The sequence below is a fragment of the Flavobacterium denitrificans DSM 15936 genome, assembly GCF_000425445.1.
Taxonomy (GTDB): domain Bacteria; phylum Bacteroidota; class Bacteroidia; order Flavobacteriales; family Flavobacteriaceae; genus Flavobacterium; species Flavobacterium denitrificans.
Map to the genome: position 1 here is coordinate 359,191 of NZ_KE384378.1, position 57,671 is coordinate 416,861.

The window sequence follows — 57,671 nt, forward strand, 5'->3', positions numbered from 1 at the left end:
ACTGGAGGAACTGCTGGATACTCTTATTCTTGGAATACTGTTCCTGTTCAGACTGGAGCTACTGCTTCAAACCTTGTTGCCGGAACTTACATCGTGACTGTGACTGATTCAAAAGGCTGTACTGATACTGAAACAGTAATAATCGATGAGCCAGCAAATGCCTTGACTGTCGCAATCGACTCTAAAACTGCTGTAAATTGCAAAGGTGATGCTACTGGTTCTGCAACAGCTTCGGCTACTGGCGGAACTGCTGGATACTCTTACTCTTGGAACACTGTTCCTGTTCAGACTGGAGCTACTGCTTCAAATCTTGTTGCCGGAACTTATATCGTGACTGTGACTGATTCAAAAGGTTGTACTGATACTGAAACAGTGACAATTGATGAACCAGCAAATGCATTGACTGCAACAAAATCACAAATAAATCCAGGTTGCGGTGGTGCAGCTACAGGATCAGCTACAGTTATTGCTTCTGGAGGAACTGCTCCATATACTTACTCTTGGAACACAAATCCAGTACAAACTACAGCTACAGCTAGCAATCTTGCTTCTGGCAGCTACACTGTAATAATTACTGATGCAAAAGGTTGTACACATAGCGAATCATTTGAAATTATTGATGGAGATTCTATCTTGCCAGTAATAGATCCGCTACCAGCTACCTCAACAATCGACTGTCCTGCAGAACCTGTATTCGCTCAGGCAACTGCAACAGATTTGAATGGTACAATTTCTTCTTTAACTTATGAAGATACCATTACTCCTGGTGATTGTCCTGGATCATATACTAAAACAAGAACTTGGACAGCTAAAGATGCTTGTGGAAATGTTTCTCTTCCAGTAAGTCAAACAATAGTTGTACAAGATAAAACAGCACCCGTTTGGACAACACAAACAGATTCTTTAAATAGAAAAGTAGAATGTAGCGACACGCAAGCATTAGCTTCGGCACAAGCCTTATTCCCTACTGCAACTGATGCATGTGATAGTGATGTTTCTAATCTTGTAAAAGTAAGCGGTCAGTTTATTGCTTCAGAAGGTTGCACTAATGCTGGAACATATACTAATACTTGGACTGTGAAAGATGAATGTGGCAACACTTCTGAAACTTTTACTCAAGTAATTACAATTGAAGATACAACGGCACCAACTTGGACAACACAAACTGCTTCTTTAAATAAAACAATCGAATGCAGCGATACAGAAGCTTTGGCATCGGCGCAAGCCTTATTCCCTGTAGCTTCAGATTTATGTGATGCGAATGTTTCTAATATTGTAAAAATAAGTGGTCAGTTTGTAGCTTCTGAAGGATGTGCAAATTCTGGAACTTATACCAATACTTGGACCGTGAAAGATGATTGTGGAAACACATCGGCTATTTTCACTCAAGTAATTACAATTGAGGATAAAACTGCTCCTATTTGGAATACTGTTGCCGGTACTCTAAACGTAACTTTGGAATGTAGCGATACAGTAGGACTTGCTGCAGCTCAAGCTCAGTTCCCAACAGCCTCTGACTTATGCGATGCTGATGTTTCAAACATCGTAAAAGTGAGTGGCCAATTTAAAGCTTCTGAAGGATGCTCTAATGCGGGAACCTACACTAATACCTGGACAGTGAAAGACGATTGTGGTAACATATCAGCACCTTTCACTCAAGTAATTACGATTCAAGATACTACAGCTCCAACTTGGACAACACAAACTGCTTCTTTAAATACAACTATAGAATGCAGTAACCAAGAAGCTTTGGCATCGGCGCAAGCCTTATTCCCTACAGCAACTGATGCGTGCGATAGTGATGTTACTAATATCGTAAAAGTAAGCGGTCAGTTTGTAGCTTCTGAAGGATGTTCAAATGCAGGTACTTACACTAATACCTGGACTGTGAAAGATGATTGTGGCAATACTTCTGAAACTTTCACTCAAGTAATCACAATTCAAGATACTAGCAAGCCAGTATTTAGTGGTGAACTTCCATCTGATATTACAGTTTCATGTGATGCAGTTCCAGAACCTGCAAATGTTCAGGCTACTGACAATTGCGGCGGTGAGGATTTACCAATTGTATTATCAGAAGTTAAAAGCGATATCAAAAATGAATGTGGAACTGAATATACCTTAACACGTAAATGGACAACTAGTGATTGCTCTGGAAACACAGCATCATTCACACAAATCATTACAGTTAGAGATACTACTCCTCCAACAGGAACTGCTCCAGCAGATGTAGCAGGTTTACAAAGCACTACTGAAATTCCAGTTGGAAATCCTAGCGATATTATTGATGAAGCTGATAATTGTGGCGGAAATGTAACTGTTACAGTAAGTGATTCTAACAATGGAGCTAATGGTTGTGACGGAAATGCTTATGTATTGACTAGAACTTATATATTGACAGATTGCGCAGGAAACAAAACAGAATTAGTTCAAACATTTACTGTTGACAATCAAGTATCTGTTTCTGGAGTTCCAACAAACGTAAGCTGTCTAGATGGAACTGATGGTTCGATTGCTGTAACTAGCAGTCCAGGTGCAACAGTTGTTATTACAAATGCTAATAATGAAGTAGTTGGAAATACTAATTTGCCAGCAGGAACTTACACTCTGACTGCTACTGCTCCAGTAAACGGAGAAGGTCAGGTTTGTACAGCAACTGCTACTGTTACTATAACACAACCAAATTATAAAGTTAAAATATCTGGACAGATTATTAATGTTGACACCAACACTCCTATTGCGAATGTTCCAGTAACTTTAATTCCTCAAGGATCTACCACTGGACCAACTTTAATCCGTATTACCAATGCTAATGGAGAATATACATTCTCTGGCATGGTAGCAGGTAGTTATTTGGTTCAAGTTCAAGACGCTAATTTGAATAGCGCTTATCAATTATACCCTGTCGATTCAAGCTTGTTCTTTACAACGCTTGAAGAATGTAAATTCCAAGTTCACAATTTCTTATATGGAAAATCAGATCTTCCGGTTTTAGGAGATTATGTTTGGTATGATGTTAACAACAACGGAATTCAGGATGAATGGTACGATGCAAACAACGACGGTGTTGTAACCAAAAACATTCCAGACAGCGACGGCGCAATAGATTACAGCTTATGGGAATGGATTGATTTCAATGGTGATGGAAGCTTTGTTGGACCTCAAAATGCTGGAGAATTAAATGCCGGAGGATTTGGAAATGATAAAAGCTCAAATATTTTTGTTGATGGTCCGAATGGATATCACGATGATGTAATTGTCGGAATTCAAGGATACTGGAGAAACAGACCAGAAACTGCAAATCCGTTTGGTGAATACACTGTAAAATTTGTGAGAGATGCAAATTTAGATGCTGTTGGTGCTGCTCTAGGAGCAACCGGATTAGTAAAAGTATTACCATCATCAAATACAGCTAAAAAAGCCACATCAAAAACTGGTAAAATACAAATGCACACTGTTTGTACAACAACCAGCGCTGACGGCTACGTTGTAAATGTAACACCAGAAGATTTGGTTCACTTAGATATCGACTTCGGAGTAAGTTGTAAAGAATACCAAGATATTGTTGCCAATGATGACAACGGCGGACCTTTCCCTGGAGTTAATACTACAACACCAAATGTATTAAATGTATTAACAAATGATACACTCGAAGGTCAGCCAATAACTGCTTCAGATGTTGTTATCACAACGGTAACTCCAAACGAGTTTTTACAATTGAATCCTGATGGTTCTGTTGATATTCTGCCAAATGCACCAGCAGGTACATTAACAATGGTATATCAAATATGTGAAGCTGACCAAACTTCAAATTGTGACACTGCAACTGTGACTATTACAATTGAAGCTCCAGTGATGACGGTTACTGCAACATCAATTTGTGTGAACGATGTTCCGTATCTTGATTATTCAGCAACTGCGGTAAACTTTACACCTGTAAACGGGGTAACTATTACATGGGCAGACAGCAATAACAATGTAGTAACTACAATGACCAATTTACCGCTGAGCGGAAGAGTATTATGGCCAGGTGCTGTAGTAGATCAGAATGGCAACGGTATCGATTGGCCAGGATGGGTTTTCCAAGATAACAAATGGATTCAAGCTCCTGACGGATTTGAAAATCTTCGTCCAACAGCTACTATTACGATCTCTGTTAATCCAAGTGAAACAATCGTTGTAAATTATCCGCCAGCTGATCCTTACTGTATTTCAAGACCAACATTTGCAATTGTTGCCAATGATGATACAGCAGGACCAATAAACGGAACAACAGGAGGAACAAATGTAATCAACGTTTATACTAACGATACCTTAAATGGTTCACCAGTAAATCCAAACGATGTTACTTTAACCACTGTAACACCAGATCCAAAAGGAGCTCTAACATTAAATCCTGACGGATCAATAACAGTAGCACCAAACACTCCAGCAGGAACTTACACTTTGACATATCAAATTTGTGAAAATGCTGACTTTGGAAACTGCGATACAGCAATCGTAACCGTTACAGTAGGCAAAACTCCAATTGTAGCAAACGATGATAGTTTTACAAATATTGGTTGTGGCCGATTTGGGTTAGTTGGAAATGTATTGAGCAATGATTTATTGAATCAGTCGCCACTAACGCTTCAATTAGTAAACTTTAGTTTGCTACCACAAGCGACTGAAGTAAAAAGTGATCCAAATATTACAGTAGATGCCTCTGGTAATTTAAATGTAACAAGCTTAACTGTTCCTGGAACCTATACTTATACGTATCAAATTTGTGAAAAACTAAATCCAGATAATTGTGACACAGGTACAATAACAATAACAGTGGCTCCAAGTGCCGTAGTGAATTTGTCTAGTTCAGCTTGTACAGATGACTCAACTCTTGTTGACTTGCTTGCACTGCTACCTTCTGACACTCCAAGAGATGGAACTTGGGTTGACACAAACGGAACAAATGCACTTCAAGGAAATGTTTTAAATCCATTTGGCTTAGCACTTGGCAACTACGTATTTGAATACAAAGTAAGAGATGCAAACTGCCCACGAAGCGTAATGCTAAACATGGAAATTAATGATGATTGTAAAGTATTAGCTTGTGGTGATGTAGTTGTACATAATGCTTTCTCTCCAAATGGAGATGGTATAAATGATGTATTTGTAATTGACAGCATTGATGACTTGACCTGCTATCCAGGAAACACAGTCGAGATCTATAATCGTTGGGGAATATTAGTCTTTGAAACCACTGACTATAACAATACAACGAATGCGTTTGATGGAACATCACGAGGAAGAACAACTGTTAACAAATCTGAAGGATTGCCAACAGGAACTTACTTCTACATTGTGACTTACAAATCTTTAGACGGTAATAATGTAATTCAGTATAACAAAAAAGACGGATACCTCTATCTTTCAAAATAAACCCAGACTGCTAAAGGCTGATATAAAATGTATATCAGCCTGATACAGCAGCAAACATTAAAAATCCGGGAGCTGAAAGAATAATATCGTGGATTTTTTTAGAGGATTTCATTAATAATTCAATAGTAAAATTGAAATAATAAATATCTACTATGAGAACAAAATTATTTTACTTCGTCATTCTGTTTGTAACTATTGCAGGTCACGCGCAGCAAGATGCTCAATATACGCAATACATGTACAACACAATAAACATAAATCCTGCCTACGCAGGTTCTCGTGGAGCCTTAAGCATTTTCGGTTTGTATCGTACGCAATGGATTGGTATGGACGGTGCACCAGAAACAAGCAGTTTCTCAGTAAATACTCCTATAAACAATAGTAATCTGGGAATTGGAGGTTCGCTCGTTAATGATAAAATTGGTCCAACAAATGAAAACAATATTTCTGTTGACGTTTCCTATACAGTTCAAACATCAGCTAATTTCAAGCTTTCATTTGGTATCAAAGGAACAGCCAATATTTTCAATCTAGATGTCAGCAAACTGAATCCTGAAATTTCAGGAGATCCACAGTTTCAGGATTTGGATAATAAGTTTACACCAAATGTAGGAGCCGGAGTTTATTGGCATTCTGATAAAGCTTATGTTGGTTTTTCTATTCCAAATTTCATTGAAACAAATCGCTACGACGATAATGATATTGCCATTTTCAAAGACAAAATCAATTATTATTTAATGGCAGGTTATGTATTTGATTTGGACAAATACCAATACATCAAATTCAAACCAGCTGTACTTACTAAAATGGTCGAAGGTGCGCCGTTGCAAGTTGACCTTTCTGCAAACTTTATGTTTTTTGACAAATTTGTAGTTGGTGCTGCTTATAGATGGAGCGCTTCATTAAGTGCTATGGTTGGATTTCAAATCACAGACGGTCTTTATTTAGGTTACGGTTACGATCATGAAACCACAAACTTGAATAATTATAATTCAGGATCACATGAGATATTCCTGCGTTATGAATTCTTTACTAAAAATGGTAAAATCACAACTCCTCGTTTCTTCTAAAAATAAGTACTATGAAAAATTATATTTTCCTTTGCATAACATTTGTAAGCGTTTTTTCATTGGACAGTTATTCACAGCAGTCAAAAGTAAACTCAGGTGATAAAAAATACAATAATTACGCATATGTTGATGCAATAAAGACGTATGAAAAAGTAGCAGATAAAGGATATAAATCTGAAGAAATGTTCAAGAAACTTGGAAATTCTTACTACTTCAATTCAGATTTTGCTGGTGCTGCTAAATGGTATGGTGAGTTGTTTGCAATGAATTCGAACATAGAACCTGAATATTACTACAGATATGCTCAGTCGTTAAAATCAATTGGAGAAACTTCAAAAGCAAATAAAATTCTAGACGAATTTGATGCCAAAAACAAAAACGACAATAGAGCAAGATTGTACAAAGAAGATGTAAATTATCTCGATCAAATTAAAGCAAACTCAGGGCGATACAATATTGAAAATGCTGGAATAAACAGTAAATATTCAGATTACGGATCATTTGTTTATAACAACAAATTATACTTTGCTTCTGCTCGAGACACTGGAAATTTTTCACAACGAAAACACAAATGGACCGGCGAATATTTCACCAATATTTATGATGCCGATGTTGATCCTTCAACTTATACTGCTACTAAAGTAAACAAATTCAAAAATGCTTTAAACAGCAAATTCAACGAAGCAACTCCAGTGTTTTCAAAAGATGGAAAAACTGCTTACTTCACAAGAAATAATTTTGTAGACGGAAAAAAAGGTAAAGATGCAAATAAAATTACTTTAGTAAAATTATACAAAGCCAGTCTCGACAGCAAAGGACAATGGACCAACATAGCACCGCTGTCATTTACAAGTGACAATTACAGCACAGCACATCCAGCGCTTAGCCCAGACGGGAAAACACTTTATTTTGCTTCAGATATGCCAGGCACAGTTGGACAATCAGATATTTATAAAGTAAGCATCAATGGTGATGGAAGTTTTGGTACTCCCGAAAATTTAGGAAAAACCATAAATACAGAAGGAAAAGAAACGTTTCCGTTTGTGAGTGATGACAACGAAATCTATTTTGCCTCAGACGGTCATCCGGGATTGGGAGGGTTAGATGTTTTTGTTGGAGATATCGACAGCGATGGCAGTATTAGCAATATTCAGAATTTGGGTGCTGATGTCAATTCCCCAAAAGATGATTTTGCCTATTTTATAGATTCGAAAAGCAGGCTTGGTTATTTTAGTTCCAATAAAGATGGCGGAGAAGGCTCTGATGATATCTATAAATTCTTAGAAACCCGAAGGCTGAAATGTATTCAAGAGTTGAGCGGTTTAATAACCGATATTGCAACAAATGAAATTTTGCCTGGAGCAAAAGTGACCTTATACGAAAATCAGGTAATCAAAAATACCACAATCGCAGATGCGACAGGATTATACAAATTTCCAGTTGATTGCAAAAAAACCTATAATGTCCGTGCTGAAAACCAAGATTACGAAACCAAAGAAGTCAGCGTAACAATCGACAAGGTTAGCGGAAAAACCGACTTGCCAATTGCTTTAACCAAACGCATGTGTCGTGTAACGGTTGGTGATGATTTAGGAAAATGTTTTGGCATCAAAATGATCTATTTCGATTTGGACAAATCAAACATTCGTCCTGAAGCGGCATTAGATTTAGAGAAAATCTTAGCAGTATTAAACGACTACCCAGCAATGAAACTTGATATTCGTTCGCATACAGACAGCCGTGCATCACATCAATACAATGAAGGCTTGTCTGACCGAAGAGCAAAATCTACGATTCAATGGTTGATCAAAAACGGCATCAAAGCTGATCGTTTAACCGGAAAAGGATATGGCGAAACGCAGCTTGTCAATAAATGTTCAGACGGCGTTCCTTGTACTGAAGAAGAACATCAAATGAACAGACGAAGCGAATTCATCATTACAGCACTTTAGTTATTGATTGAGATTATCATATTTGGAAAGAAAAAAGCTGCCGTTGCTGGCAGCTTTTTTTTATTAAAAAAAATCGTCACAGCTTAAAAAAACCGTAACGATCACTAAAAACCAACCAGTTTTCAATTAAGCTTATAATCTAACAAATATGTTAGTATAATATTTTTTACCCGTTTTAGCATCGGTAGTAACGGCAATGCCAAAATGAGTAAAATTACCTTCAATATTTTCCTTATGTCCTGGGCTATCTAACCAAGCTTTCAAAGCGGCTTCAGAAGTCTTATAGTTGTAAGCAACATTCTCTCCCACTTTTTTTGCACCTAACACTTTTGTAATATTTTCAGAACGCGCCACAAAATCATTATGGTCAACCACGTTTTTTTCAATCATGTAATTGTTGTGTTCTTCGCATTTTGCAGAAATATGATTGATTGGCTCTAAAGCATTTAGACCAACACTAACGCGGTAATCGTTAATCAATTTCATGGTTTCTAATTCTGAATCGTTGTATGTGTAGTTCGTAATCAGAATTTCAGTTGAAGTACTGTTTTCAGTTCCCTCTGCTGTGTCAGCAGAACATGCGTTCATTGCAAGTAGTATTGCAATGAACGTCATGATGCGCATTATCTTCTTCATAATCATACAGTAGTTTAATGCTTAAAGTAAATGTTGGGGCAAATCCTTTAAATTTTTATATTTGAATAAATTGTTTCACTTTTCTTACTCCAAACGTATTCAAATTATCGGTAAACTACAAAATTAATCGATGAAATGCATTTATTTTTTATTTTGGTAAATAAAATTCTTACAATTAAGACGATAATCGCTCAATCTTCCATGAAAAATCAGATTGGCTTGTATAACGAATTCTGTCATGAAGTCTATTTGGTCTTCCCTGCCAAAATTCTACTTGTAAAGGAGTTACTAAATAACCACCCCAATTTTCAGGTCGCGGAATTTCTTTTCCTTCAAATTCAGCTTCAAGTTTTTTCAAGTTTTCTTCCAAAAAAGCTCTCGAAGGAATGACTTCACTTTGATTTGAAACTATAGCACCAAGCTTGCTTCCGTCTGGACGGGAATCAAAATAACCATCGGAAATATTTTCAGAAGTTTTTTGGGCAATTCCTTTTATAATAACCTGACGTTCCATTTCCTGCCAAAAGAAAGACAAACAGACATTTGGGTTATTCTCAATTGCTTTTCCTTTTTCCGAATTATAATTGGTGTAAAATATAAAACCTTCTTCAGAGAATTTCTTTAATAAAACCACACGAGATTTCGGAAAACCATCCAACCCAATTGTTGAAACCGTCATGGCATTTACTTCTCCACTTCCGCCAAAATCTTCCACTTCATGAAACCAGCGGTTAAAAAGATTGATTGGATCTTCTGGAATATTGGTTTCCAGTAATTCACTTTTTTCGTAAGATCTTCTATAATTGCTTAAATCGTTCATAGTTTTTGTTTTTTTTGTTTCAGGTTTCAGGTTTCAAGTTTGTCATGCTGAGTGATCTGTGTATTCAAGTTTCAAACCTTGGCCGCTTTGCGACTTTGTATCTTTGTATTTTTGTATCTTTGTATCTTTGTCACTTATAAATCAAAACTCAAAAGAAACTCCATCATCTGCTAAAAGCACATTCGGAAAAACTTCTTCAGCTTCTTGTTTAAAACGCTCCAAACCATCATATCGTGTCGAATAATGACCTAGGACTAATTGTTTTACATTTGCTTTTAATGCAATTCGCGCTGCTTCTTTTGCTGTTGAATGTAATGTTTTTTGTGCCAATGAAGCTTCAGATTCTAAAAAGGTAGATTCATGATACAAAACATCGACATCTTCAATAATCGGAATAACAGCTTCATGATAAACCGTATCTGAACAAAAAGCATAGCTTTTTGGAGGAGCCGGATCAAAAGTCAACTTTTCGTTTTTAATTACAGTTCCGTTATCCAAAGTGATATCGCCACCATTTTTTATCTTTTGATAATAAGCAACGTGAATATCATATTTCTGAACAGCTTCAACATTCAGTTTTCTTTCATCTGGCTTTTCTTCAAAAAGATAACCATTTGTGTAAACGCGATGTTTCAGCGGAATCGTTTTTACAATAACGCGTTTATCTTCAAAAATAACTTCACTTTCTTTTGATTCTAATTCATGAAAAAACAAATCATAAGTGGTCCAGGATTCGGTCAATTTTAATTGAAGCAGAATTAATTCCTTAATTCCTTTTGGACCATAAATGTGCAAATCGGTGGTTCTTCCTAAAAGCGAAAAAGTCGAAATAGTTCCAATCAATCCATACAAATGATCACCATGAAGATGCGAAATAAAAATGTGATTAATCTTTGAGAATTTAATCTTATTCTTTCGAAGCTGAACTTGAGTTCCTTCTCCGCAATCAATCAAAAACAATCTATTTTTGATTTCCAAAACTTGTGCAGTTGGATTGGTAATCGTTCTGGGAGTTGCGGCATAACAGCCAAGTATCGTTAGTTTCAATTTGTTTATTTGTTTAATCGGTAAATCGTTTAATCGGCTAAAATCAAATCAAAACGATTAAACAGTTAAACGAATAAACAATTAAACCTTATTTTTAAAATCCCAAGTCTCTTTCTATTTCTTCCATTTCGATAATATCATGCGCTTCCAAAAGTGACGGAACAACAACTAATTTATCTGAAATAGCGTTAAAATCAAGATCGGAAGCCACAATTACAAATGACTTTTTTGATTTTTTTTGAGCTTTTGAAAGAGGAAGAAAAAGTTTTAAATCATTCTCTTTTATCTCCGAATTTGAAGATAAGTCGATGATAATATTATGTTTTTCAAAGGTTTTAATTTGTTGCGTTACTTTTTCCAAGAAAGCGTTTACATCTCCTTGTGTATCTTTAATGGTAACGGTATGTCCTTTTTGATCTACTTTCATTTTATAATTTGAGGGGCTTATAATTTATTATGCTAATTTACTAAGTTTTTTTTTAGTTTCAGGTTTCAGGTTTCAAGTTTGTTAAGCTAAACGTTCCAAAACTTGAAACATTAAACTTGAAACAAAATTATTGCTGAATCTTAGACGCCAATAAATAAATAACCGCCATTCTAATCGCAACACCATTCTCTACCTGATTTAAGATCACCGAATGATCAGAATCAGCCACTTCAGAAGTAATCTCTACTCCTCTATTGATTGGTCCTGGGTGCATGATTACGATTTCTTTACTAAGAGAATCCAAAAGCGGTTTATCTACTCCGTATTGTTGTGCGTATTCTCGTGTTGATGGAAAGAAATTCACATCCATACGCTCGTTTTGTACACGAAGCATATTCGCAACGTCGCACCATTCTAATGCTTTTCTTAAATTCGGCTCGACCGTAACTCCTAGTGATTCAATATATCTCGGAATCAACGTTTTTGGTCCGCAAACTTTTACTTCTGCACCTTGCATCTGCAAAGCATATATGTTGGATAAGGCAACTCTCGAATGCAGAATATCACCCACAATAACCACTTTTTTTCCAGCCACATCTCCTAGTTTTTCTCTGATCGAATAACTGTCTAATAAAGCTTGAGTTGGATGTTCGTGCGCTCCGTCTCCAGCGTTTACGATACTTGCTTTGACATTTTTAGATAAAAAATAAGCCGCTCCGGGATTAGAGTGGCGCATTACAACCATATCCACTTTCATCGAAAGGATATTGTTTACAGTATCAATTAGCGTTTCTCCTTTTTTAACCGACGACTGAGCTGCAGAAAAACTGATGACATCAGCAGATAAACGTTTCTGCGCTAATTCAAAAGAGAGTTTGGTTCTGGTACTGTTTTCGAAGAAAATATTGGCAATGGTAATATCTCGTAATGAAGGAACTTTTTTAATTGGTCGGTTAATGACTTCTTTAAAATGATCTGCCGTTTCAAAAATCAGGTTAATATCATTCTCGTTGATATATTTAATTCCTAATAAATGATTTACGCTTAATTCTTTCATGTTTAATGTTTAACTGTTTATTTGTTTAATCGTTTTTTGTTGTTTAATCGTTTATTTGTTTAATCGTTTAATCGTCCTCTTTTGGACGTTAAATCAATAAACAATTTCACGCTTCAACTTTTTTTAATTGAGTAATCGAAATGAATCGATTAAACAATTAACCGATTAAACGATTAACCAAATTTAATTCGTCACTAAGTGAACAACATCTTCACCATCATTTTCTTTCCAGCTTACAATTACTTTTTCACCATTAATAGCATCTACCTGACGGCCTCTGTAATCGGGCTGAATTGGCAAATGACGGCTGAAACGTCTGTCTATTAAAACCAATAATTCAATTTCCGAAGGTCTTCCGAAAGATTGGATTGCTGTTAAGGCAGAACGAATGCTTCGTCCTGTAAACAAAACATCATCGATAAAAATGACTTTTTTGTCTTCGACTATAAAATTGATTTGGGTTTTATTGGCTTCAAGCGGTTTATCAGTACGACGGAAATCATCTCTAAAAAAAGTGATATCCAGATATCCTAAAGAAATTTCAGGAACCTTGTATTCGTTTTCTAATAATTGTTTTAAACGTTCCGCTAAAAAAACACCTCTTGGCTGAATTCCAACTAAAATAGTATTTGAAAAATCAAGATGTTTTTCGATTAACTGACAAGCCAAACGATGGAGTATGATAGTAACTTCTTTCGAATTAAGTAATACTTTTTGACTCATAAGTGATTGTAATGTTTGGTTGCGCAAATATACGGAATCTGATTTTATTTGTTGGGGTGTTGAACTTTTAAATATTTCATTTTAATTAAATGCTTATTTTTAAATTTCATAAGAGTATTCAATTATTACTCATTTTATATAATTTTAAAAAATTCGACTAAAGAAGAAGACATGAATGAATATAACTTTTCTACTCTAAACGACAAAGACTTTGAAATTCTAGTGAAGGATTTACTTAATGCAGAATTTGATTTAAAACTTCAACATTTTAAAAATGGGAAAGACAAAGGCATAGATCTTCGATACTCTAAACCCACAATCAACAATTCTATTGTTGTTCAAGTTAAACACTACATTGGTTCAACATATAGTCAATTAAAATCCAAAGTTAAAAATGATGAATTTAGCAAAATTAAAAAATTAGATCCTGAGAGATATATTATAGTAACTTCTCTTTCTCTATCCGCCCTCCAAAAAGATGAACTCAAAAATTTACTAAATCCATATATTAAAACTTCCAATGATATAATTGGTAAAGAAGATTTAAATGGCTATTTGCAAAAAAATCCACAGATAGAAAGAAATCATTTTAAATTATGGTTTTCAAGTACTACGGTATTGTCTTCAATCCTCAATAATGCAATTGAAAGTCGATCTAGATATCTTCTTCAACAATTACAAAATAATGTAAAATTTTATGTCGTGACTGAAAAGCTTGCAGAAGCTAATGAAATTTTATTAAAAGAAAAACTTCTATTAATAACTGGACAGCCTGGAATTGGAAAAACTACATTGGCTGAACTTTTAATTCTAGAAAGAGCATTCGATAATTTTCAAATATATCAAGTTGAAAATATTACCGAAGCCGAACAAGTCATTATTAATGAAGAAGATAAACCTCAACTATTTTACTTCGATGATTTTCTAGGAGCAAATTATAATGAAATAGTTAATGCTCATAAAACCGAAACACAATTAACACGATTTGTTGAACAAGTTAGAAATACTCCAAATAAATACATTGTTTTAACTACAAGAACAGTAATTTTAAATCAAGCTATTCAAAAATACGAAAAGATTAGCCGCTCTAGCTTATCTTCTAATCAGTTTGAATTAAAACTGAATGATTATAGCAAATATGAAAAAGCATTAATCCTTTATAATCATATTTATTTCAGAGAACTGCACACTGATTTATTTGAAAAAATACTTCAAGATAAATTTTACGATAAAATTATTTCGCACCGAAATTACATTCCAAGATTAATAAACTTTATAACTGACAAAAATCAGACTAAACATATTCTTCCTCAAAATTATAGAGAATTTATATGGTTAAATCTTAAAAATCCAAAAGAGATTTGGCGGTCATCCTTTAACAATCAAATCTCTTATTTTGACCAATGCCTTTTATTAACTCTTTTTACTTTTGAAAAAAATGCGGAAGAAACAAATCTTTTCGATGCATTCCAAGAACGATTAAAATACGAAAGGACAGAACACAACCAAATTATAAGTACTAATCAATTTAATGATTCTATCAAAACTTTGTTAAATGGATTTATAGTATCTAATTTTTACATCAATCAATCTGTTCGAGAATATTCTTTTATAAATCCTTCACTGATTGATTTTCTACTTCCTTATGTTTCTGAATCCGAATCTGAAAAAAAGGCGATTATCTCAAGTGCAAAATACATAGAACAACTTCGCAGATTCAATCCTTTTAAAGGATTAATAAAAATCTCCAAAGAAATAGAATTAATAATTAGAGATCGTATCGATAATAATCAAATAAGCATCTTAGAATCAAATTACCTTGACAATAACAAGAAAAATTCTTTATATGCGGAGACACTTTGTAGATACTGCCCTTCAATAAATAAAGATTCTGCTTTATTAAAATACTTTTCAGCAATTTCTATGGAAAAGGGTTGGTTTCCTATAATAAATAATGTTTCTTTTATATTCCACAATCTAGGAAATTCACCAAAAACTATTGAATTTATTAAAAATAATTTCAAAAAAATAATACATCGTTTCATTAGCGCAACAGATGACATCGAAACAGTAAAAGAAATACCAGAAATTTTCGAAATTTTCAATCAAGATTATGATGCCTTTACTGAATCAGAAGAAGGACTTGAAGTATTATTAGAATTGGTAAATGTCATTCTGTCTAATACTGAAGAATCAATTAAATCTGATTATAAAGATCAGGTTAAAAGCCTGGAAGATGTTGAACTTTATAGAGAAGAATTTTATACTATTGAGAGTGAATTAAGTTCTATTCTTTTTCCAAATTCTTATATTGATTTCGGCTACACTTTTGAAAATGATGAAGATTACTGGAATATACATATCCAAAACAATACCCGTGATGATTATTCTTATGATGATTACAAATCTTACAAAGAATCAATGTATAGACCATCATATGATAAAACTTCAGACTTGAGAAGCGAAGAAAACAAAATAGATGATTTATTTTCCGAATAATATTTTTACCTCCAAATCCTAAAACATTTCCCTAAAAAACATATAACACATTTATATGATTTTCAATTAATTTTACATCAAATTCAAAAACTCAAAATTATGAGAAAGTTAATCGTCATAACCATGATTACCATCGATGGCGTAATGCAAGCGCCTGGTGGTCCGGGAGAAGATACTTCGGGTGGTTTTGAATATGGAGGCTGGGTGGCGCCTTTTGGAGATGAAGAATATGGCAAAGTTATGCAGGAGCAAATGAAGCCCGCCGATATTCTTTTAGGCAGAAAAACATTTGATATTTTTGAAGACTATTGGCCGAAACATGCAGAAGCCTGGCCGGGAATTAATGAAGTTACTAAATACGTTTTGTCTTCCACCAGAAAAAATTCTGATTGGGAAAACTCAGAATTCCTTTCATCTGTTGAGGATATTAAAAAACTCAAAAATTCAGAAGGCGGAGATATTAAAGTTTGGGGAAGCGCAACACTTGTCCAGCTTTTGCTTGAGCATGATTTAGTTGATGAACTTGCGCTTCTCGTTTATCCAATTATTCTTGGAAAAGGTAAAAAACTATTTAAGGATAGTGCAACTCCGTCAGGATTTACATTGGTTGAAAGCACTACTACACCAAGCGGTATAATTGCTGTAAGTTATAAACGAGCGGGTGATGTAAAAACAGGAACTATTGGAGAATAAAAATTAGATGAAAGAAAGTATTCGAAACTTTTTAGCAAAACCTAAAAATATATTTTTATTAGACAGCTTTGGAGCTCTGCTAACTACTTTTCTACTCTATTTTATTCTGAGAAATTTCAATAACTTTTTTGGCTTATCAAAAGATATTTTCGAATACCTTTCAATTATTGCATTCCTATTTTTCATTTATTCAATCGGATGTTATTTTTTAGTCAAGAAAAATTGGAAACCTTTTTTAAAAATAATCTGTACAGCTAATATTCTTTATTGCATCCTAACATTTGGTATTCTACTCTACAATTATAAAAGCGTTTCTGTCTTTGGTATTCTTTATTTTTCAGGAGAAATCATTCTTATTGCAGGACTTGTATTTGAGGAAGTAAAAATAGTAAGAAAAGCCTTTTTTTAACATTTTACTATTATTTCATAAATAGCAATGAAAAATCCGACATAATTAACTAAAATGATATTATATTTGAATAATTTTAACAAGACTTATTATTCAAATATGAGAAAAATCTACTTATTGTTTTTATTTTTTAGTTTAAAAATTCTTGCTCAAACCCCAAGCTTAGATAATACATTCAACACGAGAGACGATGGTAAATATGATCAATATATTGGATACAATAGTGCAATGTTTTCTGACGGACGATTACTTTCGGTTTACGGATTTCAAGATGCTACCTCTTGGAAAATTATACGTATAAATCAAGATGGAAGTATAGATAAGACTTTTAACTTTTCGGGAAACTGTGGTCGTTCAACAAAAATTTTCATAAAATCGAATGGAAAATTCTTGACTCTAGACGAAGGTCTAGTAAAGCGCTACAATAACGATGGAACTCTGGATAAAACCTTTACTCTACCTGTAACTGTTGGGGTTATCAAGAATTTACTTATTGAAGACAATGGAAAAACAACTATTGTTGGCAACTTTTCAAAAATTAACAATACAAATGCTTTTGGTATTGCAAGATTAAATGATGATGGAAGTATAGATAACACATTTTTGTTAACCTATGATTTTTATGCTAGCGGTTCGAAATATTATATAAATACAATTGCAATTCAAAAAGATGGAAAATATATAGTAGGAGGCGAATTCCCTAGTATAAATAATTATAATGGAAGAATTAGAAGATTAAACAACGATGGTACAAATGATGATAGCTTTAATGTATACAGTACCTTTGTTGATAATCTCGGCCTTGACTATCCTCTAGAAGGTTTCGATAAAGAAATCAATAAGATCCAAGTTCAAAACGATGGAAAAATTATGGTTAGCGGAGGAAGTTTTCGTTCTAATGGTAACAAAAAAAGTTTAGAAATTGTCAGACTTAATTCAAACGGAACTAGAGATACAAGTTTTAGTTTGAATCTTATCAATTCACCTACTTTTAACAATAGTGACATTTCATCTTTCCTTATTCTAGATAACGGAAAGTATCTCATAAATACTACCAAATACAAAACTTACAAATTAAATTCTGATGGATCTATTGACAATTCATATGTAGATACTAATCTTGCTCCTTCTGTATATTCTTTTTATGACGGAACGATGTTTATTCAAAATGGTAAATTCATAATTAACGGAACATATAACGGAACCAACGGAATTACTCGATATGGAATTTATCGCCTGAACAGCAATGGTGATTTAGACCTGAGTTTTAATCCTCATTCAGGAACAAACTTGGTAGATTTGAACGAGGCTTTTACTAATAATAATAATTCTTCATTTACTAATAGCCTTCATAATCCTTTAGTATTGTCAGATGGAAAAATTATAATTGCAGGAGGATTTTCTTCCTATAATGATAATGGATGCAGACGTATTTGCAGGCTAACACAAGATGGAGAATTTGACTCTAGTTTTACGCTTGATCCACAAATAACACTTTTTACGGAGCAAACAGATTATCAATTAAACGCAATTCTTAAAGAACAAAATGATGGTAAAATATTAATTTCAAATGCGTTACAAGAAAAATCAGCTATTTCAATAAATGTAAATGGAAATCTAAAAAATCTAGTGAGAATAGATAAAGACGGCAAACTAGACAATTCTTTCAACTTTACTAAATCTTTCAACTATGACAATAGCTCTAATGTAATTTTGGATTATAAAATTCAAAAAGACGGAAAAATTATATTATTAGGCAGTGGAGCTTTTTTTATGGATAATAAATTCTATAAACTTATTCGACTTAATACCGATGGTTCTGTTGATGAATCATTCGTATCTAAACTCTTTAATGGAATTCCGAGCTCTTTAGAGATACAACCAGACGGCAAAATATTAGTTTGCGCCAATTTAGACATGTATTCTCAGGAATATAATTATTTACACCGACTAAATCAAGATGGATCTCTTGACGATTCATTTAAAAGCGGATCACAAAGCAATTATTCAAAACTATTAGAAAACGGGAAAATATTAGTAATTTCCCATAAAAGTTTTGACGACACATATATTCGTCGATTAACAGAAAATGGAACTATTGACAAAACATTTAATGAAATAATTACCACAAAGACTTTCAGCCAAATATTCACCTCTGGCAATAATATTATCGTAACAATGCCTCTTGGTCAGCTTAGAAACAGCCCTACAACCGAAAATAATTTGTTTTATGTATTTGATCAAAATGGTATTTACAAAAATTCATTTAGTGGCCAACAAAACTATAATCACGCACAGATTGTTCAACAAAATTGTGACAACTTTATTGTAGCCGGTAACTTCTTCAGTATTGATGGAACTAAAAAAAACAACATCATTAGATACAGCTTATCCAGTAATTTAGCTACTCCTCCACCAGTTGGCGAATCAAATCAGATCTTTAAATCTGGGCAAACTTTAGCTAACCTCACTGTTAGTGGACAAAATATACAATGGTACAACAGTCAAAGCTTATGCTCTTCAAACAACAATGCAACAAATAAAAGAAACACTAATGTAGTTTTATCACTAGATACAATTCTTACTGAGGGAACAACCTATTTTGCCACCCAAACAATTAATGGGATTGAAAGCAATTACAGACTTCCTGTTACTGTAAGCCAAACTCTAAGCACAAATGATTATGTTTTTGAAAACCTCAAAATATATCCAAATCCAATAAAAAATTATTTTAGCATATCCAACAGTTCCAGCATAGATTACCTTGAAATCTATGATTTATTAGGTCAGACTTTATTAAGTGAAAAATATTACTCAACCACGATAAAAATAGATCTTTCAAATTTTAGCACTGGCGTCTATATCGCAAAAATTTATTCTGACAATCAGATAAAATCGATTAAAATAATTAAACAATAACTTATTCATTAACAGAAAATAACTCCAAATCCTAAAACATTTGCAAAAAATTCTATAACACATTTTCCTGATTCCTGAAGTAATTTTAAATATCAATTTAAAACATCAGAAGTCATGCAAAATAAAATACTAAGATTGTTAATGGTATTCGTAGTACTGTTTTCATTTACAAGCTGTGAAGTTATTGGAGACATTTTTAAGGCCGGAATGGGATTCGGGATTTTTATCGTAATTTTTGTGGTTGCGATTATTATCTGGATTTTCGCAAAAATGTTCGGAAGCAAATAAAACATAAAAACATCCTCGTTATTTTCATAGCGGGGATTTTTTTTGCTACAAATTACACAAATTATCACAAATTTAATTCGTGGAAATTCGTGCAACTCGTGGCTATATTTTTAAATTAAAAAATCCCAAACTCCAGTCTAATTTGGAATTTGGGATTTTTAATATATTGGAATTTTAAAATTAAAGATTATACATCTTTTTTCTTTGTTCTTGAATCTTCTCATCATCAAGATATTCGTCAAATGTCATGTAACGGTCGATAACTCCGTTTGGTGTCAATTCTACGATTCTGTTACCAACTGTTTGCGCGAACTCGTGGTCATGCGTTGTGAAAATCACAGAACCTTTAAAGTTTTTCAATGAGTTGTTGAAAGCTGTAATAGACTCCAAATCTAAGTGGTTTGTTGGTTCATCTAGCATTAAAACGTTTGCACGCTCCATCATCATTCTAGACAACATACAACGTACTTTTTCTCCTCCAGATAAAACTCTAGATGTTTTTAAAGCTTCTTCTCCAGAGAAAATCATTTTTCCTAAGAAACCTCTAATGAATACCTCATCACGCTCTTCTTCCGTTTTAGCATACTGACGCAACCAATCTACTAAAGTCAAGTCATTTTCGAAGTATTTATGGTTTTCAGCTGGCAAATACGCTTGGTTTGTTGTAATTCCCCAATCAAAGCTTCCTGAATCTGCTTTTTGCTCACCGTTTAAGATTTCGTAGAAAGCAGTTGTTGCACGTGAATCTTTAGAGAAAAGAACGATTTTATCGCCTTTCGCCATATTCAAATCCACATCTTTGAATAAAACTTCTCCATCTACAGAAGCCGATAAGTTTTGTACATTCAAAATTTGATCACCAGCCTCACGATCCTGATCGAAGATAATCGCAGGGTAACGACGGCTTGAAGGTTTGATTTCGGCAATATTCAATTTCGAAATCATCTTTTTACGAGAAGTTGCTTGTTTCGATTTCGCCACGTTTGCACTAAAACGACGAATAAACTCTTCCAACTCTTGTTTCTTCTCTTCTGCTTTTTTGTTTTGCTGTGCACGTTGTTTTGCCGCTAATTGGCTAGACTCGTACCAGAATGTATAGTTTCCTGAATAGTGATTGATTTTTCCGAAATCAATATCAGAAATATGTGTACAAACCGCATCTAAAAAGTGACGGTCGTGAGATACAACGATTACAGTGTTTTCGTAGTTTGCCAAGAAGTTTTCTAACCAAGCGATTGTCTCGAAATCCAAATCGTTGGTAGGCTCATCCATGATCAATACATCAGGATTTCCGAAAAGTGCCTGCGCCAAAAGCACACGTACTTTCATTTTTCCTTCCATATCAGCCATTAAAGTATAATGATCTGCTTCTGTGATACCTAAGTTAGACAACATTGCTGCAGCATCAGAATCGGCGTTCCAACCGTTCATTTCTTCGAATTGAACTTGAAGCTCCCCTATTCTATCTGCATTGGCATCATTATAATCTAAATAAAGCTCATCCATTTCTTTTTTAACAGCGTACAGAACTTTATTTCCCATTAAAACGGTTTCCAAAACAGTATGCTCATCGAACATGTTGTGGTTTTGGTTTAAAACCGACATACGTTTTCCTGGCTCTAAATGAATATGTCCAGAAGTTGGGTCCATATCACCTGAAATGATTTTTAGAAAAGTAGATTTTCCAGCACCATTGGCTCCAATAACTCCGTAGATGTTTCCGTGAGTGAAAGTTGTATTTACTTCATCAAATAAAACTCTTTTACCAAATTGAACTGATAAATTATTGACTGTTAACATGAATGTCTTTTTAATTAATTTGGTGCAAAAGTAGTGAAAAAGGTTCAGAGTTGCAAAGATGCAAAGGTGCTAAGTTTTTTATATTGACAAGGCGGTTCTCGCAAAGGCGCAGAGGCGCAATGTTTTATTTTTATATAGATGATTATACGCAATCTTGTCAGAAATGACAAAAATGAGATTACTTTGCGAGATTAATTCTATTACAATTTACTTTCCTTCTCCAAAGCCACTTCAAGACTTTCGAAGTTCGGCAAAACTTTCGCAATCATCCCTTCTTTGTTTAAAATAAAATGCGTTGGAAAAGAATTTAACTGCAAAGCTTCATTCATATATTCTTTCATGTCTGGAATTACAGAATATGAAAGAGGTTTTCTCGCTAAAAACGTTTTTAACTGTTCTGGAGAATCTTCGGCTAAACTCATGAAAACAATGTCTTTTCGGTCTTTGTATTCTTCTGTTAATTTGTTGACTTGGGGAAATTCTCTTATACATGGCGTGCAGTGAATGTACCAGCATTTTATTACGATGATTTTTCCTTTCATGGATTCATTGGTAACCAAATTTCCGTTTAAATCTTTAAATGAAAATTTAGGAAAAGCGGTTCCTTCCATTTTATAGTTTTTGTAAGCATCAAAACCAATTTGATTTATTGTCGCTTTTATGCTCGTATCTGTTTTTGGCTGAATTTTGAAAAGTTTATAAACATAAATAGCTTCATCCGATTTTAATCGGACTGGAATGAAATTTCCGTTTGCTAATTGATCTAAAAAAGTTTCTTTTGAAATTTCTTTTGAAGATGAATCCAAAGCTGTAAAATCTCTTGAAAGCATTATTTTTTTACTTTGATAAACCGACCAATCCGTGAACGTTTTTTGAATTTGAATGGGATCAACTTCAGGATTTCCAAATTTATTTTGGCTAAAAGACGATACATTAATTAAAAATAAGAATGCAAAAATGAATGATTTCTTCATGGAGTTTTTAGGCAATAATTCTAAAATCAAAAGTAATGATTTTTAGACAATGACAACCTTTTCAAAAATTCAACTAAATAAAAAAACCTGGCAATAAAATCACCAGGTTTTATAATGTTCGCATTTAAGTGAAAACCAAATAACAAATCACTCAAATTTGATCATTATTCTGAAATAAAATCTAAGATTAAAAAATAAATAACCAAACTCAATTTTAACCGTCCCAATATTTTATTTCTATCTTTTATTGATTGAATCCGTTTGTGATAATTATCTCTGCCAGAAAATTGCTGACAGAGATAAATAAAATAAAGCACTAAACAAACACTACTAATTCAAACCAAATTTTCATATTAACTTTTTCAAGCCAGCATAAACTGCCAACTCCACATCGGCAAAATCTTTTGTATTGCAATCTTCAATTAACTTCTTCAAATCTTCTGTTTTCAAAGTCGATTTGTTGTCAAGAGATAATAAAACTTGTTCTGAAGCATCGCTTAATCTTTTTGCCAAAGGAAGAATTGGCTGTACTAAAGGTGCATTTGCACTTAATTCATTCAATCCTTTATTTAAGGCAATCCATTTTGTTAAAAATGCCGCAACTTTTGCTTTGTTTTCTGGAGTTTTATTTGCTGCATATTGCGTTGCTGCTTCATTAAAAGAAATTGCATCTTTAGCATCGGCTGAACAGGCATCTGCAAAAAGTGTCAACGGAGAATACATTTGATATTCTGTTCCGCCTTTGTTACGCGTGTATCCTTTTAATGGTTCGCAAACATTTGAAAATTCATTCAAAATATTGATATCTTGATTATTTGCAATATTTCTTAAGATTACAGCTTTATTGCGAATATGCGTCAGTCCAACTTCCTCAAGTCTGAATGAAACAACATCAAGACGTTTGCGCATATTTGCAACATCAACAATATCTTCTGCTGACCAAAGTCTTTCAGCAATTGCTGCGGTTCTTGGCCAAACTCTTGAATCAATCGTTTCTGGACTAACAAGCTCTGTCCACATCGTTGCTTCTCCACCTAAAATCCTTGCTTTTTCCTCAGTTGTCAAATTAGCGCCTTTAGGCATTGGGTCATTCAAATAATGACTTTCAACTGGATACATCAAATCAATATAATAACCGTTTGACAAAACTGTTTTATAACCTTTCTTTACAGCATCAACTAAAGATTGTCCTGCAGCCATTCCTTCATTTACACCTCTCCAAGAATGAATAATTGCTTCTTTCGACATATTTTTTGTCAAAATTTCTTCCCAGCCCATTAATTGTTTTCCGTGTTTTTTCAACATCGGAACCAATTGCATAGTAAAATACGTCTGCAATTCATGATTAGTCGTTAAATTGTTTTTCTTCTTGAAAGCTTGAATTTTTGGGTTTGTATCCCAGTCTTTTCCTTCATTTTCATCTCCTCCAATATGAAAATAAGCGCCTGGGAATAATGGGCAAACCTCATCAAAAATTTCACTCAATAATTGATATGTTTTAGGATTTGAAGGATCTAATGTTGGCGAAAAAATACCTGCATTTCTTTCAAGTCCATAGGTAGCGATTGCTGTACCTTGAATATTTTTTTCAGAAGTTCCACCAGTTAATGTAATCACTTTGCTTCCAATTTCTGGATAAGCTGTAAGTATTGCTGATCCATGACCTGGAACATCTATTTCTGGAACTATCAAAATACCGCGCTCATCGGCGTATTTTACGATATTTTTAATTTCCTCTTGTGTATAATACAATCCATCTGAAGCAACATCAATTAGTTTTGGATGTTTTTTCATTTCAATTCTCCATCCTTGATCGTCAACTAAATGCCAGTGAAAAACATTCATTTTCATTGCCGCCAATCCATCAATATTTCTTTTGATAACATCAATTGGCTGGAAATGTCTTGAAGCATCAATCATCAATCCTCTCCAAGTAAAACGAGGAAAATCAGAAATTTGCGAATTTGGGAAAAAGAATGATGTATTGTTATTCTGCAACAATTGCAATAAAGTTTCTAAACCGTGCAAAGCTCCTAAATCGCTTGTTGCGTTTATAGTTATTGTGTTTTGTTTGATATCTAAATGATAACTTTCATCTTCATACAAACCAATTTTTCCACTTTTTGTGCAATTGATCTGAAGTTCTGCTGACGGAACTTCATTTAATTTAGTAACAAACCCTTGTGAGAAAAACATACCAGTCCGACCATCTAAGCGACGCAAGAAACGAGTTACTCCTCCAAAAATTCTTGGATTTGGGTTTCCGGTAATATTTACTTTAAAGTTTTTCGTTAAAGTAAAATTGCCGTCGTTTATAACAACACTTTGAGGCCAAGGCATAAGATTTAGCTGCTCCTTTTGAACTTGAGCGCTAGACGTTAAACCCGCAAATAGTAAGACTAATAAATATTTCATTTTATTGTTTTTGAAAAAGATGTATTCTTGCGATAACACTAAATTTATAAAAAGGACAAAACTCAGAGCGACTTCTATTGAACCTCACTAATCGCTATAAAATCATTCTGAATTTTGCAATTGACTCGTTTTCTGAATCTAATAATCGAAACGCTTAAAGGCTTCAATTGCTTCGTATTCTGCCAAACCTAATTCATCATACAGAACTGCTGTGTTTTTGTTTCGGTCTTCAGCCCTAACCCAGAATTCTCTAGAATCATTTCCTTGGAACATAACACGGTCTTTTTGCGACTGATGATACAAAATGGCATGACGTTTCAACAATACTTCTGATGGACTTAATGGAACTGCCATATCGATTTCATGAATATCCCATTCGTGCCAAGCGCCTCTGTACAACCAGAGCCAACAATCGTCCATATATTTTTCCGATTTAAGCTCTTTCATTGCCGCAAAAATAGCATTCAAGCAAACTTCATGTGTTCCGTGCGGATCAGCGAGATCTCCTGCCGCGAAAACCTGATGCGGTTTTATCTTGGCGATAATATCTTTTACGATCTCAATATCTTCTTGACCAAGCGGATTCTTTTTAACCTGTCCAGTTTCATAAAAAGGAAGATCTAAAAAGTGTGTATTCTCATCTTTTAAGCCAATGTATCTTGTAGCGGCGTAAGATTCTCTTCTTCTGATTAATCCTTTTAATTTTCGAACTTCAAGAGAATCAATCTCATTTTGTGATTTATTGTTCAAAAACTTAATAACCGATTTAAAGTTAATATCTTTTGACAAATCTGCGCCTACAAAATCATTACATACTTCAGCAAACTTCAATGCTTCATCGTCTGTAACAGCAATATTTCCAGAGGTTTGATATACAACGTGTACATCATGACCTTGTTTTATCAATTTTGAAAAAGTTCCTCCCATAGAAATTACGTCATCATCTGGGTGTGGACTAAAAAGAATAACTCTTTTTTTAGCCGGATTGGCTCTTTCTGGACGATGCGAGTCGTCTGTATTTGGTTTTCCACCAGGCCATCCGGTAATGGTATGCTGCAAAACATTAAACATATTAATGTTCAAATCGTAAGCAGAACCTTCTTGTGCCAAAAGATCAGACATTCCGTTATTATTATAATCACGGTCTGTCAATTTTAAAATCGATTGTTTTGTTTTTTGGCATAACCAAACGATCGCTTTGCTTTTTAATTCTTGTGTCCAAATGCATTCGCCAACAAGCCAAGGCGTTTTGAAACGAGTTAATTCTGATGCCGCAGATTGATCCAAAACGAAAGTTGCGTTAGGATGATTCTGCAAAAATGTAGCCGGAACTTCTGAACTGATATCACCTTGAACGGTTCTTTTAATGATATCGGCTTTGTTTTGTCCCCAAGCCATTAATACAATTCTTTTTGATCTCATAATGGTCGAAACTCCCATTGTGATCGCGCGTTTTGGCACATTATCTATCCCATTAAAGTCTGATGATGCATCGACTCTTGTAATATGATCTAATGTAATAATTCTTGTCCCTGAATTGATGTGCGAACCTGGCTCGTTAAAACCTACGTGTCCTGTACGACCAATTCCTAATAACTGAAAATCTAGACCACCAGCTTGTTTAATATTCATTTCGTAATCAATACAGTATTGATTCAATTCATCAATTGCAACTGTACCGTCAGGAATATTAACATTTTCAGGCTTAATATCAATATGATTAAAAAGATGCTGATGCATGAAATAATGATAGCTCTGATTGTTTTCTTTCGCCATTGGATAATATTCATCCAAATTAAAAGTAATTACATTGCTAAAGCTTAGTCCTTCTTCTCTGTGCATTCTCACTAATTCCTCATACACTTTTATGGGTGAAGAACCTGTGGCTAAACCTAACACGCAAGTTTTGTTTTTTTCTTGCTTCGATCTGATTAACTGAGCGATTTCCTGAGCTACAATTATAGACGCTTCGGCAGAGTTTTTGAAAATTTCGTTATGGATTTTCTCAAATCTTGTTTCTTCAAATTTACCGGCGCTTTTATAGCTGATATCAGGTTTTATTTCTAAAGCACTTTTCATTTTTTTCTTTTTTTTGGTATTACAATTTTGGTTTTTAAAATGGTATAAGCAACTCTCGTTACTTATACCATTTTCAATTACTAACCAAACTTAAATTCTTTTAAATTTTCATTATTAGAAGTTACCTGTAGTAGTATCCCACCAAAGTCTAGATCCTCCAGTATCTGGTCCACCTAATTTTGATACTCCCGAAGCAACACCACCAGAATTTCCAGCTCTCTCTGAAACTGGATAGTTAAGTCTGCGAGCACCAAACTCAGTAGTGATTGTTCCTCCACTATAATTTTTAAGTACTGGGAATAATTTTGGATAACCCGTTCTTCTGTAATCAGACCATGCTTCTTGTCCTTCTGGGAAATTGGCAATCCATTTTTGAGTAATGATTTTTTGCAATTTCACTTCATTTGTAGCTGCGCCATCCCAAGCAATTGTTACATTATTAACTGGTACTGAATTGTTAACTGGGAATTTTGGATCTACATAAGCTTTAGCCGTTTTTGTATTATCAGCAATATAACCTGCTGCGCCAGATACTCCGCGCTGATCAAAAGAAGCTGTAATACCTGCTTCGTATAATGTCTTAGCATCGCTTCCCATATTCCATCCTCTTAATGCCCCCTCCGCTCTTAAGAAATAAATCTCTGCGGTAGTCATTAAAACAATTTCTTTTGTTCTTACCACAGCTCCAATTCCAGAAAAATCTTGGTGGTCTGATTTCGCAGCAATTTCAATACCAGTACGAACACCTTTATATTCACCAGGGAATTGAGTTGAAGTATCGAAATAAGCTGCTAATCTTGGGTCATTATATCCTCCCATAATTGATTCCATATCTGCAGACATACGAATATCCAACCAAGCACCACTAATTGTAGCGATTGGATTATTGTAAACTGGTGAAACAACTTTAAATAAATCTGCATTTGTAGTAAACACACCAAATTTATGTGCAACTGCTTTTTCGGCTTGAGTTTTTGCTAAAGCTGGGTTTTTCTTAACAACACGCATTGCCAATCTCAAACGTAAACTGTTTGCAAATTTAACCCATGCTTTATAATCACCATTGTAGCCAGACATGTCTGTAGTCGCAAATGTCGTGGCTTCGCCAGCGTCAACTCTTTTTGTCAATTCGGCAACAGCAAAATCTAATTCAGCAAACATTTGATTGTAAACTTCATCTAATGCATCATACTCTATTGTAGATGCGTTTGTTCCAAATTTTGAGTAAATAATTGGCCCATAAGTATCTGCAACTCTATGCATTCCTTCAACTTTCAAAATCAAAGACAAAGCATAAAACTGATCGTATTTACCTTTTGATTTTTGAGCAATATCATAAGCGTTGTACATTACATTGCTATAGGCATAATCCCAAGTATATCCATTCCAGTTGTCCATTAATTTATACGTGGTATTATTAATTCCTCCTTCAAAACCAGTTGGAGTAGCCATGTATCCTGACCAGATATCACTATTTAAGTTTTGCTGTAATTGATATACCCATTCTGGCATAAATACATAAAGATTGTTGAACATTGGAGCAAAGCCTCCTTTAATGTGATTAAAATCTTGTTCAAATAGTTCAGGAGTAATACCGTTTGGATTGGTATTAATCTCTTCAAAATCACCTGTACAACCCACTGCTGCAAGCATTGAGATACAGATAGCTGTTCTTTTTATATTGTTGAATTTCATGTTTTTAAAATTAGAATGTTACATTTAAATTTAGACCGATATTTCTTGTAGATGGCATTCCATAGATGTCAACCCCTTGTAAACCTTCACCTGTACTTAATGCAATATTTGGGTCAAACGGTGCATCTTTATAGATAAAGAATAAGTTTCTAGCAATTAATGAAATACTTGCAGCCTTAATAAATGGTAATTTTTTAGCATTGAAATTATATCCGATTGAGATTTCTCTCACACTTACATTTGTTGCGTCATAAACATATTCTCCAGTAATACCTGCTCTACCACCAACTTGTGTATAGTAAAGTTTAGCATCCATTGAAGTAACCGCAGTTCCATCACTAGCTCTAACCGCATTCACTTTCACACCACCTGCATTTCTAGCATCACCTGTAGCTTGAGACACTCCAAAAGAATCATTTTGTGCTTGTGTCAAACTCATTACTTCACCACCAAAACGGCCATCAATTAAAACATTTGCAAAGAACGAACCTAATTTGAATGAATTAGACAAACCTAACATGAAATCAGGATTAGCGTTACCTACTTCCTGGAAATCAGTTTTTTGAATTGTTCCATCATCATTCAACAACATTCTTCCTTGAGCATCTTTTTTGTAATTGATACCTTCGATAACTCCAAATGGTCTTCCTTCAATCAATGCATATCTGTAGCTGTTTACTCCAGCCTCAGTTAAGTTAACTCTACCTCCAAGTTCAGTTGGAATCTCTTTAACTTTATTTTTGTTTTGTGAATAGTTCACTGTTGCGTCCCATGAAAATTTGTCATTTCTAACAATTCCAGCTGTAACTACTGCTTCGAAACCTTTATTTTCTATACTACCTGCGTTGATTCCGTAAAAATCAACTCCTTGAGCATTTCCTTTTGGAGCAACTACTTGTAAATATTGGTTTTTAGTTTCAGAATTGTAGTATGACAATTCAAAAGCTAATCTGTTGTTGAACATTCTCCATTCAGTACCAAACTCAAACTCTGATTTTAATTCAGGCTTCAATGATGTACCTTCTTTTGGAGCTACTTTTGGTTTTGGATCTGTAACACCAGGAGTATAATAATATGTCGGTGTTGTTACGAAAGGATAAACGTCATTACCAACTTCTGCATAAGTAGCACGAACTTTACCAAAGTTAATCCATTCAGGCAAAGTTGTCATTTGGCTAATAATACCAGTTAAACCAACTGAAGGATAGAAATATCCAGCACTATCAGTATTAGCTAAAGTAGATGACCAGTCATTTCTTGCCGCAACATCTAAATACAACATTTCTTTATAACCAAAAGTTGTAGCTGCAAAAACAGATTGTACTTCTTTGCGAGTGTCTATCGTTTGATAGTTTCCTGCATTATTATTGAAGTTTTGCAATGTAAACCAGTTAGCATATTTTAATCCGCCACCAATTCCTGAATCTAAAATAGTTTTTTGATTTCCTAAAGTATTCGTTACACTTGTACCGATATTAGCATTAAAACTGAAATCATCACTAAATTTTGTATTGATCGTAGCAATTAAATCTGCATAACGTTGTGTGCTTATAGCGTTTTCTACATAATATCTACCATTAATGTGAGAAATTGTTCCTTGTGTAGTAGCGTATATTTTTTTGTCAAAAGCACTTTCAATTCTGTTATAGCTATAACGACCAGCAATGCTTAACCAATTATTAGCTTTATAAGTCAAAGCTAAAGCTCCATTGAAGAAATTGTTTTTGTCAATAGATTTATTTCTGTTAATTCCCCAATAAGGATTTTGCATAATATCTCTATTAGTCATCCAATTTTGAGCCATTAAGTTTCTGCTTGGATCAAAAACTTCATAATTGTCTTTGTAATATTGGAAATCATTTCCTCTTGGCATTAAATAAACTCCAGTCAAAGGATTGAAATAGAAACCATTTACTGGTTTATTTACAATCTCTTGAGTAGTATAGTTTGCATTTGCTGCAAAGCTAAGTTTGTCTTCAAAAAATTTAGCAGTCTGACGAACACCAAAATTGTTTTTCTTAATACTGTTGCCCGGCATAATTCCAGTTCCAGAAGTATTAGAATATGTAAAAGCGGTAGAAGAATTTTCAGCAGCGGTAGAATATCCTACTGATGTAATTTGAGTTGTTCCTACATTAAAAAAGTCTTTTACATGATCATCACTTTTTTCTTTTGCACCCCAAGATTCATCAGCTCCAGAAGCTGCAACATAATCAGTTTGGAATTTTGGCAAATATGCCGCTGAATCAAACATAGTTACTGAAGAAGCACTAAGGGTTGGAGTACCAGCTTTGGCTTTTTTTGATGACAACAAAATAACTCCATTTGCACCTTGGCTACCATATAATACAGAAGCAGCCGCACCTTTTAAAACTGTCATTCCATCATAATCATCTGGATTAATCAATGATACAACATCACCTCCATCACGGTTTCCAGTCGCAGTACTACCAAAACTGTCGTTTGGCTGGCTTGAAGAACCGTTATACAAAGGAATACCATCAATAACATACAAAGGCTGATTGTTAGAAACAGAAGAATTACCTCTAATAACTACTTTTGTAGAACCACCTGTACCGCTTGAACTTTTAGTTACAGCAACACCGGCAATTTTTCCAGCGATAGTATTGATAAGGTTCGCATCTCTAACTCTTGTCAACTCTTCTCCTTTTAATTCCTGAGCAGCATAAGTCAAAGATTTTCTTGTCTTTTTAATACCTAATGAAGTAACAACAACTTCAGTTAATGCATTAGAAGCTCCCGTAACCAATTGGACATTAACAGTTGTTGCATCTCCAACAACGATACTTTGTGTTTCAAGACCTACATAGCTAAAAACCAAAGTCTGCCCTTTTTGAGCTTCGATTGAATACAATCCGTCAAAATCGGTAGTAGCTCCCTTTTGACTTCCTTGTACTAAAACAGATGCCCCTGGCAACGGCATTCCGTTAGAATCTGTAACCACACCTTTGACATTTTTAACCTGAGCAAGCGAAACCTGCGCCGTAAAAACAATCATAAAGATTAAGAAAATTTTTTTCATGTTTATTTATTTTGTTAGTTATGACGTAAAATTATTCTTAAGACATTGTTAAAAAAAATAAATTATACAAACAGCATTCTTTTTTAAACAAACGACATAAAACATTCAATAATGCGTTTTACGAAAACGTTTTCAAGCTGAAATATTTCTACATTTTAAGCTTAATTCAATATTATCTTCAACAAAATGAGTTATTTTATAAATAATACAAAATCAACTAACTAATTAAAATACAACACCTTAAAAAGTTAAAAGCTGAAGCAAAAACGCATTTCCTGTTTTCTTTAACAAAATATTAAGTTTTATGTTTAATATTTGCCCTACCGATTATTGGCAAAATAGTGTCGTTTATATTTTATCTTAATTATCACAAAGTTGTGTTGTACTGATTTTTAATGCATTAAGCTTTTTATGAATAACTTCTAAAAGTGAATATTCGTCAAATGAATCTTGCGCGAGTTCCCAAATCATAATTCCGCCCGTATTTTGAACTGCATATTCCACTTTTTTAGAAATTGTTGGTCTTCCGTTATAATATGTTTTTCCTAATTCATCAAGTTCTGCAAATTGTTTTCCTGCCTTAACAATTTCTCCATACGTAGAACTTGTAACATTGGGAAAAGTGAAATTATAACCATAAAAAGGTACACCAAGCGTTAGTTTTTCACTTGGAACATTTTGTTGTTTGTGCCAAAACTCTATTCCGTTTTTAGCAAAATCGAAAGAGCTGTGCTGACCTGGATTATTTGGAGTCCACGGCCCTGTACTATCATAGGCCATGATATTTAAAAAATCAAATGCGTTTAAAGCTTCAGTACTTATATTTTCAAAACGAGTATTATTAGGCAACGCTGCCGTCATAATTTTTTTATGTTCAAAAAGACTTTTTTTTAATTCAATCACAAAGCCGCTATACCCAACAGTTACAGCGTTCCATTCAAGATCGACATCAACGCCGTCTAAACGATGAAGTTCCACAAAATTTATGATGTTCTGAATTAAAGCAGGCCTGTTTTCTGGTTTATCAATTAACCAAGACCAATTTGATGCTTGCTCCTCTGAAATTACGCCACCTGCTAAAGAAATGCTTATTAAAATAGTAGGATTAACTGATTTGGCATACTTAATAAGTGCATCAATATCTCCTGCAAAAATGATATTTCCATTTTTGTCTGGATTTGCAAAGGCAATATTGAGATGTGTTAATTTGCAAAACTGAATCGAAGTCATTTTACTAAAACTATCCGACGATAAATAACCTACAACTCGAGCAGTTTTTGGCTTGCCCTCATCGTTATCAAAATCTTTTTGAGAACTACAGCTATAAACCGATGTCAACGAAATTATATAGAAAAGAATGCCTAATAAGGCTTTATTATTGATCATAATTTTTAATTTAAACAGATTGTTTTTAATTTAATTAGATTGAAATAATACCTTATTAGGCATAACTCTATGGTGTTGTGAGCTTATTTTAGTTTACATCCCACCAAACTTTATTTGTCCATTCATTCTTGCCACCCATTCTTGATAAAGCTTCTTGGAAATTCGCACCATTCTTTTGTGCTTCATCATTTGGATAATATAAACGTGTTGGAACAACTCCGCCCGTTTCAGAATCTGGATTTTTGATTGGCAACAATTTAGGAAATCCAGTTCTTCTCCAATTTGAATAGGCTTCAATACTATTCAACAAGTACGTAACCCAAAGCTGTGTAGCAATTTGTTCTTTCTCACTTCCTGCAACTAATGGTTTGTTGTTCAAATAAGTGTCAATTGCACCTTGAGTTGGCAACGCAGCACCATACATTACAAGGTGTCTGATACCAGCCTCAACTCCTTTTCTATAATAATCAGAAGCAGCACCTGAAACCCAGCCTCTATAAGCGGCTTCGGCCAATAATAACTGTGATTCTGAATAACTAACATGCAAAAAAGGAGTTGTTTTTAATTTTAAATAAGGCTGAATTCCTGAAATTGCATTAGATCCACCTGGCATATCCCATTGAAAAACTCCTGGAGTATTACCAACATAAAGTTCTTCACCTGGAGCTGGAGCACCACCAGCTACACCTGCTGTTTTAGGAGTTGCAAGCATTGTTAACCTTGGGTCGCCATTATTTCTTAAAAAATCAATCATTAATGAACTAAAGTGATCTCCATTTTCGTTTCCAATAAAAGCATATGACAATCCGTTTCCTCTAAAATCAAGCGCCCCCGGAGTATCATTAAAAGGGAAATCCAAACATTTCATAAAACAGTTATCAGCATTGCTTTGAAAAACACCATTTTGAAATGCTGCCTTTGCTTGCTTTTCTGCTTCTGCAGGGCTTACTTCTGAAATTCTCATGGCAAGACGCAAACGCAATGTATTAGCTAGCTTTTTCCATTTTGAAACATCTCCGTTGTAAAACTGATCGCCTTTTATTGCACCACCGCCATCGTTCAATTGTACAAATGCTTCCTCTAATTCTTTAAAAAAGGCATTGTAAATGTCTTGCTGTTTATCATATTTAGGCGTTACAATTCCTTTAGAGAACCCTAAACCAGCTTCTGAATAAGGAGCATCTCCATATAAATCTGTAATACGCTGCGCAATCATTACTTTCATGATTTTAGCAACTGCATTCATATTTACCAAAGTAGGATCGCCAGATGTTTTTTCGATAATATCTACAGCACTTTTTAATTCATTTGCATAACCATTTCTCCATAGAGCTGTAGCATAATCATCATTTTTCTTGAATTTGCTTCCAAATTCTGTTACGTTCCATGCACCTGCATAATGCTGCACAAATCCTCCAGAATAAATCAAGTTGGCTCTCCATTGATAGTATCCATCACCTGACAAACACAATTGAGTAAATGTAAGCTGTCCCGCAGGATTTGCAGATAACGCCACCGGATCTTTTTCCAGTTCGTCAAAATTTTCAGTACAGCCAACCAGCGTAAATATTGCAAGTAGGGCTATTATTTGTTTAAATTTCATAATTTCTTTTTTTAGAATGTAACTTTAAGATTAAAACCATATGATCTTCTGAATGGCAATGAACCATATTCAAAACCTTGTCCATTTCCTGAAGTGTACATAGACTCTGGGTCAATGTTTGGCAAATCTTTATTAAAAGTGAATAAATTTCTTGCGAAAGCCGAAACATAAATTGAGTTGATTTTTGCTCCGCCAAAAACACTTCTTGGAATTTGGTACCCCAAACTTACCTCTCTTAATTTTACGTAAGATGCATCATAAATAAACGGCGCAGGCGTATTGTTAAATACTGAGTTCCAGTAATCTTGTGGATTTACAGGTTTTGTATTTTGCACATAAACCGGATTAGCTTCTGTTCCTGTATTTACAACACCATTTGCTACATAACCCGCTGTAGGCACCCAAGTTGCTTGACTAAAATTTGGATCATTTGCAACGGCTTGTGCTCTCGCCTCATTATAAGCATCTCTTCCTTCTGTAGTAACATCAAGAAGTCCTTTTTGTGCCGCAAGTGAGTTTGTCATAGAGAATACATCCATTCCAAATTTCATATCAATCAAAAATTGAAGTGTAATTCCTTTATAAGAAAAACGGTTTGTTAAACCTGCTGCCCAATCAGGAAGTCCTTTTCCTAAGGCAACTTTAGTATCTGTGTAAACTGGCAAACCGTTTGCCCCAACTATCATTTCTCCAGAAGGTGTTTTTTGAAAATCTTTACCAATAATAGTCCCGTATTGCCCTCCTACTTGTGCAACAATTGCAGCACCAGCCCAACGTGCCTCAGAAATAGTATAAGTATCAATATCTGGATGCAACGAAATAATTGAGTTTTTGTTTTTTGAAAAGTTCAAATCAATTCCCCACTCAAAATTCTTGTTTTTAATTGGTGTTCCTGACAAGAAAATCTCAATACCTTCATTACGAAGTTTACCTGCATTTACAGAAATATACTCATATCCAGAAGTTGCTGAAGATGGCAAATCAATAGTTTGATCTGAAGTATCTTCACGGTAAACAGTAATATCAGCTTTTAATCTATTTTTGAAGAAAGCAGTTTCAACCCCAAACTCTACTCCTGTTTTTGATTGGTAAGTCAAATTAGGATTTGGTGCTGAAGTATTTTTGATGTTTACAACACTTCCTCCATTATAAGAAGAATAAGTCGTATAATTTAAAGCGTTCTTGTAAGCCCCTGGCGCATTAGAAACCTCTGCCCAAGATGCTCTGAATTTTCCATATGAAAAAGTATCGCTTTGAATATCAAATGCATCTGAGAAAACAAAACCTAATGAAGCCGCTGGATAAAAAGCATCTTTATTGATTACGCTAAACCAGTCATTTCTTCCTGTAAACTCAGCATATAAATATCCTTTGTAATCAAATTTAGCAGAACCATAAATTGAATTTGTTCTAGTTCTCGTATCTAGTGGCGCATTTTCAGTCTGATTTGAGAAATTACTAATATACTCAGTTCCAGGCTCAATAATATTTGTTCCGAATCTAGAACTTTGTTCTCTTCTGAAATCTCTTCTACCTGTTCCTAAAATTCCAGAAAAAGTAAAATCTTCAGTCAATTTAATATCTGAAAATGTTGCTATCAAATCAGTATTCATTTCAGAAACTTTAATATCTTCAAGTCCTAGGTAACCCGCATCTCTTCCTGGCCAAGTATTTCCCCAAGCCATAAAATCTTTTGAACTAAAATTATAAGTATCCAAACCAGTTCTAAGTGTCAAGGCAACCCATTTTTTCAACTGATAAGTCCCCGTAACATTGCCCATAAAACGGTTTTTTCGAGTTGAGTTGTGATTTTCATTTACAACCCAGTATGGATTCAACGAATACACATTATTATTCCATGGATACATTGAATTATCCGTCGGATCCATCGAATTTTTAAGCCAAGCCTGATCGATATTTGGTGCCAAACCACTTAAAGAATACCCAACGTTATTTGGCGAATCTCCCAAACCTGGTCTATTGTCTGTGTTTTCAACCATATAATTTACATTTGCATCTAAAGTAAATTTGTCTGATTTCATAGTTGCATTCAAGCTAGCATTGTTTCTTTCTAAACCAGATTCCGGAATTACGTCATCATTTTTAAGATTATTAAATCCAAAACGAACGATCGCATTGTCACTTCCCGCTGAAAGCGCAATTCCGTTTGATGTTGTAAATCCTGTTCTGAAGAAATCTTGAATATTGTTATCTACTTTAGCATACGGTCTCATCGAACCGTCAAATATTTTTACTTGCTGTCCTACAGATTCTGAAAATTTAGGTCCCCATGCACTAGTTGTATATTGGTAAATTTCAGTAGCTGCTTTGTTCGGATCTGGCAAAACCCCGTTTGAGCCAGTTCCGTAGTCAGTTTGGTAATCGTTATATTTAGCATTTACTCGGTCAAAACTTACACCGCTTGTTAATTCTACTTGTAGTTTTCCTTTGCTTCCTTTTTTAGTAGTAATCAAAATTACACCATTTAACGCTCTAGAACCATATAACGCTGCTGCAGCTGCACCTTTAAGAACCGTTAAGCTTTCAATATCATTTGGGTTGATACTTGAGATACCGTCACCACTATCTCTACCATCAAACCATTTGCTTGTTGCCGCGGCATCATTAGACAAACCTGTATTATCAATTGGAACACCATCAACAATATAAAGTGGCTGGTTACTCTCACCTATACTTGATATACCTCTAATAATAACTCTTGTGCTTCCGCCCACACCTGTTGCAGGAATAGACACATCAACACCGGCAACTCTACCTGAAAGTGCCGTAGCAACATTAGTTGTGATTACTTTGTTTAGTTGTTCACCTTTAACATCCTGAACTGCATATCCCAATTCTTTCTTTTGTCTCTTGATACCTAATGCTGTAACTACTACTTCCTGCAAGTTTTGAGTATCTGGTGATAACACAACATTTATTGTTGCTGAACCAGCCACTGTAACAGCCTTAGTCTTAATTCCAATATACGAAAAAACAAGCACATCACCTGTAGATGCTTGAATCGTATAGACTCCGTCAAAATCTGATTGGGTTGCCGTTTTTGTACCTTGAATTATTACACTAACTCCAGGCAACGGTAATCCGTTTTCATCGCTTACCAAACCTTTGATGGTTTTCGCCTGTGCATTCGCAAACTGCGAGGCGAGAAAAATCACAAAGATTAATACAAATTGTTTCATTTTTTCATGGTTTTTTTTAGTTATGCGATAAAATTATTGTTAATTTTAACATAAATAAAACATTTTATACAAACAGCAAAAAACCTTAAACAAACGACACAAATCATTCAACATTATGTTTTACGAAAACGTTATCTCGTTGAAATTAAGCATCATTTCACTTTTTTTACGTTTTTTTATTCAAAAGAATTGCGTTTTAGCTCTTAATTGTTTAAAGTTGCACAATATTCTATATACTTGACCAAAACAAGCTAACTCCAAGAAATTAAATTGAAGGAAATTCAAAAACTCAAATTCAATATTAAGATTCAAAATCATATTTGGTTTTGGAGTATCTATTTTACTTTAAATTTTTTAAGATGGGGAGCCTATTTTAATGATTACCCTTATTCGTTCAAATCAAACTTGATTGAATTTTCATTAGTAATTCCGCTCGTATATTTCAATTTGTTTGTTTTAGTGCCAAAATTTGTCTTGAAACAAAAATATATTCTCTATACATTTTTGCTTCTAACAAGCTTATTTGTAATGTATTTATGCAAGACTGCGCTTACTTATTATATCATATCCGAAAATATTTGGCCTGAAGCGAATCGAGAATATCATCCTTTTGAAATCAATCATATTGTAGCTGTCTGCATTGGAGAACTTTACGTTTTAGCAATGGCTTCATCTGTTTATCTTACTTTGACTTGGCTACGTGAACGCGAACGAAACCGCTCATTGAGAGAAAATCAATTCAAAATCAAATTAAAATACCTTGAAAACCAAATACAACCGCACTTCTTCTTTAATACTTTAAATAATCTATATGCTTTGTCTTTGGAATCTTCAGATAAAGTCCCAGACGTTATCATTAAATTATCCAATTTGATGGAATACGTTCTCTATGATGTAAAAGGAACCAAGTTTGTCCCATTGATTAAGGAAATAGATTATATCCAAAATTATATCGAAATCGAAAAGTTGCGATTTGAAAATGTCGAAGTCTCCATAAATCTGGAATCTAATATTGAGGATATTGTTGTGCCACCGCTAATCTTTATTTCATTGGTAGAAAATGCCTTTAAACATGGCGGTTTAAACAACAAAAACCTGAAAATCAAAATCAATTGCAAAGTTATCGACAATAAATTGTTAGATTTTGAAATCCTAAATAATTTTGTAATTTCACAAAATCTTAGTCCAAAAGGAGGAATTGGATTAATCAATACCAAAAAAAGACTGAAATTAATTTATAAGAATAATTTTAGTCTAAAACAGTCAACTAAACTAAACTACTATATAATCCGTTTGCAAATACCTATTCATAATGAAGATTAAATGTGTTTTGATCGATGATGAACCATTAGCTGTCAAAGTCTTGCAAAATTACTTTGCAAATTTCCCAGATTTTGAAGTTGTTGCGACATTCAATAATTCTCTGGAAGCACTTGATTTTTTAAACAGCACGCCAGTTGATGCTGTTTTTTTAGACATCAACATGCCAATGATGACTGGATTTGAATTGATCAGCCTTATCGAAAACAAAACTAAAGTAATCATCACAACCGCTTTTAGGGAATTTGCTGCCGAAAGCTATGATCTTGACGTACTCGATTATTTAGTAAAACCAATTCCGCTTCCTAGATTTATAAAATGCATTAATAAAATCACTACCGAATACAATCTTAAAAACAACATTAAAGTTGAAGCCACGAAGGGCGATTCTCACATTTTCATCAAAGTCGATAAAAAAATGATGAAAATCAATATTGAGGAAATCCTATTTGTGGAAGGAATGAAAGAATATATAAAAGTAGTCACTCCAGACAAAACCTATATTACACATAAATCCCTAACTTCTTTGTCAGAAGAATTGCCTTCTGACCGTTTTTTGCGAATACATAAATCGTACGTAATCGCACTGAATAAGGTAAAATCTATTGAAGGAAACCGAATTCAAATACAATCCTACACAATTCCAATAGGCAGAAACTACAGCAAAGACGTCAAAAACAAAATTCTGGAATAAATCTTATTACATTTTCGATTTCTAACTAAGTTAAAACTAACACATTGTTGAAAAAATGATGTTGTTTGTTTAAATTTAACATTATTTGTGCCTTTTTATTTTTTTTTGCTATTCGTAACAAATATATTTACGGTCTTCAAAAAACACTATAAATAAAAAATTAACCTTATTACAATTATGAGTTCAGAAAATGTACAGACCAAGTGGGGACAATTTATCTCATTGATAATCGTCTTCTTCTTTTGGGGTTTTGTTGGTTCTGCCAATGACATCCTGATACCAGTATTCAAAAAAGTATTTACTTTATCGCAAGTTCAGTCGCAATTAGTAGCTTGGGCATTTTATGCAGCGTACTTTGTTGGATCAATTATTTTCTTTTTAGTATCATTAAAAAGAGATGTTTTACAACAATTCGGATACAAAAAAACATTAGCTGCAGGATTAATTCTTTCGGCTGTTGGTTCATTCTTATTCGTTCCTGCTGCAACAATGGCAAGTTTCCCATTCTTCTTAACAGCATTATTTACAGTAGGTTTAGGATTTTCGATTCAGCAAATTGTTGCCAACCCACTTGCTATTAAAATGGGAAGCCCAGAAACTGGAGCACACCGTTTGACATTGGCAGGAGGTATCAACTCTTTCGGAACTACAATCGGAGCAATCTTACTAGGAATTGCGCTTTTCGGGATGGGCGACAATAAAAAAACAAACCTTTCACTAGAAGACATCAAATTACCTTTTATCATTTTAGGTCTTGCTTTCATCGTAGTTGCAGTTTTCATGTATTTTTCTAAAATTGAAGATCCAGCAAAAGTTGATGAAGAACAAGCTATAATTGAGCACAAACATGCAAAATTCAACATCCTTGATTACCCTCAATTGTATCTTGGAATGCTAGGAATTTTCATTTATGTAGGAACTGAGGTAACTATTATCAGTAATTTGCCAGCCCTATTGCACACAAATGAATTCGGAAACATCCTTGAAGATGCTATTGCACCATTTATCGCTTTATATTGGGGAAGTTTAATGATTGGACGCTGGAATGGTGGTGTAAACGTTTTCAACACTTCAAACCTAGTAAATACAGCTTTAAAATTCATCGTTCCTGCTTTAGCATTCGGAGTAATTATCGGAGCTAACATTTTTGCCGCTCACGACGTTTCAACATTCTACATTTACCCAATTTGGATCTTATTATTCATTGCTGTAAGTTTTGTAGGAGGTAAAAATGCTGGCAAAACTTTAATGCTTTTCGGAATCTCAGGATTACTGATGATGGTTTTAGGACTTGTTTGGCCAAATCCAGAAATCGCTAAATTCTTCTTTATTTCTGGAGGATTATTCTTATCGATCATGTGGCCTTCAATCTTCGATTTAGCAATCGCAGGCTTAGGGAAAAACACAGGAAAAGCTTCATCTTTCTTAATTATGATGATTCTTGGAGGAGGAGTTATTCCATTGGTTCAAGGAAGCATCTGCGACCTAGACGCTACAAATCCAGAGGGAATTTTAGGAATTTCATACACACACTTCTCTTATATCGTACCACTTCTTGGCTTTGCTTACTTAGCATTTTATGGCTTCTATTGTCCTAAACTATTAAAAAGACAAGGAATCAGCCACGTTGAAGGTGGCGGAGGCGGACACTAAAAAGTAAAAAACATCAACATAAAAAAAACTCCCATTTTATTCAAATGGGAGTTTTTTCTTTTACCAATATGCATGAATTTAAATTTCCAACTTAGACCCCTTGAATCTTAGCACTTAGAAGCTTACTTAGCATTAATGATATTACTCAAATTCTTCTTAAAAATGGTTCTGCTTTGTTCAGAAATCTTATAAACAACATCTTTGTCAGCATGGACAATAACCTTGTCGATATTAGCCGCTAAAAGCGCCTTAGGATCTTTTATTCTTAAAGTACAGGCTCCATCAAAAAAACCGTCATCTTCTATTATCTTTTTTGCTTCAACAATAGTACCATCCGTTAAAACTGCGGAAATAGTCATTTCCTTATTTGGGGTTTTCAAATAAAAACCATCCATGACCAACATTAAACGATAACTGTTCTTAAGTTCTGGCCCTTTAAACTCATGTCGGGTAATATTATAACGAAGACCTTTTGCCAAAGACTGAAACTTGGTTGTACAATCTAGCTCATAAGTAGCCACATCGCCTGCATCATTAACACTGGTCAAAACCTTGGCTTGCGCATTTATCGATACTGTCGCAACAAAAAACGAAACTAAAACTAAGATGATTTTCATAAATATTTCTTTTTACGTTTACATAAAAGTAAAAAAAAATCGTCTTTTTTAATAAAAAAGACGATTTAAATATTTTATAAAAACCTGATTACTATTTGTTTCCTTTCTCGAAGTCAGCAACAAACTGAGCTAATCCGATATCAGTCAAAGGATGCTTCAATAAACCAGCAATTGCAGATAATGGCCCAGTCATAACATCAGCACCAATTTTTGCACAGTTCACAATATGCATAGTGTGACGTACAGAAGCTGCTAAAATTTGCGTCTCATAGCCATAGTTGTCATAAATCTCTCTGATTTCTTGAATCAAATTCAAACCATCAGTTGAAATATCATCTAAACGTCCTACGAACGGAGAAACATAAGTTGCTCCAGCTTTTGCCGCTAATAAAGCTTGTCCAGCAGAAAACACAAGAGTTACGTTTGTTTTGATTCCTTTATCAGAAAAATATTTTGCAGCCATAACACCTTCTTTGGTCATTGGCAATTTTACAACGATTTGATCGTGCAATTCAGCTAACTCTTCACCTTCTTTGATCATTCCGTCATAATCCAATGCATTTACCTCTGCACTTACATCACCTTCAACAAGATTACAGATATCAACATAATGCTTCAAAATGTTGTTTTTTCCGGTAATTCCTTCTTTTGCCATCAATGATGGATTAGTGGTTACACCATCTAAAACACCTAAAGCCTGCGCTTCTTTAATTTGAGCTAAATTAGCTGTATCAATAAAAAATTTCATAATCTATCTATTTATAATTGTGTGTTGAAAAATTCGGTGCAAAATTACAAAATCAATACCAATAACAGTTTTAAAATTTAAAGCAATTTGACAATTATGTTTGAAATCTCGCAATTTGTGCCATTTTTAAAGCTTATAATGATTCATTAACATTTTTTCATAAACTTTATCAGGCAGAGCACGTTTCAAAACAATCGAAAACTTCTGCATAAAAACCCCAACTTTATAATGCACATTAGGCTTCTTAGTCTGTATGATTTTATAAATTGCTTCAGCCATTTCGTTTGGATTGCTTCCTGCATCAACATGCTCGTTCATTGTGGCTAATGTATCGCCATACACTTTTTCATAAGCAGAACCATTTATTACCGGCGCATGAAAACGTCCAGCTGCGATATTAGTAGCAAAATCGCCTGGAGCAACATTTGTAATTTCGATTCCAAATTGCTTTACTTCCATTCTCAATCCTTCGGTAATCAATTCCAAAGCACCTTTTGAAGCCGAATAAACGCTTCTGTACGGCAATCCCATATAAGCAGCGATAGAAGTAATATTTATAATAAGTCCAGATTTTTGCTCGCGCATTTGTGGCAAAACAGCTTTCATCACTTCGATTGGACCAAAAAAATTGGTTTCAAAATTATTTTTGATTTCTTCCATCGGAATTTCTTCCAAAGGACCTGTAATTCCAACTCCAGCATTATTGATCACAATATCCAATCTTCCTGAAATTTCCAAAATTTTAGCTACTGCACTTTTTATAGAATCCGAATTTCTAACGTCTAAAGCCACAAGCGGAAAAATAGAATTAAGTACTTTTTCTGGATTTCGGCTCGTTCCATAAACGACATAGCCTTTTTTATGCAAAAACTCCCCTATTGATTTACCAATCCCAGAAGATCCTCCGGTTATTAAAACGACTTTATTCATTTTTCTATGTTAGATGTTAAATGTTATAATTTAAAATGCAATCTCAGCAATCAAAAGTTTATTAGAAAAGTCACACTCATCTAACTTATCATCTTTGACTTTACAGAGAATCAAAAATAAAAAAAAATCTCCCCGAAGGAAGATTAGATTTATATGAATTCTAAAAAAAGAATTTTATAACGAAAAAAAAAAAAAAAAGGCAAGCGACCTACATCGCACCGCTCAACCACGTACCCTTGCTATGTTCCCATCCTGGGGGAGTCTGCAGGAGCTGGTCGTGTAGGACTTGCCGGTGCAAATATACAATCTTTTTATATTTTTGCAAGAGCTTTGTTGCTATAAAAATATCGTTGTATATTGGCTTATTCAAATTTTAAACTATGAAAAAATATAACTTCCTAGCTGTCATTTTATTAGGAATCACATTTGTTGGATGTGGAGAAAAAAATAAAGGCGAAAATTCTTTATTTAATATTGATGATTCCGCTTTTCCGGCTCATTTTACGCAAAAAGAAGCAGTTTCTATTGGCGTTTTGAATCCAAAATCGACAGAAATCGACAGTATTGCCTACTTTGTTAATGACAAAAGAGTAGGAAGTACAAAAGGCGCTGAAAAATTCAAATTTGAATTAAAGGATCAAAAACTGGGTTATCAATATTTGAAAGCTACCGTTTATTTTGGTTCTGATTCTTCTGATGCAACTAAACGAATCGAATTAGTTTCAGATATTCAACCAAAAGCATTAAAATATAAAATTGTAGATACTTTTCCTCACGATACAAAAGCTTTTACTGAAGGCTTAGAGTTTAACAATGGTATTTTATTCGAAAGTACAGGCCAAGAAGGTGATTCATACTTTAGATCAGTAGATTATAAAACAGGAAAAGTAATCAAACAAGTAAACCTACCTAAAGAAGACTTTGGAGAAGGAATTACTTTTATAAATGGCAAAATATTCCAATTAACTTGGCAACAAAAAAAGGGATACATATATGATGCTAAAACCTTAAAATTAGAAAAAACTTTTACCTACGACAAAGACATCGAAGGATGGGGAATGACACATGACGATAAATACATTTATCATTCTGACGGAACTGAGAAAATCTGGAAAATGGATCCAAATACTCAAAAATTACTTGATTACATCAATGTGTATTCTGGCTCTTCAAAAATCAAACGTATAAATGAGTTAGAACTAATCAACGGAAAATTTTATGTAAATGTTTGGCAGAAAGATGCGATTGCAGTTGTAAACCCTACATCAGGCGCTGTTGAAGGCATATTAGACCTTTCTGGTTTACGTAAATTCATTAAAGCTCCTAACGCTGAAGTTTTAAACGGAATTGCTTATAACCCACAGACCAAAACCTTTTTTGTTACCGGTAAATATTGGGAGAAAATGTTTGAAATAACAATTTCCGAATAATTCCCAATCAAATAATTTTACGAATTTCACAAGTTTTCACATATAAATACGTGAGAATTTGTGAAATTTGTGTTTTATAACAACTCACATTGATGATCACATTAATCAAAAACATCCAAGAATTATTACAAGTTCGCGAAACTTCAATTGATAAAGTTTCAGGTTCTGAAATGGCAATATTGCCGTCGATAAAAAATGCTTTTTTAATTATAAAAGATAACCTTATCGAAGATTTTGGCTCAATGGAAAACCTTCCTAAAATCAATGCCGATAAAATTATCGATGCAACTGGAAAAGTAATTTTGCCAACTTGGTGCGACAGTCACACTCATATCGTTTATGCCGGAAACCGCGAACAGGAATTCGTAGATCGCATCAACGGACTTACTTATGAAGAAATTGCAAATCGCGGTGGCGGGATTTTAAATTCGGCTAAAAAACTAAATGAAACTTCAGAAGAAGAAATTTATGAGCAATCAAAAATTCGTTTAGAAGAAGTAATGCATTTAGGAACTGGAGCTGTCGAAATTAAATCTGGCTACGGACTGACAGTCGAAGGCGAGCTAAAAATGCTTCGTGTTATTAAAAAATTGGCCGAAAATTATCCAATTGCAATAAAAGCTACCTTTTTAGGCGCGCATGCTTTTCCAACACATTGTAAAGAAAACAAAGGGGGATATATAGACGAAATCATAACCAAAATGATTCCTGAAATTGCTCAAAACAAACTAGCTGAATATATTGATGTTTTCTGCGAATCAGGTTATTTTTCTGTAGAAGAAACGGAAAAAATTATGCAAGCAGGAATTGATTTCGGCTTAAGGCCAAAAATCCACGTGAATCAATTTAACTCTATTGGTGGCATTCAAGCTGGCGTTAAATTTAATGCACTTTCTGTTGACCATCTTGAAGTAATGAATCCAGATGATATTCAAGCTTTAAAAAACACTGAAACGATGCCTGTTGCCTTGCCTTCTTGTTCTTATTTTTTAAGCATTCCGTACACACCAGCGCGCGAAATGATCAAAGCTGGACTTCCATTGGCATTAGCTACAGATTTCAACCCGGGATCTACTCCATCTGGGAATATGAATTTTGTGGTTGCGACAGCTTGCATCAAAATGAAAATGACACCAGAAGAAGCCATCAATGCAGCAACAATCAATGGCGCTTATGCAATGGGTCTTTCAGAAACTCATGGAAGTATTACAAAAGGGAAAAAAGCAAATTTAATCCTCACGAAACCAATTTCTTCTTACTACCAAATTCCATACGCTTTTGGAAGCAATTTGATTGAAAGCGTTTTTTTGGAAGGAACAATTCTAGAATAAAATCCATAAAAAAAGGTCTGTGAAACTCACAGACCTTTAATATCAAAGTGGCATTATTATCCTTTACGACAAATTATCTTAAACTGAAACTAGTTTTAGAAACTAATTCATCATTATCAAAAACATTGATAAAGTAAGTTCCTTTTGCAAAATCTTTACCCGGAAGATCTTCACTAACTTGTACCGTTTTATTTTCATATTTAACTGTAGTTTTGAAGCTATAAGTTAAAGAGTTATCACCAAAACTTTCTGTTTTCTTTTCTCCTAAAACATTATTTTTAGCATCAATTACCTGAATATAATAGGTTTTATCTCCAGATTTTGCAATTGAATTTTCAGCAATTGTAAAACTTACTTTCAAAACATCAGCACGGCTTGCTTTATCAGTTTCAATTTGTTTTCCAGAGCTTTTCAATTTGTAAGCTGCAGTTTTTGTGTTTAAAACAGACAATTTAGAACCTCTTTCAACAGTTTTAGCAAGTTCTTCGTTTTGCCCTACTAATACTTCATTGTATTTTTTAGATTCTCCTAAAACTACAATTGTACTATCTCTCTGAGTTGTCAAAACACCATTTTGTTTTTTCAGCTCATCATTTTCAGCAACTAAAGTTTTCATTTTCGCTTGCATTGCCTGAACTTGAGATTTGTATTTAGAAACATCTCCTTTTGATTTATTCAAATCATCCATAAGAGCTACTACTTTATCTCTTTCCTGAATCAATTCATCAGACATTGAAGTATTTTCAGCAATTGCAGCATCATAAGTTGCTTTTAATTCTTGTAAATCCTTCATAACAGATTCTTTCTCTGTCATTGTTGTGGTAAGCTCAGTTTTAACTACTTCTGTATCAGAAGATAATTTAAAAATATACACTAAACTACCAATCAGTAGGACTGCTAAAACTGCGATTACCGCTTTTAGACTTGAGTTGTTGTTCTTTGGGTTTTCCATATTTAATAATTTTCTTTATTAACAAATTTAAGAATTAATATATCGTAATAACGTAAGTTGACACAATTATATTATTTTTGGACAATATTTTTTTATATGGAGAAATTAATTCCTTTTACTGTTAATGATTTAGCAAAAGTCACAAATCACCGTAGTGGCGAAATAAAATTCGGCGAAAAGATGATTGTCATTCCAAAAGAAGCTGACAAGATAAAATTCATGACCGAATGTGAGGCTAAATATGTACTTTTAGGAATTCCTGAAGATATTGGCGTGCGTGCAAATTATGGTCGTCCAGGTACTGCATCGGCGTGGGAAAATGCGATAAAAAGTATTGCGAACATTCAGCATAATCGTTTTTCAAAAGGAAGCCAAATAATTGTTTTGGGCCAAATCAATGTTGCTCAAGAAATGCGAGATGTAGAAAATCTTGATTTCAACGACATCGACGATCGATCAAAACTAAGCCAATTGGTTGAAAAAATCGACAAAGAAGTTTCTCATATAATATTCAGCATTATTAAAGCTGGAAAAACTCCAATTATCATTGGCGGGGGCCACAACAATGCTTACGGAAATATTAAAGGTTCGGCTCTTGCAAAAGGAAAACCTATAAATGCAATCAACTTTGATGCACATTCTGATTTTAGAATTTTAGAAGGACGTCACAGCGGAAACGGATTTTCATATGCTTATGAAGAAGGTTTTCTTAAAAAATATTTCATCTTCGGATTGCACGAAAATTACACTTCAAAAAGTGTTTTAGACATTATCAAAAAATTAGAAGATCGTGTACGTTATAATACATATGACAGTGTAAATATCCGAAAAGAAAAAGATTTCAACCGAGAAATGGCTCTAGCTTTAGGCTTTATTCAAAATGATTCTTTTGGAATTGAGATTGATTTAGATGCGATTCCGAATATTGCCAGCAGCGCCATGACAATAAGCGGATTTTCTGTAGAAGAATTGCGCCAGTTTGTTTCTTTCTTTGGACAACACAAAAATGCTACGTATTTGCACATTTGCGAAGGAGCACCAGATTTAGCCGATTCTCCAAATAATAATTTAATTGGAAAATTGATTGGTTATTTGATCACTGATTTCATCAAAGCAAACAATGAAAAAGAAAAATCGCACTGAACTTCAACAGGCTTAAAACCACACATTTCCCAAATAATACAAGATTCAAATAAACGTTTGATCGAATAAACCTATCTTTGCACAGAATTTTTAGTGTTTTAAACTAAATTCTTAACACCTAAGATATGTTATTCGAAGATTTATCACTTTCAAAAAGTATACAAAAAGCCGTATTTGAAGAAGGCTACCTTAATCCCACCCCAATTCAGGAGCAAGCTATTCCAATTGTTTTATCAGGAAGAGATTTGATTGGTTGTGCGCAGACAGGAACAGGAAAAACGGCAGCATTTGCCATCCCAATAATTCATCAATTGCACCGAATTGTAGGCTCATCAAAAAAAGCCAAACAAATTCGCGCACTTGTTGTTACGCCAACACGTGAACTTGCCGTGCAAATTGGAGAAAGTTTTGACACTTATGCAAAATATACCAATTTAACACAATTAACAATATTTGGAGGCGTTTCTCAAAATCCGCAGGTTGAAACCTTAAAAAAAGGAATCGATATCCTTGTAGCAACTCCTGGGCGATTATTGGATTTGCATAAACAAGGGTTTCTTGATTTAGACCACTTGCATACTTTGGTTTTAGACGAAGCCGATCAAATGCTTGATATGGGCTTTATAAACGATGTGAAAAAAATCGTAAAATTAACCCCAAAAAATCGTCAGACTTTATTGTTTTCAGCAACTATGCCAATTGCTATTCGCGAATTGGCAGAAATGTTTTTGAAAGATCCAGAAAAAGTTGAAGTTTCACCAGTTTCATCGACAGCAGAAAATGTAGAACAACGCATTTATTTTGTTGACAAAACAGAGAAAAGAAACTTGCTATACCATTTGATCAAAGAGCAAAATTTATCAAACGTACTTGTTTTTTCAAGAACGAAACATGGTGCCGATAATGTTGTAAAAGCACTTCGCAAAAAAGATATTCCAGCAGAAGCAATTCACGGAGACAAATCGCAAAACGCAAGACAGCGTGTTTTAGACGCCTTTAAAAACAAAGAAGTTGGAGTTTTAGTGGCCACAGATATTGCGGCTAGAGGAATCGACATCGAGCAGTTGCCATATGTAATCAATTTTGACTTGCCTAACATCCCTGAAACCTACGTTCACCGAATTGGCCGTACAGGTCGTGCAGGAAACGGCGGAATCGCGATTTCATTTTGTGGCAAAGACGAACATCCATACTGGAAAGATATTCAAAAATTGATAAAAGTTGACGTAAAAACCATAACTGACCATCCTTATCAATGGCATTCTGGAAGTCCCGAAGCAGGTGAAAAACCTAAAAATTCAAATAGAAGCGGAGGAGCACACAAGTCAAGAAAATCAAATACATCTAAGAAAAATAAAAAACGCTGGTACTAACCAGCGTTTTTTGCTTCTTCTATCAAATAACTGATGATTTTAAACAGTTTTACTGGCTCAAATGGTTTAATAATAATATCATTTATTCCCGATGAAATTGCTTCGTCGGTTATTTCATCTTTATCAAAAGCAGTCAAAGCGACAATTGGCGTTTTTACATCTTTCAGGCGAATTCTTTTGCTGGTTTCAAAACCATTCATCAATGGCATATTAATATCCATTAAAATAAGGTCAAAAGTTTCCTTTTCAAGAATTTCTAAGGCACCAAAACCATCATCAACCACTTTGCAGATGTAATTATTTTTTTCGATAATTTTTTTGGTTACCAATTGATTGATTAAATTATCCTCGACAATCAAAATTTTATGAACCTCGTTTGAAGTCAAATCCACTTCAATTTCATCAATAATCTTTTTGGTTTTCTCAGGATCATGCTCAAACGGTATAACAAATGAGAATGAAGTGCCTTGCCCTACTTCGCTTTCTAAGGTAATTGTGCTTCCAAAAAGTCCCAACAAGCGTTTTACAATACTCAAACCTAAACCAGTTCCTTGATAATCTTCATCTTTACGTCCTACTTGTACAAATTTTTCAAAGATTTTACTTTGGTCTACAGTTGCAATTCCAACGCCATTGTCTTTTATCAAAAAATCAAGAAAATAATTTTTACCTTCTATTTTCAAAAGATCAACTTTCACTTCAACTTCGCCATTCTTTGTAAATTTTAAAGCATTGCTCACCAAATTCATCAAGATTTGCGCAAGTCTGAGTTTATCGCCAATTAAATACTCGGGAATTTTGGGGTCAATATAAATATTGATTTTGTTATTATTTTTTTGAGATAAGAACGAAAGCGAATTTTTGATCATTGTAATTTCATCTGAAATATTAAATGTCAAATTTTCAAGCACAACTTTGTTCTCTTCAATTTTATTAATCTGCAAAATATCATTTACTAAAGACAATAAATATCGCGCAGAAAATTTCAGCGAACTTAAATGCTGGCTTCTTGATAATTCTTTGTGTTCTTCTAACAACATATTTGTAATTCCTACGACACCATACAATGGCGTACGCAATTCGTGGCTTATAGTCGAAATAAACTGAGTTTTGAGCAAAGAGGCTTCCTCTGCAATTTCCTTCGCCTTTAAGAGCTCTAAATTGTGTTTCTTTTTGAATCTGATGTTTTTAATCAAAGTAATAATCAAAACCAACAGTATCAAGGAAACCAAAACAAATAAAATTACAATAATTCGTGATTTCTTAAGACTCTGATATTGCGAAATCTTTTCATTTTCAATTTTATCAATCTGCCTTTTATATTCATCTAGCTCAAGATTAAAACCAGCAATAGAGGCTTTTTTTAGTTTTTCTTGATTGTATAATTCCTCCGTTATTTGGTTGTATGACGTAAGATGCTCATAAGCTTCTCTATATTTTTCGATTTTAGTCAAAAACTTAGAATATTCTAAATGTGCATACGACAAATCAGATCGTTCTTCACTATTTATTCCGGCGGCAATTGCAGCCAAAAAATAAGCATTTGCAGTATCATCTTCATTTTTAAAAGAAGAATACATACCGTTGAGCATATTTACGACAATTTCTGTCGATTGATCTCCATATTTTCCAATGTTATTGCCAACAAATTTTAAATAGGGATAACCTTCTTTAAACTTTCCAATATCAAAATACGCCCAAGCTATGTTTACATTCGTAAAATAAACCTGTTCCATACCATTGATTTTCAAACTATAGGCAATTGATTTTTTATAATATGAGATCCCTTTATCAAATTGCTTTTTCTCAAAACAATAAATATTTCCTAAGTTGTTGTGAAGGCTGTATTTTATAGAATCATTATTTGTTTTATTGGCATAGAACAAACTTTTATTATAGAAGAAAATAGCTTTATCAAACTCGGACAATTCACTATAATTGCCCGCAATAATTTTATATGATTTTGCTATTAAATAATTGTTTTTTAATAATGTTGCTTGATTTAATGCAATGCGCGAAGCTATTAATGATTTTTCAAAATTTGAATCTTTAAAATCATCCCATGCTTGTTTGACAAGCTTATTAATTTTAGTATCCGAAATTGTTTCTGACTGCGCGAAAGCCGAATTGACAACACAATTCAGAAAAAAGATTAAGAGAATAAAAATCCGCATTCGGGGCATAAATGGCTAATTTTCCCAAATATACACTTAAAAATAAAAAAAAACTGTATTTAAAATAAAAATACAGCTTTTCTTTATTTTTTGTTTAAAGTTTAATCCGACAAAAATCAGCAAACTTTATTATTATTTTCAAGACTATTCTTCTAAACTTACTTCTGCTTCTTTATTACTTTCCCATTGTCCAACAACAGAAGTTGCCAAAGCATTTCCTAAAACGTTTGTTGCGCTTCTGAACATATCACAAAAATGGTCAATAGGCAAAATCAAGGCGATTCCTTCAACGGGAATATCGAACATTCCACAAGTTGCCGCTACAACCACTAAACTTGCTCTTGGGACACCAGCAATACCTTTGCTCGTAAGCATTAAAACCAAAAGCATTACCATTTGTGTTCCAACATCTAAATGAACTCCATAAAACTGAGCGATAAAGATACTGGCGAATGTCATATACATCATACTTCCGTCTAGATTAAACGAATATCCAAGCGGCAGCATGAAAGAAACAATTTTGTCTTTTACACCAAAATCTTCTAATTCTTCAGTCAATTTTGGAAAAACAGCCTCACTACTTGTTGTACCAAATGCAATTGCTAATGGTCCAACTATACGCTTCAATAAATCAGTCATTCTTCCTTTTAAGAAAATATAACCAACTGCTATTAAAACAACCCAAAGCGTACTGATTCCAACTAAAAATGATCCAAAAAATTTGAAGTATGTAATTACTAATTCCTCGGCATCTCTAATAGCAAATACCCCTGCGATAGCACCAAAAACTCCAATTGGAGCAAAGTTCATCACATAGTTAACCATTTTCAAAACGATATGTGACGCTTTGTCTAATGCATTAATTACAGGTTTTACAGTACTTCCTATTGAAGCGGCCGCTAATCCGAAAAAGATTGAGAAAATTACAATCTGCAAGATTTCATTGGTTGCCATTGCTTCAAAAAGGCTTTTTGGAACAATATGCTCTACAAAATTCTCTACAGAAAGTGTTTTTGTTTTTCCTGTTACTTCAGTTGCGGCAGCCATATCAACGTGATCTAATTTCAAACCTACTCCAGGCTCTAAAAGATTCACATAAAACAGCCCGATTAATAATGAAATAAATGAAGCTGTAAAAAACCATCCTAAAGCTTTTCCTCCAATTCTTCCAACTGTTTTAATATCACCAAGCTTGGCAATCCCAACCACTAAAGTTGTAAATACCAAAGGCGAAATAATCATTTGCACTAATCGAATAAAAACAGTTGCCAGCATTTTGATTTTGCTGCTGAAAGACTGTGCGGCTTCAGGAGAAATAGTATTATGCAATATAATTCCCAAAGTTGCTCCAAGAAACATTGCAACAACAATTTGTCCTGTTAATCCTGAAAGAAATGATTTTTTTTTAGTTTCTGTAACTTGCATTAATTTTTGTTTTAAGTTAAAATATTAAGACCCTCACTGTCTTAACTTTTATTAATATGTTTTGTTGATTAAATAAAAATCAGCCAAAACAATCGCAGCCATTGCCTCAACAATTGGTACTGCACGAGGTACTACACAAGGATCGTGACGGCCTTTGCCAGTCATTGGCGTAATATTTCCTTTATTATCTAATGAATCTTGTGTCTGCATGATAGTCGCAACAGGTTTGAAAGCTACTCTAAAGTAAATATCCATTCCGTTGCTGATTCCACCCTGAATTCCTCCAGAAAGGTTTGTTTTTGTAGTTCCATCAGGATTGTACAAATCGTTGTGTTCACTTCCTTTCATTTCAGAACCAGAAAAACCACTTCCGTACTCAAAACCTTTAACCGCGTTTATTGAAAGCATTGCTTTTCCTAATTCGGCATGCAATTTATCAAAAACAGGTTCGCCAAGACCAACAGGTACATTTTGAATTACGCACGAAACTACACCTCCAACAGTATCTCCCTGTTTGCGGATATCACGAATATATTCTTCCATAATCGCAGCCGATTTTTCATCTGGGCAACGAACAGGATTGCTTTCTATTTTCGAAAAATCTAAATCTTGATATGGAGTATCCAAATGAATTGGACCCACAGAAGAAACATAAGCATTAATCTTGATCTCAGGAAGCATTTGTTTTGCAATTGCTCCTGCAACTACACGACTTGCAGTTTCGCGAGCAGAGCTTCTTCCGCCACCTCGGTAATCACGAAAGCCATATTTTTGATCATAAACGTAATCAGCGTGGCTTGGTCGGTAATTATCTTTTATATGAGAGTAATCGTCTGATTTTTGATTGGTATTTGGAATAATAAAACCTATTGGAGTTCCAGTTGTTTTTCCTTCAAAAATTCCAGATAAAAACTGAACCGCGTCTGGTTCTTTACGTTGTGTTACAATTGCCGATTGTCCAGGTTTTCTGCGGGCCATTTCAATTTCAATTGCTTCAAAATCTAATTGAATTCCTGATGGACAACCATCAATAATACCGCCTAAAGCTTCACCGTGCGACTCGCCAAATGTTGTAATTCTATATAATGTGCCGTAGCTATTTCCTGCCATGTTTTTAGTTTTAGCAAATGTAAGTTTTATGAATTAAATTAAAAAATATAAAATTGTGATTATTAAATAAAGGTTAAGCAGTTTAAAAATCATAATTTATTAAAATAGAGCCCGAATTGATAACCTTTTCATAAAATAAATCCAGTATGAGTTTCTTTTATTTGCTAAACTTCAAATCAAGAAAAATTGAAAAAAAGAAATGTCGAGCTGGTCGTTATTTCAGATGTCCACTTGGGAACTTACGGAAGCCATGCTAAGGAATTAAACAACTACTTATCAAGCATTAAACCTAAAACTTTAGTTTTAAATGGAGATATTATCGATGCTTGGCAATTTCGAAAATCTTACTTTCCAAAAGCTCATTTACGAGTAATTCAGCGTATTATTGGAATGGCTTCAAAAGGAACAAAAGTGTATTATATCACCGGAAATCACGATGAAATTCTTCGAAAATTCACCGATATGAATATGGGAAATTTTTCATTGGTTGATAAAGTAGTTCTGGAATTAGACGACAAAAAAGCTTGGATTTTCCATGGCGACGTTTTTGATTCTTCGGTTCAACATTCAAAATGGATTGCAAAATTGGGCGGATTAGGCTACGATTATTTAATCCTTTCCAATCGTTTTGCAAATTGGTGCTTGTCAAAATTAGGTCGCGAACCTTATTCTTTTTCTAAAAAAATAAAAGCAAGTGTAAAAAAAGCCGTAAAATTTATTTCAGATTTTGAAACCACTGCAACAGATTTGGCCATTGAAAAAAAATACGATTATGTCATTTGTGGTCACATTCATGAACCAAAAATAATTACTAAAGAAAATCGTCATGGCTCAACTTTATACCTAAATTCTGGTGATTGGGTCGAAAACCTAACTGCTTTAGAATACCACAAAAAACGCTGGAAATTATACTCGTATGTCCAAAGCAATTTCGCTGAAGAAGAAAATTTATTCGAAATGGAAGATAATTTAACTTCACAATTGCTGATTTCCATTATGGCGAAAAAATAAATCTAAAATCAAGGAATACAGCAAAATTAGCCTCTACAATGCTTACAAATGCTTTTTATTCATAAAAATGTAAATTATATAACAATTTTCAGAAATGTTATACGTTCTCTAATGAGGTGTAATTATACATTTGAATTAAATTAATTGAATCATTTTTATGAAAAAAATCATTTTATCTGCCATTATGCTATTAGGTTTAGCATTTACGGCTCATTCTCAAGACATTGCAAAAAACGCGTTAGGTTTGCGTTTAGGCGACAATAACGGTTTTGGAGGGGAAGTATCTTATCAAAGAGGATTAAATCAAAAAAACAGACTTGAATTTGATTTAGGCTGGAGAAACAGTAGCGACGTTGATGCCATTAAAGGTGTTGCTCTTTATCAATGGGTTTGGAATATAGACGGAGGTTTTAACTGGTACGCTGGTGTTGGTGGCGGAATCGCTGCTTGGGATCACGATTATTACAATAATAATGTAAAATATAACGACAGCGGAACTTATGTTTTTGCTGCAGGAGATATCGGAATTGAATATGGTTTTAAAGAAGTGCCAATTCTTTTATCATTAGATGCTAGACCTGAAATTGGTTCAGGATACTACGATGATGACAACTTCGGATTTGATGTTGGTTTAGGAATCAAATTCAAATTCTAAATAAAAATAAAAAATAATTGTAAAAGAAAACCTGTCCTTTTAATTGCGACAGGTTTTTTTTTATTCTTTTAAATCAAAGGCTTCGACTCCGCTAAGCCAAACAAAGAGAAAAAACTCGAAAGTCAAATGTCAGGCTGAGCAGAGTCAAGGCCCCACGCAAAATTTATTTAATAATAATCTCTTTTTTAGAATGAATTTTCACCACCGTGTAAGGATATGAAATCACCTGCATCACCATTGCATCTGGCGCTGGGCTATTTTCCTTCACGGTGATAATAATATTTTTATCTGTTTCCTCCACTTTCTCCACACCAATAGAGTAACCACTGGTGTTTTTTTCACCCATATTTAAAATAACATAATTTGAAGTGCTGATGTCAGTCTGCTTCATTTTGTCAGCCAAAAGCGGATCATTTTCAAGCATTTTAATTTCGTTGGGTTCTGTCAAAATTTCAAAAAACTTAATATTCCCACCGCCATTCGACTGTTCAGTTAAAACTTCATAAAGCGCCGTTGCGCCAGAAGTTTTTTTCGCACCACAGGAAATCAAAACAAAAACTGCTAAAACTGAAATTATCTTTTTCATGCATTAAATTATTAGATTTCTATCTTACTCTTTATAATCGTCAATTGCTTTTTGATACAATGCTTCGTATTTTGGGAGTATATTTTTAATATCAAATTTCTTAGCCACTTCCAGCGCATTCTTTTTAAACTCTTTTAGCGTGGCATCATCTTTCAGAATTTTGATTGCATTTGTAGCCATTTCTTCGACATCTCCAACATTGCTCAAATAACCCGAAACACCGTCAAAATTGACTTCAGGCAAACCACCTGAATTACTTGATATAACAGGAACGCCTAACGCCATTGCCTCTAAAGCTGCCAAACCAAAACTTTCAGTTTCAGACGGAAGCAAAAACAAATCGGTCATACATAAAATTTTATCAAT

At 34.0% G+C, this 57,671-nt stretch carries 41 protein-coding genes and 1 other RNA gene (1 of these 42 running past the window's edge); 17 read left to right on the top strand and 25 right to left on the bottom strand.

Annotation, left to right across the window (positions count from 1 at the left end; genetic code table 11):
* The 3 genes from H600_RS0118050 to H600_RS0118060 form a co-directional block, all read left to right on the top strand.
* Positions 1-5,418, top strand: a 5,418-nt coding sequence (locus tag H600_RS0118050; protein WP_026730105.1) for a T9SS C-terminal target domain-containing protein, incomplete at its 5' end; no start/stop codon positions are given.
* Positions 5,419-5,570: 152 nt separating this feature from the next.
* Positions 5,571-6,488, top strand: coding sequence for a PorP/SprF family type IX secretion system membrane protein (locus H600_RS0118055; protein ID WP_026730106.1), 918 nt, complete (start codon positions 5,571-5,573; stop codon positions 6,486-6,488).
* Positions 6,489-6,499: 11 nt separating this feature from the next.
* On the top strand, positions 6,500-8,440 hold the full coding sequence (locus tag H600_RS0118060) for an OmpA family protein (RefSeq protein WP_026730107.1): 1,941 nt from the start codon (positions 6,500-6,502) through the stop codon (positions 8,438-8,440).
* Positions 8,441-8,572: 132 nt separating this feature from the next.
* On the opposite strand, the gene H600_RS0118065 is transcribed toward H600_RS0118060, so the two are convergent.
* From H600_RS0118065 to pyrR, 6 genes are all read right to left on the bottom strand, one after another.
* A complete protein-coding gene (locus tag H600_RS0118065; RefSeq protein WP_026730108.1) occupies positions 8,573-9,076 on the bottom strand; it encodes a CAP domain-containing protein in 504 nt (167 codons plus the stop codon).
* A 175-nt stretch (positions 9,077-9,251) separates the two neighbouring features.
* Positions 9,252-9,896 (bottom strand): pyridoxamine 5'-phosphate oxidase, encoded by a 645-nt coding sequence (gene pdxH / locus H600_RS0118070; protein ID WP_026730109.1) that lies wholly within the window; start codon positions 9,894-9,896, stop codon positions 9,252-9,254.
* Positions 9,897-10,037: 141 nt separating this feature from the next.
* On the bottom strand, positions 10,038-10,943 hold the full coding sequence (locus H600_RS0118075) for a ribonuclease Z (RefSeq protein ID WP_026730110.1): 906 nt from the start codon (positions 10,941-10,943) through the stop codon (positions 10,038-10,040).
* Positions 10,944-11,037: 94 nt separating this feature from the next.
* Positions 11,038-11,370, bottom strand: a complete 333-nt coding sequence (locus tag H600_RS0118080; protein WP_026730111.1) for a hypothetical protein — start codon at positions 11,368-11,370, stop codon at positions 11,038-11,040.
* 127 nt (positions 11,371-11,497) lie between these two features.
* On the bottom strand, positions 11,498-12,427 hold the full coding sequence (locus H600_RS0118085) for an aspartate carbamoyltransferase catalytic subunit (protein WP_026730112.1): 930 nt from the start codon (positions 12,425-12,427) through the stop codon (positions 11,498-11,500).
* A gap of 183 nt (positions 12,428-12,610) precedes the next feature.
* Positions 12,611-13,150: a bifunctional pyr operon transcriptional regulator/uracil phosphoribosyltransferase PyrR gene (gene pyrR / locus H600_RS0118090; RefSeq protein WP_026730113.1), complete on the bottom strand. Its 540-nt coding sequence runs from the start codon at positions 13,148-13,150 to the stop codon at positions 12,611-12,613.
* A 171-nt stretch (positions 13,151-13,321) separates the two neighbouring features.
* Between pyrR and H600_RS0118095 the strand changes: the two genes are divergently transcribed.
* The 5 genes from H600_RS0118095 to H600_RS23070 all read left to right on the top strand — a co-directional run bounded on the left by H600_RS0118095 (position 13,322) and on the right by H600_RS23070 (position 19,958).
* Positions 13,322-15,649: an nSTAND3 domain-containing NTPase gene (locus tag H600_RS0118095; RefSeq protein ID WP_026730114.1), complete on the top strand. Its 2,328-nt coding sequence runs from the start codon at positions 13,322-13,324 to the stop codon at positions 15,647-15,649.
* Between the two features lie 99 nt (positions 15,650-15,748).
* Complete coding sequence (locus H600_RS0118100) at positions 15,749-16,342, top strand: dihydrofolate reductase family protein (protein ID WP_026730115.1); 594 nt, start codon at positions 15,749-15,751, stop codon at positions 16,340-16,342.
* A 7-nt stretch (positions 16,343-16,349) separates the two neighbouring features.
* Positions 16,350-16,751: a hypothetical protein gene (locus tag H600_RS0118105; RefSeq protein ID WP_026730116.1), complete on the top strand. Its 402-nt coding sequence runs from the start codon at positions 16,350-16,352 to the stop codon at positions 16,749-16,751.
* Positions 16,752-16,850: 99 nt separating this feature from the next.
* On the top strand, positions 16,851-19,670 hold the full coding sequence (locus H600_RS0118110) for a T9SS type A sorting domain-containing protein (protein WP_026730117.1): 2,820 nt from the start codon (positions 16,851-16,853) through the stop codon (positions 19,668-19,670).
* 114 nt (positions 19,671-19,784) lie between these two features.
* Positions 19,785-19,958 (top strand): hypothetical protein, encoded by a 174-nt coding sequence (locus H600_RS23070; RefSeq protein WP_167330312.1) that lies wholly within the window; start codon positions 19,785-19,787, stop codon positions 19,956-19,958.
* A gap of 180 nt (positions 19,959-20,138) precedes the next feature.
* Here H600_RS23070 and H600_RS0118120 read toward each other — a convergent pair whose 3' ends face one another.
* The 9 genes from H600_RS0118120 to H600_RS0118160 all read right to left on the bottom strand — a co-directional run bounded on the left by H600_RS0118120 (position 20,139) and on the right by H600_RS0118160 (position 38,153).
* Positions 20,139-21,758, bottom strand: coding sequence for an ABC-F family ATP-binding cassette domain-containing protein (locus H600_RS0118120; protein ID WP_026730118.1), 1,620 nt, complete (start codon positions 21,756-21,758; stop codon positions 20,139-20,141).
* 200 nt (positions 21,759-21,958) lie between these two features.
* Entirely contained in the window at positions 21,959-22,732 is a 774-nt protein-coding gene (locus H600_RS0118125; RefSeq protein ID WP_026730119.1) for a TlpA family protein disulfide reductase, read from the bottom strand.
* A gap of 348 nt (positions 22,733-23,080) precedes the next feature.
* Positions 23,081-25,147, bottom strand: coding sequence for a beta-N-acetylhexosaminidase (locus tag H600_RS0118130; RefSeq protein WP_026730120.1), 2,067 nt, complete (start codon positions 25,145-25,147; stop codon positions 23,081-23,083).
* 138 nt (positions 25,148-25,285) lie between these two features.
* Positions 25,286-27,226 (bottom strand): glucosamine-6-phosphate deaminase, encoded by a 1,941-nt coding sequence (nagB, locus tag H600_RS0118135; RefSeq protein WP_026730121.1) that lies wholly within the window; start codon positions 27,224-27,226, stop codon positions 25,286-25,288.
* A 114-nt stretch (positions 27,227-27,340) separates the two neighbouring features.
* Positions 27,341-28,921 (bottom strand): RagB/SusD family nutrient uptake outer membrane protein, encoded by a 1,581-nt coding sequence (locus H600_RS0118140; protein WP_026730122.1) that lies wholly within the window; start codon positions 28,919-28,921, stop codon positions 27,341-27,343.
* 10 nt (positions 28,922-28,931) lie between these two features.
* Positions 28,932-31,964 carry a SusC/RagA family TonB-linked outer membrane protein gene (locus tag H600_RS0118145; RefSeq protein ID WP_026730123.1) on the bottom strand — a complete coding sequence of 1,011 codons (3,033 nt, stop codon included), beginning with the start codon at positions 31,962-31,964 and terminating at the stop codon, positions 28,932-28,934.
* A gap of 360 nt (positions 31,965-32,324) precedes the next feature.
* Positions 32,325-33,350, bottom strand: a complete 1,026-nt coding sequence (locus tag H600_RS0118150) for a glycosyl hydrolase family 18 protein (protein ID WP_026730124.1) — start codon at positions 33,348-33,350, stop codon at positions 32,325-32,327.
* An 88-nt stretch (positions 33,351-33,438) separates the two neighbouring features.
* A complete protein-coding gene (locus H600_RS22605) occupies positions 33,439-34,953 on the bottom strand; it encodes a SusD/RagB family nutrient-binding outer membrane lipoprotein (protein ID WP_026730125.1) in 1,515 nt (504 codons plus the stop codon).
* An 11-nt stretch (positions 34,954-34,964) separates the two neighbouring features.
* Positions 34,965-38,153, bottom strand: a complete 3,189-nt coding sequence (locus H600_RS0118160) for a SusC/RagA family TonB-linked outer membrane protein (protein ID WP_026730126.1) — start codon at positions 38,151-38,153, stop codon at positions 34,965-34,967.
* Positions 38,154-38,681: 528 nt separating this feature from the next.
* Between H600_RS0118160 and H600_RS0118165 the strand changes: the two genes are divergently transcribed.
* The 3 genes from H600_RS0118165 to H600_RS0118175 all read left to right on the top strand — a co-directional run bounded on the left by H600_RS0118165 (position 38,682) and on the right by H600_RS0118175 (position 41,820).
* Positions 38,682-39,476, top strand: a complete 795-nt coding sequence (locus H600_RS0118165; RefSeq protein ID WP_245176599.1) for a sensor histidine kinase — start codon at positions 38,682-38,684, stop codon at positions 39,474-39,476.
* The gene (locus H600_RS0118170) at positions 39,466-40,167 is read left to right on the top strand and encodes a LytR/AlgR family response regulator transcription factor (protein ID WP_026730128.1); all 702 of its coding nucleotides are present in this window, start codon (positions 39,466-39,468) and stop codon (positions 40,165-40,167) included. The genes H600_RS0118165 and H600_RS0118170 overlap by 11 nt, the downstream gene beginning before the upstream one ends.
* Positions 40,168-40,344: 177 nt before the next feature.
* The gene (locus H600_RS0118175; RefSeq protein ID WP_026730129.1) at positions 40,345-41,820 is read left to right on the top strand and encodes an MFS transporter; all 1,476 of its coding nucleotides are present in this window, start codon (positions 40,345-40,347) and stop codon (positions 41,818-41,820) included.
* 122 nt (positions 41,821-41,942) lie between these two features.
* Here the strand turns inward: H600_RS0118175 and H600_RS0118180 are convergent, their stop codons facing one another.
* The 4 genes from H600_RS0118180 to ffs all read right to left on the bottom strand — a co-directional run bounded on the left by H600_RS0118180 (position 41,943) and on the right by ffs (position 44,407).
* Entirely contained in the window at positions 41,943-42,437 is a 495-nt protein-coding gene (locus H600_RS0118180; RefSeq protein ID WP_026730130.1) for a hypothetical protein, read from the bottom strand.
* A 91-nt stretch (positions 42,438-42,528) separates the two neighbouring features.
* Positions 42,529-43,185, bottom strand: a complete 657-nt coding sequence (gene fsa / locus H600_RS0118185; protein WP_026730131.1) for a fructose-6-phosphate aldolase — start codon at positions 43,183-43,185, stop codon at positions 42,529-42,531.
* A gap of 126 nt (positions 43,186-43,311) precedes the next feature.
* Positions 43,312-44,115 (bottom strand): SDR family oxidoreductase, encoded by an 804-nt coding sequence (locus H600_RS0118190; protein ID WP_026730132.1) that lies wholly within the window; start codon positions 44,113-44,115, stop codon positions 43,312-43,314.
* Between the two features lie 194 nt (positions 44,116-44,309).
* Positions 44,310-44,407, bottom strand: an RNA gene (gene ffs, locus H600_RS22770) — signal recognition particle sRNA small type.
* Positions 44,408-44,495: 88 nt separating this feature from the next.
* On the opposite strand from ffs, the gene H600_RS0118195 reads away from it, so the two are divergent.
* Complete coding sequence (locus H600_RS0118195) at positions 44,496-45,545, top strand: glutaminyl-peptide cyclotransferase (RefSeq protein WP_026730133.1); 1,050 nt, start codon at positions 44,496-44,498, stop codon at positions 45,543-45,545.
* A 92-nt stretch (positions 45,546-45,637) separates the two neighbouring features.
* The gene (hutI, locus tag H600_RS0118200) at positions 45,638-46,876 is read left to right on the top strand and encodes an imidazolonepropionase (RefSeq protein WP_026730134.1); all 1,239 of its coding nucleotides are present in this window, start codon (positions 45,638-45,640) and stop codon (positions 46,874-46,876) included.
* Positions 46,877-46,949: 73 nt separating this feature from the next.
* Here hutI and H600_RS0118205 read toward each other — a convergent pair whose 3' ends face one another.
* Positions 46,950-47,828 carry a hypothetical protein gene (locus tag H600_RS0118205; RefSeq protein WP_026730135.1) on the bottom strand — a complete coding sequence of 293 codons (879 nt, stop codon included), beginning with the start codon at positions 47,826-47,828 and terminating at the stop codon, positions 46,950-46,952.
* Positions 47,829-47,924: 96 nt separating this feature from the next.
* Between H600_RS0118205 and H600_RS0118210 the strand changes: the two genes are divergently transcribed.
* Both H600_RS0118210 and H600_RS0118215 read left to right on the top strand, forming a co-directional pair.
* On the top strand, positions 47,925-48,971 hold the full coding sequence (locus H600_RS0118210) for a formimidoylglutamase (RefSeq protein WP_026730136.1): 1,047 nt from the start codon (positions 47,925-47,927) through the stop codon (positions 48,969-48,971).
* A 125-nt stretch (positions 48,972-49,096) separates the two neighbouring features.
* Positions 49,097-50,344: a DEAD/DEAH box helicase gene (locus H600_RS0118215; protein ID WP_026730137.1), complete on the top strand. Its 1,248-nt coding sequence runs from the start codon at positions 49,097-49,099 to the stop codon at positions 50,342-50,344.
* Here the strand turns inward: H600_RS0118215 and H600_RS0118220 are convergent.
* From H600_RS0118220 to aroC, 3 genes are all read right to left on the bottom strand, one after another.
* Positions 50,341-52,527: a response regulator gene (locus H600_RS0118220; RefSeq protein WP_026730138.1), complete on the bottom strand. Its 2,187-nt coding sequence runs from the start codon at positions 52,525-52,527 to the stop codon at positions 50,341-50,343. The genes H600_RS0118215 and H600_RS0118220 overlap by 4 nt on opposite strands.
* A gap of 135 nt (positions 52,528-52,662) precedes the next feature.
* Positions 52,663-53,943, bottom strand: coding sequence for a dicarboxylate/amino acid:cation symporter (locus tag H600_RS0118225; protein WP_026730139.1), 1,281 nt, complete (start codon positions 53,941-53,943; stop codon positions 52,663-52,665).
* A 51-nt stretch (positions 53,944-53,994) separates the two neighbouring features.
* Positions 53,995-55,053: a chorismate synthase gene (aroC, locus tag H600_RS0118230; protein WP_026730140.1), complete on the bottom strand. Its 1,059-nt coding sequence runs from the start codon at positions 55,051-55,053 to the stop codon at positions 53,995-53,997.
* A 186-nt stretch (positions 55,054-55,239) separates the two neighbouring features.
* On the opposite strand from aroC, the gene H600_RS0118235 reads away from it, so the two are divergent.
* Both H600_RS0118235 and H600_RS0118240 read left to right on the top strand, forming a co-directional pair.
* A complete protein-coding gene (locus H600_RS0118235) occupies positions 55,240-56,064 on the top strand; it encodes a UDP-2,3-diacylglucosamine diphosphatase (RefSeq protein WP_026730141.1) in 825 nt (274 codons plus the stop codon).
* 157 nt (positions 56,065-56,221) lie between these two features.
* Positions 56,222-56,719 carry a hypothetical protein gene (locus H600_RS0118240; protein ID WP_026730142.1) on the top strand — a complete coding sequence of 166 codons (498 nt, stop codon included), beginning with the start codon at positions 56,222-56,224 and terminating at the stop codon, positions 56,717-56,719.
* A 163-nt stretch (positions 56,720-56,882) separates the two neighbouring features.
* Here the strand turns inward: H600_RS0118240 and H600_RS0118245 are convergent, their stop codons facing one another.
* Together H600_RS0118245 and bshA are read right to left on the bottom strand one after the other, a co-directional pair.
* Positions 56,883-57,305, bottom strand: coding sequence for a protease complex subunit PrcB family protein (locus H600_RS0118245; RefSeq protein ID WP_026730143.1), 423 nt, complete (start codon positions 57,303-57,305; stop codon positions 56,883-56,885).
* A 24-nt stretch (positions 57,306-57,329) separates the two neighbouring features.
* Positions 57,330-57,671, bottom strand: partial view of an N-acetyl-alpha-D-glucosaminyl L-malate synthase BshA gene (gene bshA / locus H600_RS0118250; protein WP_026730144.1) — the end only. 795 nt of this gene lie beyond the right edge of the window; only the last 342 of its 1,137 coding nucleotides appear in the window; its start codon lies beyond the right edge, outside the window; its stop codon occupies positions 57,330-57,332.

What these genes read in the sequence shown, in the direction of transcription:
- H600_RS0118055 (WP_026730106.1), top strand. Translation starts at nt 5,571, where the DNA reads ATGAGAACAAAATTATTTTACTTCGTCATTCTGTTTGTAACTATTGCA.
- H600_RS0118060 (WP_026730107.1), top strand. Translation starts at nt 6,500, where the DNA reads ATGAAAAATTATATTTTCCTTTGCATAACATTTGTAAGCGTTTTTTCA.
- H600_RS0118065 (WP_026730108.1), bottom strand. Translation starts at nt 9,076, where the DNA reads ATGAAGAAGATAATGCGCATCATGACGTTCATTGCAATACTACTTGCA.
- pdxH (WP_026730109.1), bottom strand. Translation starts at nt 9,896, where the DNA reads ATGAACGATTTAAGCAATTATAGAAGATCTTACGAAAAAAGTGAATTA.
- H600_RS0118080 (WP_026730111.1), bottom strand. Translation starts at nt 11,370, where the DNA reads ATGAAAGTAGATCAAAAAGGACATACCGTTACCATTAAAGATACACAA.
- H600_RS0118085 (WP_026730112.1), bottom strand. Translation starts at nt 12,427, where the DNA reads ATGAAAGAATTAAGCGTAAATCATTTATTAGGAATTAAATATATCAAC.
- pyrR (WP_026730113.1), bottom strand. Translation starts at nt 13,150, where the DNA reads ATGAGTCAAAAAGTATTACTTAATTCGAAAGAAGTTACTATCATACTC.
- H600_RS0118095 (WP_026730114.1), top strand. Translation starts at nt 13,322, where the DNA reads ATGAATGAATATAACTTTTCTACTCTAAACGACAAAGACTTTGAAATT.
- H600_RS0118100 (WP_026730115.1), top strand. Translation starts at nt 15,749, where the DNA reads ATGAGAAAGTTAATCGTCATAACCATGATTACCATCGATGGCGTAATG.
- H600_RS0118105 (WP_026730116.1), top strand. Translation starts at nt 16,350, where the DNA reads ATGAAAGAAAGTATTCGAAACTTTTTAGCAAAACCTAAAAATATATTT.
- H600_RS0118110 (WP_026730117.1), top strand. Translation starts at nt 16,851, where the DNA reads ATGAGAAAAATCTACTTATTGTTTTTATTTTTTAGTTTAAAAATTCTT.
- H600_RS23070 (WP_167330312.1), top strand. Translation starts at nt 19,785, where the DNA reads ATGCAAAATAAAATACTAAGATTGTTAATGGTATTCGTAGTACTGTTT.
- H600_RS0118120 (WP_026730118.1), bottom strand. Translation starts at nt 21,758, where the DNA reads ATGTTAACAGTCAATAATTTATCAGTTCAATTTGGTAAAAGAGTTTTA.
- H600_RS0118125 (WP_026730119.1), bottom strand. Translation starts at nt 22,732, where the DNA reads ATGAAGAAATCATTCATTTTTGCATTCTTATTTTTAATTAATGTATCG.
- H600_RS0118130 (WP_026730120.1), bottom strand. Translation starts at nt 25,147, where the DNA reads ATGAAATATTTATTAGTCTTACTATTTGCGGGTTTAACGTCTAGCGCT.
- nagB (WP_026730121.1), bottom strand. Translation starts at nt 27,226, where the DNA reads ATGAAAAGTGCTTTAGAAATAAAACCTGATATCAGCTATAAAAGCGCC.
- H600_RS0118140 (WP_026730122.1), bottom strand. Translation starts at nt 28,921, where the DNA reads ATGAAATTCAACAATATAAAAAGAACAGCTATCTGTATCTCAATGCTT.
- H600_RS0118145 (WP_026730123.1), bottom strand. Translation starts at nt 31,964, where the DNA reads ATGAAAAAAATTTTCTTAATCTTTATGATTGTTTTTACGGCGCAGGTT.
- H600_RS0118150 (WP_026730124.1), bottom strand. Translation starts at nt 33,350, where the DNA reads ATGATCAATAATAAAGCCTTATTAGGCATTCTTTTCTATATAATTTCG.
- H600_RS22605 (WP_026730125.1), bottom strand. Translation starts at nt 34,953, where the DNA reads ATGAAATTTAAACAAATAATAGCCCTACTTGCAATATTTACGCTGGTT.
- H600_RS0118160 (WP_026730126.1), bottom strand. Translation starts at nt 38,153, where the DNA reads ATGAAACAATTTGTATTAATCTTTGTGATTTTTCTCGCCTCGCAGTTT.
- H600_RS0118165 (WP_245176599.1), top strand. Translation starts at nt 38,682, where the DNA reads ATGTATTTATGCAAGACTGCGCTTACTTATTATATCATATCCGAAAAT.
- H600_RS0118170 (WP_026730128.1), top strand. Translation starts at nt 39,466, where the DNA reads ATGAAGATTAAATGTGTTTTGATCGATGATGAACCATTAGCTGTCAAA.
- H600_RS0118175 (WP_026730129.1), top strand. Translation starts at nt 40,345, where the DNA reads ATGAGTTCAGAAAATGTACAGACCAAGTGGGGACAATTTATCTCATTG.
- H600_RS0118180 (WP_026730130.1), bottom strand. Translation starts at nt 42,437, where the DNA reads ATGAAAATCATCTTAGTTTTAGTTTCGTTTTTTGTTGCGACAGTATCG.
- fsa (WP_026730131.1), bottom strand. Translation starts at nt 43,185, where the DNA reads ATGAAATTTTTTATTGATACAGCTAATTTAGCTCAAATTAAAGAAGCG.
- H600_RS0118190 (WP_026730132.1), bottom strand. Translation starts at nt 44,115, where the DNA reads ATGAATAAAGTCGTTTTAATAACCGGAGGATCTTCTGGGATTGGTAAA.
- H600_RS0118195 (WP_026730133.1), top strand. Translation starts at nt 44,496, where the DNA reads ATGAAAAAATATAACTTCCTAGCTGTCATTTTATTAGGAATCACATTT.
- hutI (WP_026730134.1), top strand. Translation starts at nt 45,638, where the DNA reads ATGATCACATTAATCAAAAACATCCAAGAATTATTACAAGTTCGCGAA.
- H600_RS0118205 (WP_026730135.1), bottom strand. Translation starts at nt 47,828, where the DNA reads ATGGAAAACCCAAAGAACAACAACTCAAGTCTAAAAGCGGTAATCGCA.
- H600_RS0118210 (WP_026730136.1), top strand. Translation starts at nt 47,925, where the DNA reads ATGGAGAAATTAATTCCTTTTACTGTTAATGATTTAGCAAAAGTCACA.
- H600_RS0118215 (WP_026730137.1), top strand. Translation starts at nt 49,097, where the DNA reads ATGTTATTCGAAGATTTATCACTTTCAAAAAGTATACAAAAAGCCGTA.
- H600_RS0118220 (WP_026730138.1), bottom strand. Translation starts at nt 52,527, where the DNA reads ATGCCCCGAATGCGGATTTTTATTCTCTTAATCTTTTTTCTGAATTGT.
- H600_RS0118225 (WP_026730139.1), bottom strand. Translation starts at nt 53,943, where the DNA reads ATGCAAGTTACAGAAACTAAAAAAAAATCATTTCTTTCAGGATTAACA.
- aroC (WP_026730140.1), bottom strand. Translation starts at nt 55,053, where the DNA reads ATGGCAGGAAATAGCTACGGCACATTATATAGAATTACAACATTTGGC.
- H600_RS0118240 (WP_026730142.1), top strand. Translation starts at nt 56,222, where the DNA reads ATGAAAAAAATCATTTTATCTGCCATTATGCTATTAGGTTTAGCATTT.
- H600_RS0118245 (WP_026730143.1), bottom strand. Translation starts at nt 57,305, where the DNA reads ATGAAAAAGATAATTTCAGTTTTAGCAGTTTTTGTTTTGATTTCCTGT.